The organism is Salinispora sp. H7-4, from assembly GCF_013416675.1.
Classification (GTDB): Bacteria; Actinomycetota; Actinomycetes; order Mycobacteriales; family Micromonosporaceae; genus Micromonospora; species Micromonospora vitiensis.
On record NZ_JABZED010000033.1, the window covers coordinates 58750 to 116420 of the forward strand.

The 57671-nt window shown below is 71.5% G+C and carries 51 protein-coding genes and 1 pseudogene (1 of these 52 running past the window's edge); 6 read left to right on the forward strand and 46 right to left on the reverse strand.

The annotated features are described in order from the left end of the window. From H0524_RS14770 to pyrR, 3 genes are all read right to left on the reverse strand, one after another. The coding region (locus H0524_RS14770; protein WP_180199156.1) for a dihydroorotase at positions 1 to 807 on the reverse strand (807 nt) is incomplete at its 3' end. Further along, the gene (locus tag H0524_RS14775; RefSeq protein ID WP_018725670.1) at positions 804 to 1730 is read right to left on the reverse strand and encodes an aspartate carbamoyltransferase catalytic subunit; all 927 of its coding nucleotides are present in this window, start codon (positions 1728 to 1730) and stop codon (positions 804 to 806) included. The genes H0524_RS14775 and H0524_RS14770, both read right to left, overlap by 4 nt. 58 nt (positions 1731 to 1788) lie before the next feature. Further along, complete coding sequence (gene pyrR, locus H0524_RS14780; protein ID WP_180199157.1) at positions 1789 to 2370, reverse strand: bifunctional pyr operon transcriptional regulator/uracil phosphoribosyltransferase PyrR; 582 nt, start codon at positions 2368 to 2370, stop codon at positions 1789 to 1791. Positions 2371 to 2654: 284 nt separating this feature from the next. On the opposite strand from pyrR, the gene H0524_RS14785 reads away from it, so the two are divergent. Then, positions 2655 to 3143: a transcriptional regulator gene (locus H0524_RS14785; RefSeq protein ID WP_011905744.1), complete on the forward strand. Its 489-nt coding sequence runs from the start codon at positions 2655 to 2657 to the stop codon at positions 3141 to 3143. 112 nt (positions 3144 to 3255) lie between these two features. On the opposite strand, the gene nusB is transcribed toward H0524_RS14785, so the two are convergent. From nusB to aroC, 6 genes are all read right to left on the reverse strand, one after another. Further along, on the reverse strand, positions 3256 to 3666 hold the full coding sequence (gene nusB, locus H0524_RS14790; RefSeq protein WP_180199258.1) for a transcription antitermination factor NusB: 411 nt from the start codon (positions 3664 to 3666) through the stop codon (positions 3256 to 3258). Positions 3667 to 3689: 23 nt separating this feature from the next. Then, complete coding sequence (efp, locus tag H0524_RS14795; RefSeq protein WP_011905742.1) at positions 3690 to 4247, reverse strand: elongation factor P; 558 nt, start codon at positions 4245 to 4247, stop codon at positions 3690 to 3692. 96 nt (positions 4248 to 4343) lie between these two features. Next, positions 4344 to 4775, reverse strand: a complete 432-nt coding sequence (gene aroQ / locus H0524_RS14800) for a type II 3-dehydroquinate dehydratase (RefSeq protein ID WP_180199158.1) — start codon at positions 4773 to 4775, stop codon at positions 4344 to 4346. Next, positions 4772 to 5848: a 3-dehydroquinate synthase gene (gene aroB, locus H0524_RS14805; RefSeq protein ID WP_180199159.1), complete on the reverse strand. Its 1077-nt coding sequence runs from the start codon at positions 5846 to 5848 to the stop codon at positions 4772 to 4774. Before aroB ends, aroQ begins: the two co-directional genes overlap by 4 nt. 150 nt (positions 5849 to 5998) lie before the next feature. Continuing rightward, positions 5999 to 6502, reverse strand: a complete 504-nt coding sequence (locus tag H0524_RS14810) for a shikimate kinase (RefSeq protein ID WP_180199160.1) — start codon at positions 6500 to 6502, stop codon at positions 5999 to 6001. Next, entirely contained in the window at positions 6502 to 7680 is a 1179-nt protein-coding gene (gene aroC, locus H0524_RS14815; protein ID WP_180199161.1) for a chorismate synthase, read from the reverse strand. The genes H0524_RS14810 and aroC overlap by 1 nt, the downstream gene beginning before the upstream one ends. A 154-nt stretch (positions 7681 to 7834) precedes the next feature. On the opposite strand from aroC, the gene H0524_RS14820 reads away from it, so the two are divergent. Next, on the forward strand, positions 7835 to 9100 hold the full coding sequence (locus H0524_RS14820) for a sodium:proton antiporter (protein WP_180199162.1): 1266 nt from the start codon (positions 7835 to 7837) through the stop codon (positions 9098 to 9100). A 45-nt stretch (positions 9101 to 9145) separates the two neighbouring features. Here the strand turns inward: H0524_RS14820 and H0524_RS14825 are convergent, their stop codons facing one another. The 26 genes and pseudogenes from H0524_RS14825 to H0524_RS14950 form a co-directional block, all read right to left on the reverse strand. After that, positions 9146 to 9664, reverse strand: a complete 519-nt coding sequence (locus tag H0524_RS14825) for a DUF1990 domain-containing protein (protein WP_309225111.1) — start codon at positions 9662 to 9664, stop codon at positions 9146 to 9148. 93 nt (positions 9665 to 9757) lie between these two features. After that, positions 9758 to 10421, reverse strand: a pseudogene (locus H0524_RS14830) (class I SAM-dependent methyltransferase). Between the two features lie 79 nt (positions 10422 to 10500). Continuing rightward, on the reverse strand, positions 10501 to 11439 hold the full coding sequence (locus H0524_RS14835; RefSeq protein WP_255435966.1) for a glycosyltransferase family 2 protein: 939 nt from the start codon (positions 11437 to 11439) through the stop codon (positions 10501 to 10503). After that, the gene (locus H0524_RS14840; protein ID WP_180199260.1) at positions 11436 to 12002 is read right to left on the reverse strand and encodes a glycosyltransferase; all 567 of its coding nucleotides are present in this window, start codon (positions 12000 to 12002) and stop codon (positions 11436 to 11438) included. Before H0524_RS14840 ends, H0524_RS14835 begins: the two co-directional genes overlap by 4 nt. A 161-nt stretch (positions 12003 to 12163) precedes the next feature. After that, the gene (locus H0524_RS14845) at positions 12164 to 12646 is read right to left on the reverse strand and encodes a UDP-N-acetylglucosamine--LPS N-acetylglucosamine transferase (RefSeq protein WP_180199165.1); all 483 of its coding nucleotides are present in this window, start codon (positions 12644 to 12646) and stop codon (positions 12164 to 12166) included. 93 nt (positions 12647 to 12739) lie between these two features. After that, on the reverse strand, positions 12740 to 14002 hold the full coding sequence (locus H0524_RS14850) for a hypothetical protein (protein WP_180199166.1): 1263 nt from the start codon (positions 14000 to 14002) through the stop codon (positions 12740 to 12742). Further along, a complete protein-coding gene (locus tag H0524_RS14855) occupies positions 14002 to 14901 on the reverse strand; it encodes a sulfotransferase domain-containing protein (RefSeq protein WP_180199261.1) in 900 nt (299 codons plus the stop codon). Before H0524_RS14855 ends, H0524_RS14850 begins: the two co-directional genes overlap by 1 nt. A gap of 8 nt (positions 14902 to 14909) precedes the next feature. Continuing rightward, positions 14910 to 16490: a lipopolysaccharide biosynthesis protein gene (locus H0524_RS14860; RefSeq protein WP_180199167.1), complete on the reverse strand. Its 1581-nt coding sequence runs from the start codon at positions 16488 to 16490 to the stop codon at positions 14910 to 14912. Then, complete coding sequence (locus H0524_RS14865) at positions 16487 to 17905, reverse strand: O-antigen ligase (protein WP_180199168.1); 1419 nt, start codon at positions 17903 to 17905, stop codon at positions 16487 to 16489. The genes H0524_RS14860 and H0524_RS14865 overlap by 4 nt, the downstream gene beginning before the upstream one ends. 8 nt (positions 17906 to 17913) lie before the next feature. After that, positions 17914 to 19641: a lipopolysaccharide biosynthesis protein gene (locus H0524_RS14870; RefSeq protein ID WP_180199169.1), complete on the reverse strand. Its 1728-nt coding sequence runs from the start codon at positions 19639 to 19641 to the stop codon at positions 17914 to 17916. Further along, positions 19634 to 20176 (reverse strand): acyltransferase, encoded by a 543-nt coding sequence (locus H0524_RS14875; protein ID WP_026322380.1) that lies wholly within the window; start codon positions 20174 to 20176, stop codon positions 19634 to 19636. The genes H0524_RS14870 and H0524_RS14875 overlap by 8 nt, the downstream gene beginning before the upstream one ends. Before the next feature lie 87 nt (positions 20177 to 20263). After that, the gene (locus tag H0524_RS14880; protein ID WP_180199262.1) at positions 20264 to 22195 is read right to left on the reverse strand and encodes a hypothetical protein; all 1932 of its coding nucleotides are present in this window, start codon (positions 22193 to 22195) and stop codon (positions 20264 to 20266) included. A 233-nt stretch (positions 22196 to 22428) separates the two neighbouring features. Continuing rightward, positions 22429 to 23256, reverse strand: a complete 828-nt coding sequence (locus H0524_RS14885) for a shikimate dehydrogenase (RefSeq protein ID WP_180199170.1) — start codon at positions 23254 to 23256, stop codon at positions 22429 to 22431. Beyond that, positions 23246 to 24457 carry an endolytic transglycosylase MltG gene (gene mltG / locus H0524_RS14890; RefSeq protein WP_180199171.1) on the reverse strand — a complete coding sequence of 404 codons (1212 nt, stop codon included), beginning with the start codon at positions 24455 to 24457 and terminating at the stop codon, positions 23246 to 23248. Before mltG ends, H0524_RS14885 begins: the two co-directional genes overlap by 11 nt. Then, positions 24454 to 24915 carry a Holliday junction resolvase RuvX gene (gene ruvX, locus H0524_RS14895; RefSeq protein ID WP_018725651.1) on the reverse strand — a complete coding sequence of 154 codons (462 nt, stop codon included), beginning with the start codon at positions 24913 to 24915 and terminating at the stop codon, positions 24454 to 24456. The genes mltG and ruvX overlap by 4 nt, the downstream gene beginning before the upstream one ends. A gap of 64 nt (positions 24916 to 24979) precedes the next feature. Further along, positions 24980 to 27658 (reverse strand): alanine--tRNA ligase, encoded by a 2679-nt coding sequence (alaS, locus tag H0524_RS14900; protein WP_180199172.1) that lies wholly within the window; start codon positions 27656 to 27658, stop codon positions 24980 to 24982. After that, positions 27655 to 27960, reverse strand: coding sequence for a hypothetical protein (locus tag H0524_RS14905; RefSeq protein ID WP_180199173.1), 306 nt, complete (start codon positions 27958 to 27960; stop codon positions 27655 to 27657). The genes alaS and H0524_RS14905 overlap by 4 nt, the downstream gene beginning before the upstream one ends. A 30-nt stretch (positions 27961 to 27990) precedes the next feature. Next, a complete protein-coding gene (locus H0524_RS14910; RefSeq protein ID WP_018725648.1) occupies positions 27991 to 28449 on the reverse strand; it encodes a DUF948 domain-containing protein in 459 nt (152 codons plus the stop codon). A gap of 152 nt (positions 28450 to 28601) precedes the next feature. Beyond that, a complete protein-coding gene (locus tag H0524_RS14915; RefSeq protein ID WP_180199263.1) occupies positions 28602 to 29231 on the reverse strand; it encodes a hypothetical protein in 630 nt (209 codons plus the stop codon). Positions 29232 to 31021: 1790 nt separating this feature from the next. Further along, a complete protein-coding gene (locus H0524_RS14920) occupies positions 31022 to 32527 on the reverse strand; it encodes a replication-associated recombination protein A (RefSeq protein ID WP_180199174.1) in 1506 nt (501 codons plus the stop codon). A gap of 120 nt (positions 32528 to 32647) precedes the next feature. Next, positions 32648 to 34063: an MFS transporter gene (locus tag H0524_RS14925; protein ID WP_180199175.1), complete on the reverse strand. Its 1416-nt coding sequence runs from the start codon at positions 34061 to 34063 to the stop codon at positions 32648 to 32650. Further along, the gene (locus H0524_RS14930) at positions 34063 to 34689 is read right to left on the reverse strand and encodes a helix-turn-helix transcriptional regulator (protein ID WP_180199176.1); all 627 of its coding nucleotides are present in this window, start codon (positions 34687 to 34689) and stop codon (positions 34063 to 34065) included. The genes H0524_RS14925 and H0524_RS14930 overlap by 1 nt, the downstream gene beginning before the upstream one ends. Positions 34690 to 34885: 196 nt before the next feature. Continuing rightward, a complete protein-coding gene (gene aspS, locus H0524_RS14935; protein WP_180199177.1) occupies positions 34886 to 36709 on the reverse strand; it encodes an aspartate--tRNA ligase in 1824 nt (607 codons plus the stop codon). Between the two features lie 251 nt (positions 36710 to 36960). Continuing rightward, on the reverse strand, positions 36961 to 37896 hold the full coding sequence (locus tag H0524_RS14940; RefSeq protein ID WP_180199178.1) for an acyl-ACP desaturase: 936 nt from the start codon (positions 37894 to 37896) through the stop codon (positions 36961 to 36963). A gap of 147 nt (positions 37897 to 38043) precedes the next feature. After that, entirely contained in the window at positions 38044 to 39372 is a 1329-nt protein-coding gene (hisS, locus tag H0524_RS14945) for a histidine--tRNA ligase (protein WP_180199179.1), read from the reverse strand. A 55-nt stretch (positions 39373 to 39427) separates the two neighbouring features. Further along, positions 39428 to 40144 carry an MBL fold metallo-hydrolase gene (locus tag H0524_RS14950; protein ID WP_180199180.1) on the reverse strand — a complete coding sequence of 239 codons (717 nt, stop codon included), beginning with the start codon at positions 40142 to 40144 and terminating at the stop codon, positions 39428 to 39430. Positions 40145 to 40384: 240 nt separating this feature from the next. Between H0524_RS14950 and H0524_RS14955 the strand changes: the two genes are divergently transcribed. Both H0524_RS14955 and H0524_RS14960 read left to right on the forward strand, forming a co-directional pair. Next, positions 40385 to 41269 (forward strand): peptidylprolyl isomerase, encoded by an 885-nt coding sequence (locus tag H0524_RS14955; RefSeq protein WP_180199181.1) that lies wholly within the window; start codon positions 40385 to 40387, stop codon positions 41267 to 41269. A gap of 24 nt (positions 41270 to 41293) precedes the next feature. Beyond that, the gene (locus H0524_RS14960) at positions 41294 to 42142 is read left to right on the forward strand and encodes a peptidylprolyl isomerase (RefSeq protein ID WP_309225113.1); all 849 of its coding nucleotides are present in this window, start codon (positions 41294 to 41296) and stop codon (positions 42140 to 42142) included. An 86-nt stretch (positions 42143 to 42228) separates the two neighbouring features. Here the strand turns inward: H0524_RS14960 and H0524_RS14965 are convergent, their stop codons facing one another. The 8 genes from H0524_RS14965 to ruvC form a co-directional block, all read right to left on the reverse strand. Next, positions 42229 to 44715: a bifunctional (p)ppGpp synthetase/guanosine-3',5'-bis(diphosphate) 3'-pyrophosphohydrolase gene (locus tag H0524_RS14965; RefSeq protein ID WP_180199264.1), complete on the reverse strand. Its 2487-nt coding sequence runs from the start codon at positions 44713 to 44715 to the stop codon at positions 42229 to 42231. Positions 44716 to 44909: 194 nt separating this feature from the next. Then, a complete protein-coding gene (locus H0524_RS14970; protein WP_180199183.1) occupies positions 44910 to 45476 on the reverse strand; it encodes an adenine phosphoribosyltransferase in 567 nt (188 codons plus the stop codon). Positions 45477 to 45563: 87 nt separating this feature from the next. Then, positions 45564 to 46748 carry a protein translocase subunit SecF gene (gene secF / locus H0524_RS14975; protein ID WP_180199184.1) on the reverse strand — a complete coding sequence of 395 codons (1185 nt, stop codon included), beginning with the start codon at positions 46746 to 46748 and terminating at the stop codon, positions 45564 to 45566. A gap of 1 nt (position 46749) precedes the next feature. Beyond that, the gene (secD, locus tag H0524_RS14980) at positions 46750 to 48684 is read right to left on the reverse strand and encodes a protein translocase subunit SecD (protein ID WP_180199265.1); all 1935 of its coding nucleotides are present in this window, start codon (positions 48682 to 48684) and stop codon (positions 46750 to 46752) included. A 242-nt stretch (positions 48685 to 48926) separates the two neighbouring features. After that, positions 48927 to 49262, reverse strand: coding sequence for a preprotein translocase subunit YajC (yajC, locus tag H0524_RS14985; RefSeq protein WP_309225114.1), 336 nt, complete (start codon positions 49260 to 49262; stop codon positions 48927 to 48929). A 138-nt stretch (positions 49263 to 49400) separates the two neighbouring features. Continuing rightward, entirely contained in the window at positions 49401 to 50465 is a 1065-nt protein-coding gene (gene ruvB, locus H0524_RS14990) for a Holliday junction branch migration DNA helicase RuvB (RefSeq protein WP_018725631.1), read from the reverse strand. Positions 50466 to 50520: 55 nt separating this feature from the next. Next, entirely contained in the window at positions 50521 to 51123 is a 603-nt protein-coding gene (gene ruvA, locus H0524_RS14995; protein ID WP_180199185.1) for a Holliday junction branch migration protein RuvA, read from the reverse strand. After that, positions 51120 to 51650 (reverse strand): crossover junction endodeoxyribonuclease RuvC, encoded by a 531-nt coding sequence (gene ruvC / locus H0524_RS15000; RefSeq protein WP_018725629.1) that lies wholly within the window; start codon positions 51648 to 51650, stop codon positions 51120 to 51122. The genes ruvA and ruvC overlap by 4 nt, the downstream gene beginning before the upstream one ends. Positions 51651 to 51908: 258 nt before the next feature. On the opposite strand from ruvC, the gene H0524_RS15005 reads away from it, so the two are divergent. Then, complete coding sequence (locus tag H0524_RS15005) at positions 51909 to 52691, forward strand: 3-hydroxybutyrate dehydrogenase (protein WP_018725628.1); 783 nt, start codon at positions 51909 to 51911, stop codon at positions 52689 to 52691. A gap of 14 nt (positions 52692 to 52705) precedes the next feature. Then, positions 52706 to 54625: a helix-turn-helix domain-containing protein gene (locus H0524_RS15010; protein WP_180199186.1), complete on the forward strand. Its 1920-nt coding sequence runs from the start codon at positions 52706 to 52708 to the stop codon at positions 54623 to 54625. A gap of 99 nt (positions 54626 to 54724) precedes the next feature. Here the strand turns inward: H0524_RS15010 and H0524_RS15015 are convergent, their stop codons facing one another. The 3 genes in view from H0524_RS15015 to H0524_RS15025 are tightly spaced (each overlapping or abutting the next) and all read right to left on the reverse strand, a layout consistent with a single transcriptional unit that may run on beyond the window. Beyond that, a complete protein-coding gene (locus H0524_RS15015) occupies positions 54725 to 55738 on the reverse strand; it encodes a branched-chain amino acid ABC transporter permease (RefSeq protein ID WP_180199187.1) in 1014 nt (337 codons plus the stop codon). Continuing rightward, positions 55735 to 56616: a branched-chain amino acid ABC transporter permease gene (locus tag H0524_RS15020; RefSeq protein ID WP_180199188.1), complete on the reverse strand. Its 882-nt coding sequence runs from the start codon at positions 56614 to 56616 to the stop codon at positions 55735 to 55737. The genes H0524_RS15015 and H0524_RS15020 overlap by 4 nt, the downstream gene beginning before the upstream one ends. After that, on the reverse strand, positions 56613 to 57671 hold the 3' portion of the coding sequence (locus H0524_RS15025) for an ABC transporter substrate-binding protein (protein ID WP_180199189.1). Its footprint extends 201 nt past the window's final position; 1059 of the gene's 1260 nt are visible here — the last part of the coding sequence; the start codon falls outside the window, past its right edge — the gene reads right to left on this strand; the stop codon is at positions 56613 to 56615. Before H0524_RS15025 ends, H0524_RS15020 begins: the two co-directional genes overlap by 4 nt.

Consider the following 57671-nt stretch of genomic DNA (forward strand, 5'->3'; position numbering starts at 1 on the left):
GTAGGTGACCGCCTTCTCGTCGGTCAACAACAGGTGGTGCGGGGTGACCTCGGCGGTGACCTGAACGCCACGGGCCTTGGCCTGCCGCAGCACGCCGACGCTGCCGGCGGTGGAGACGTGGCAGATGTGCAGGCGGCTCCCCACGTGCTCGGCGAGCAGCACGTCCCGGGCGATGATCGCCTCCTCGGCGACCGCCGGCCAACCGGTCAGGCCGAGGCGGGTGGAGATCTCCCCCTCGTGCATCTGGGCACCCTCGGTCAGCCGTGGCTCCTCGGCGTGCTGGGCGACGATGCCGTCGAACGCCTTCACGTACTCCAGGGCCCGGCGCATCAGCCGCGGGTCGGCGACGCAGTGTCCGTCGTCGGAGAAGATCCGGACCCGGGCGGCGGAGTCGGCCATCGTGCCCAACTCGGCCAGGCGCTCGCCGGCCAGCCCGACCGTGACGGCACCGATCGGCTGCACGTCCACGAGCCCGGCCTCCCGGCCCAGCCGCCAGACCTGCTCCACCACCCCGGCGGTGTCGGCGACCGGCGAGGTGTTCGCCATCGCGCAGACCGCCGTGTAGCCACCGAGCGCCGCGGCCCGAGAGCCGGTCTCGACGGTCTCGGCGTCTTCCCGGCCGGGCTCGCGCAGGTGGGTGTGCAGGTCCACCAGGCCGGGCAGGGCGACCAGGCCGGTGCCGTCCACCGCGACCGCGCCGGGGGCCGTCAGCCCCGCGCCGGTCTCGGCCACGACGCCGTCGCGGATCAGCAGGTCGGTCGGCGCGGCGCCGAGGACGCTCACGTTGGTGATCAGGTACGTGGTCACCGGTTGTTCCCTCCGAGCAGCAGGTAGAGGACGGCCATCCGGACGGAGACGCCGTTGGCGACCTGTTCGACAATGGTGGAGCGGGGCGAGTCGGCCACCTCGGAGGTGATCTCCATGCCCCGGTTCATCGGGCCGGGGTGCATCACGATCGCGTGCTCCGGCAGCCGCCGCATCCGCGAGCCGTCCAGGCCGTAACGGCGGGCGTACTCACGGGCGGAGGGAAAGTAGGAGTCGTTCATGCGTTCCCGCTGCACCCGCAGCATCATGACCACGTCCGACTGCGGCAGCACCGAGTCCAGGTCGTAGCAGACGGCGGCGCCGGGCGCGAGGGCCGCGGCGATGTCCACCGGGATCAGCGGGGGCGGGCCGACGAGGGTGACCTTGGCGCCGAGGGTGGAGAGCAGCAGGACGTTGGAGCGCGCCACCCGGCTGTGCAGCACGTCACCGACGACCGCCACCGACAGACCGGCGAGCCGGCCCAGCCGGGATCTCATCGTGTACGCGTCGAGTAGCGCCTGGGTGGGGTGCTCGTGCGTACCGTCGCCGGCGTTGACGACCGAGCCGTCAACCCAGTCGGCCAGCTGGTACGGCGCGCCGGAGGCGGGGTGCCGGACGACGACGGCGTCGGCACCCATCGCCTGGAGGGTGAGAGCGGTGTCCTTGAGGCTCTCGCCCTTGGCGACGCTGGACCCCTTGACCGAAAAGTTGATCACGTCGGCGCTGAGCCGCTTGGCGGCGGCCTCGAAGGAGATCCGGGTCCGGGTGGAGTCCTCGTAGAAGAGGTTCACCACGGTCCGACCGCGCAGCGCCGGCAGCTTCTTGACCTCCCGCCCGGCCACGGTCGCCATCTCGGCGGCGGTGTCCAGGATCTCAAGGGCGGTGCCAGCGTCCAGGTCGGCGCTGGAGAGCAGGTGACGGATCATGCGCTGAGCTTCCTTCCGGTCGCGACCAGCAGGCGGCGCGGCGTCGCGCCCCGCGGGCTCACCGGTCACCGCCGTAGAGTCGGACCTCGTCCACGCCGTCGGGATCGGCCAGGGTGACCCGGACACTCTCCGCGAGGGCGGTCGGGATGTTCTTCCCCACGTAGTCGGCCCGGATGGGCAGCTCCCGGTGGCCGCGATCGACCAGGACGGCGAGCTGGACCGAGGCTGGCCGGCCGACGTCGTTCAGCGCGTCGAGTGCCGCCCGCACGGTTCGGCCGGAGAAGAGGACATCGTCGACGAGGATGACCCGCCGGCCGTCGATGCCGCCGGCGGGAACGTCGGTGGGGCCGACGGCGCGGGTACCGTGCTGGCGCAGATCGTCCCGGTAGAGGGTGATGTCGAGCACACCGACCGGGACGTCCACCCCCTCGAAGGCGCTGATCCGGGCGGCGAGCCGCCGGGCGAGTGGTGCGCCCCGGGTGGGGATACCGAGCAGGACGGTCTGTTGGGCGCCCTGGGTCTTCTCGAGGATCTGGTGGGCGATGCGGTCCACCACGCGCTGCACGTCGGCGCTGGTGAGTATCACCTTCACCGAGGGTTGTCGGGTGGTCGGCGAGTGGGCAGCCGGTGGGTACGCCACGGCGGACCTCCTTCCCCGCCTCACGGGACGGGTCGTTAAAGGATGTCGGAGTGACCGGCGCGGACCGCGAACGGACCGGACCGGGGCTTCGGGCAACGTTACCAGTGGTCACCGTCTCGACTGTCGGCGGCCGAGGGCCCGGCCACAGAACGGCGAAACTGGGACAACTCCCCCACGATGTAACGGGAAAGTTCACGACCACTTGACCGGCTGTCGCAATCCCCGTACCGTCACGCTCCGTAGCGATCGACGGGAGAACCCCGAGCAGCACTGGGAGTGTCCGAATGCCCTCTGAGTACGCCAAGTCGCTGGGCGCCCGCCTGCGCTCCATTCGCCAGCAGCAGGGCCTGTCCCTGCAGGGCGTAGAGGAAAAGTCCAACGGACGGTGGAAGGCCGTCGTGGTTGGCTCGTACGAGCGCGGTGACCGAGCCGTCACCGTGTCCCGCCTCGCCGAGCTGGCCGACTTCTACCGTGTTCCCGTCTCCGAGCTACTGCCCGACGGCAGTGGCGTCCGCCACGAGCCCACCAGCAAGATCGTGCTGGACCTCGAGCGGCTCTACGACGAGGCCTCGGAGGACCTCGCCTACGTCGCCCGGTACGCCCGCGCGATCCAGCAGCAGCGCGGCGACTACAACGGCCGGGTGCTGTCGATCCGCGCCGACGACCTGCGCGCCCTGGCGATCGTCTACGACGCCTCGCCATCGGGCCTGATCGAGCGGCTGAACGAGCACGGCGTCCTCGTCGCCGACCCGCGGGCGTTCTTCGCCTCCTGAGTGGTGCCACCCGAAAAGGGCCCGTGCCGATCGGCACGGGCCCTTTTCGCCTATCCGGTCACACTGCCGGCCGGCCAGCTCACTTTCGAGCCAGTGCCCCCCGCGGGGGCGGCTACCGGGTGGCGTACTCCGCGATCCGGCCGAGGATGCCGTTGAGGAACCGCGGTGAATCGTCGGTCGACATCTGCCGGGCCAGCTCCACCGCCTCGCTGATCGCCACCGCGTCGTCGATCTCGTCCACGTAGAGCAGCTCGTAGACCGCGATCCGGGCGAGGTTCCGATCAACGGTCGGCATCCGGTCCAGCGTCCACCCCTCGGCGTAGCTGGCGATCAGCTCGTCAACCCGGTCCAGGTGGGCAGCGACCCCCTCGACCAGGCCGACCGCGTATCCCAGATGCTCCGGTCGGGGCTTCTCGATCCGCTCCACGTAGCCGGCGAGCACCTCCACCGGTGGACGGCCCCGCAGGTCCGCCTCGAAGAGCACGTCCAGCGCCCGTTTGCGCGCCTTGCGACGCGCCGGCATCTGCTGCTTGGGCCCCTCGGCCATCAGGCTCGGCCGAGGTAACGGCCGTCGCGGGTGTCGACCTTGATCTTCTCGCCGGTGGTGATGAAGAGCGGCACCTGCACGGTCGCGCCGGTCTCGACCGTGGCCGGCTTGCTGCCGCCGGTCGAACGGTCTCCCTGGAGACCCGGCTCGGTGTATGTGATCTCCAGCACCACGCTGGTGGGCAGCTCCACGTAGAGCGGCACCCCCTCGTGGGTGGCGACCGTCGCCTCGGCCTCGGGCAGCAGGTAGTTCGCTGCCTCGCCGACCGTGTCGCCGAGCACATTGATCTGGTCGAACGTCTCCAGGTCCATGAAGACGAAGTCCTCGCCGTCGGCGTACAGGTACTGCATCGTACGCTTGTCGACGGTCGCGGTCTCGACCTTGGTGCCCGCATTGAAGGTCTTGTCGACCACCTTGCCGGAGAGCACGTTCTTCAGCGTGGTGCGCACGAACGCACCACCCTTTCCGGGCTTGACGTGCTGGAACTCGACGACGGCCCAGAGCTCACCGTCGAGGTTGAGTACCATGCCGTTTTTCAGGTCGTTGGTGGTGGCCATTTCCTGCCTTGATCATAAGGTGGCGGACAGACCCGGCAAGTCTACTAGGCCGCATTTGGCGGGGCTCGCCCGAGCAAGCCGCGGCCCCGCCGATGATCAGCGGGCCCGGGCCGCCAGATGGTGCAGAGCCAGGCGGTAGCCGTCCACGCCCAGCCCACAGATCACCCCGGTCGCCACCGCCGAGACCACCGAGTGGTGCCGGAACGCCTCCCGGGCATGAATGTTGGAGAGGTGCACCTCGACCAACGGGGCCCGCAGCAAGGCACAGGCGTCCCGTACCGCGACCGAGTAGTGCGACCAGGCGGCGGGGTTGAGCACCACACAGGCGCCCAGGTCCGCAGCCTCGTGCAGCCAGCCGAGCAGCTCGTGCTCGGCGTCGGTCTGCCGGACGAGCACCTCCAGCCCCAACTCCCGCCCGGTCTGTTGACACAGCTCGACCAGGTCGGCGTAGGTGGTGGTGCCGTAGACCTCCGGTTGCCGAGTGCCCAGACGGCCCAGATTGGGCCCGTTCAGCACGTACACCCTCATTCGGCGATCTCCTGGTAGGCGGCGTGCAGCAACTCGTCGGAGGGCGCCGCGAGAATCGTCGGGCGGGCGAGGCCGGCCAACACCACGAAGCGCAGGATGCTGCCCCGCGCCTTCTTGTCCACCCGCATCGTGGCGAGCAGGTCCGGCCAGGCCTCCGCCCGATATCCGGTGGGCAGGCCGAGCGCGCCCAGCACCGCCCGGTGCCGCTGCACGGTCTGCGCGTCCAGCCGGCCTTCCAGCTGGGCCAGGGTCGCCGCGTAGACCAGCCCCACCGCGACCGCGTGACCGTGCCGCCAGCGGTAGTCCTCCACCTTCTCGATGGCGTGCGCCAGGGTGTGCCCGTAGTTCAGTATCTCCCGGGCCCCCGACTCACGAAGGTCACCCGCAACGACCTGCGCCTTGACCCGAATCGCCCGCTCGATCAACTCCCGGAGCACCGGCCCCGCCGGGTCAACGGCGACCGCGGGCTCCCGCTCGACCAGGTCAAGGATCACCGGGTCGGCGATGAAGCCGCACTTGACCACCTCGGCCATCCCCGCGGCCAGGTCGACCGGGGAGAGGCTGTCCAGCGCCGTCAGGTCGCAGATCACCCCGACCGGCGGGTGGAAGGCGCCGACCAGGTTCTTGCCGGCGGAGGTGTTGATACCGGTCTTGCCGCCCACCGCCGCGTCCACCATGCCCAACAGCGACGTCGCCACCGGCACCCAGCGCACCCCGCGCAGCCAGCAGGCCGCGACGAAACCAGCCAGGTCGGTAACCGCGCCCCCGCCCACCCCAACGACGGCGTCGGCGCGGGTGAAGCCCGCCGTACCGAGCCGTTCCCAACAGCTGGCGGCGACGTCGATGTGCTTGCCCGCCTCCGCGTCCGGCACCTCAACCAGCAGCGGCGTCGCGCCGGCCGCCCGGGTCCGCTCCGCCAGCTGCTCGGCCCGGCCCTGCATCGGCGGCGCGTACAGCACGGCCAGCCGCTCCGCGCCCGGCAGCAACCGCGGCAGGTCCGGCAGGTCGCGCCGCCCCACCAACACGTCGTACGGCTGGTCACCGCCAACTGCGATCCGGGTAATCTCGTCCATCGGGCGCAGCCTAACCGAGCTGGCCGTGCCGTTGGCGGCGACGGTCGACGCGTCCCGGGACCCGGAACGGGACCGGACCGGACCGGACCGGACCGGACCGGACCGGAAGTGGACCCGGAACCGTTGGCCGCCCGGCAGGCCGGGCGCCCGTCAGGCGGGGAGCAGCGCGGCGATCTCGGACGCGAGCTGCTCCGGTGTCCGGCCGTCGGTCACCACCGTCGCCGTCGCCACCGCCGCGTAGTGCGGCCGACGCTGCTCCAGCAGGTGTTTGAGGGTGGCCCGCGGGTTGACCGCGAGCAGGGGTCGCCCCGCGCCCAGCCCGACCCGGCGTACCGCGTCGGGCAACTCCACCGACAGGTACACGACGGTGTGCCCCACCAGCGCGGCCCGCGTCTGCTCGGCGAGCACCGCGCCACCGCCGAGGGCGAGCACCCCGGTGGCAGCCACGAGCGCCGTCGCCACCGCCGCCCGTTCGAGGGTACGGAAGTGCGCCTCCCCCTCGTCGATGAAGATCTCCGAGATCGGCTTGCCCGCCGTCGCCTCGATGTCCAGGTCGGTGTCCCGGAACTCCACCCCCAGCAGCTCGGCGAGGGCTCGCCCGACGGTGGTCTTGCCCGAGCCGGGCGGGCCCACCAACACACAGACCGGCGCCATCAGCGGACCACCAGCGCGTCGAGGTAGCCGGCGAGGTTGCGGCGCTGCTCGGCCACCGAGTCGCCGCCGAACTTCTCCACCGCCGCCTCGGCCAGCACCAGCGCCACCATCGCCTCGGCGACGACTCCCGCGGCCGGCACCGCGCACACGTCCGAGCGTTGGTTGATCGCGGTGGCGGGCTCACCGGAGGTGACATCCACCGTCGACAGCGCGCGGTTCAGGGAGGAGATCGGCTTCATCGCGGCCCGCACCCGCAGCGGCTCACCGGTGGTGATGCCCCCCTCCAGGCCACCGGCCCGGTCGGTGACCCGCCGGACCCCGGCCGCGGTGGGAATGATCTCGTCGTGCGCGACGGAGCCCCGGGAACGCGCCTGCTGCCAGCCGTCGCCGATCTCCACCCCCTTGATGGCCTGAATGGACATCAGCGCGGTGGCCAGCCGGGCGTCCAGCTTCCGGTCCCACTGCACGTGGCTGCCGAGCCCCGGGGGCACCCCGTACGCCAGCACCTCGACCACGCCGCCGAGCGTGTCGGCGTCCTTCTTCGCGGCGTCGACCTCGGCGACCATCCGGCGACTCGCCTCCGGGTCCAGACACCGCAGCGGGTCGGCGTCGATCCGCTCGGCGTCAGCCGGGCTGGGTCGCAGCCCCGGCTTCGTCGCGACCGACCCAAGCTCCACGACGTGCGAGACGACCTCGATGCCCAGCGACTGCCGGAGCAGGGCCTTGGCGACGGTGCCGACGGCGACCCGGGCCGCTGTCTCCCGGGCGCTGGCCCGTTCGAGGATCGGGCGGGCGTCGGTGTGCCCGTACTTCTGCATGCCGGCCAAGTCGGCGTGCCCCGGTCGGGGACGGGCCAGCGGCGCGTTACGGGCCTGCCCGGCCAGCTCCGCCGGGTCGACCGGGTCCGCGGCCATCACCGTGCGCCACTTGGGCCACTCGGAGTTGCCGACCCGGATCGCCACCGGACTGCCCAGGGTCACCCCGTGCCGCAGCCCACCGATGATCTCGATCTCGTCCTGTTCGAACGCCATCCGGGCACCACGGCCGTAGCCGAGGCGACGCCGGGCGAGCTCTCCGGCGATCTCCCCGGTGGTCACCTCGACCCCGGCCGGGACCCCCTCGAGCAACGCGACCAGGGCGGGACCGTGTGATTCCCCTGCAGTCAACCAGCGCAACACAACGATCAGTCTGGCACGCCCGGTGGCCGCCAGGTGCCACACCCGGCCCGTCCCGCCCTGCGGACACGAGTGTCCGTTGGACGGTCACGATCACCCCGTTGGGAGCGAATCCGTACGATCATGGCGGGCTCCCGGAAGTCTGGTCGGCGACGACGTGGTTTCGACCCACCCGGAGGCCCCGGTGCTGCTCCTCGCGTTCGCAGCCGTGCTGCTGCTGGCCGTCCTGCTGTCCAGCCTCGCGCACCGCAGCATCCTCTCCACCGCCGTGGTCTTCCTCCTCGCCGGCGTCCTGCTCGGCCCGGACACCACCGGTGTCCTGGAGATCACCGCCGACAGCGAGATCGTCGCCGGGCTCGCGGAGCTGGCGCTCTTCACCGTGCTCTTCACCGACGGCATGCGGGTCGGCTTCGCCGACCTACGCGCGGCGTGGCGGCTACCCGGGCGGGCGCTCGGCTGGGGGCTGCCGCTGACGCTGGGGATCACCGCGGTGCTGGCGCACTACGTGGCCGGACTCGACTGGCCGGAGGCACTGCTGATCGGGGCGGTGCTCGCCCCCACCGACCCGGTCTTCGCCGCCGCCCTGGTCGGCAACGTGGGCGTTCCGCGCCGGCTGCGGCACCTGCTCAACGTCGAATCCGGCATCAACGACGGCCTCGCGTTGCCGTTCGTCATCCTCTTCCTGACGGTCGTCGAGGGCTCCGACGACCTGCACCTCGACGAGCTGGGGACCGAGCTGCTCCTGGGCCTGGTGATCGGGGTGGCGGTGCCGTGGCTGGCCCTGCAGTTGGAGAAGGGGCGGTTCTTCTCCGCCTCCACCAAGTACGAGCCCCTCAACGGTGTGGCGATCGGCCTGCTGGTCCTCGCGCTGGGGCTGATCACCCACGCCAACCTGTTCCTCGCCGCGTTCGCCGCCGGCATCACCGTGGCCACCTTCGGCGAGCGACAGCGTGAGAGCTTCGAACACTTCGGCGAGCTGATCGCCGAACTGTTCAAACTCGCCGCCCTGCTGGTGTTCGGTGCCCTGATCTCGGTGAAGTTCCTCAGTGAAATCAACTGGACCGGCTGGCTCTTCGCGGTGTTGGCCATCGTGGTGGCCCGCCCACTCGCGCTCGCGGTGTCGTTCCTCGGTTCAAAGCTGAGCCGCACCGAGCAGTTCGCCGCCATGTGGTTCGGCCCGAAGGGTTTCGCCTCGGTGGTCTACGGTCTGCTGGTGCTCCAGGCCGGGATCACCGCGGGAGACGAGGTGTTCCACCTGGTGGCGCTGACCGTCGTCCTGTCGATCCTGGCGCACTCGTCCACCGATGTCCTGGTCGCCCGGATCTTCGACCCGGCGATGACCCCCCAGTGGTCAGAACGACTGCGGGCGGCCTCGGCCGATCACCGAGAACACCCCGGCGACGGCGCTCAGCCGCCGCCGTAGGCCGCTCCCGACCCGTCGGGAGGGGTCGCCGGAGGTGGGAGCCGGTCAGGCAGCCCGGGACAGGGACCGCATCGCGCCAAGGTATCTCGACGTTATGACATCCTGCGCGAACCGCCCCAGCGGCCCAGCTATTCGAGCAGTCAAGGAATCCGGCCGCGAGAAGGCTCGCACCTCGAAAAATGACCGCCCAGCCCCGTCCCGACGTACCAGAAACGCCTCCTCGCCACACTCCGGATGCCCCGAGAGCGTACCGTAGGCAAATCCAGCACGATCTTTTTCGTCAATCGTAAAGACAATACGGCAGGGAGCCTGCACCAGCAGCCCTCGCCACCCGACCCTCAGCCGAAAGTCCACCCCCGGCTCCGGTCTCAGCTCTGGGCGATCAATGCTGATCCCAGCCCGCCGGTGCATACGCCACCGAAGCAAGGCCTGAACAGCCCGGTCAAAGACCCGAACATCCGCACCCAGAAATGCGATGCGATGGACGTGTCGATAGCCGGAGGGAAGAACGCCCGCTGACGCACCAACCTCCGGATAGGTTAGCTCACCCCACCCCACAGCCACCCCAAAATAAGGTCGCGCTTTCTTTGGTCACTCCCGCGCTGCACGGATAACACCACGACCCAAACTTCCCGGCCCTGACGAAACAGGCGCCGGTCACGCCGACGACAACCCTCGAATCGCAATCAACGATTTGGTGAGGCCCAGTAGCTGCTCGTTACGGCTACCCGCGTCCGGAAAGAGATAACGCAGCTCCGCTCGACCGATCAATTCGGTCGTCAGGACCTGCCGCATGGCCGCCTCGTACGACTTGCCCGGCGTGTAGGCCAGGGGCCATTTCCGCGCCACCACCACCCGCGCCGACACCGGCAGGAACTGCATGGCGGGAGCCACCCAGTGCGGCTCTACCGGAAAGTACCGGTACGGGGTCTGCACCCAGTACGCCGGGGCCAGCTCACGGACCGCCTCCGCCATCCGACGACGACGTTCGTACCCGCCGACATGCTCCAGGACGCTGTTGCTGAACACCAGGTCGTACCGGCGGCCAAAAAACCGCTTCGGCAGTTCGCAGGCGTCGGCCTGATCGGCCTCAGCCCAAGCTGGCAGCTCCGTCGGCAACGGCTCCAGATTCACCACGTGCACGTGCGCGGGTCGGACCGGCACCGTCGCCCAGCTCTCCACCCGTCCACCAAGATCAAGCACATTCATCTCGGCGAGGTCGGGAAACGTGTCGGAGAGCCAGGCCGCCCGGCGCCCTCCGTTTGGCACCCACCGAGGAAGGTGAGTCCACCAAACGAAATCTCAACGAGTGAAATGTCATCGAACGGGCTCCTTACCTGCTGCGCCGCCGGGATTGCTACTCTCGCGGCTCGTACGGATGAATGGGGTGGTCTGCGGCCCTAGATGCCTCGGCCGCGCTTGTGCAGCGTGCGCAGCACCGCGTCCGCCCGGACCACCCGCCCCGCCACCGCGAGCGCCAGGTACGCCCGTGGCTCCCGCGGATTGCCGCGGAGGGTACGGCGGGCCCAGCGCAGCGCGCCCCGGCGGTCACCGGACGCGGCACGGGCGAAGGCGATCTGCCCCGCCACCCGTGCCGCACCGGCCGGCTGGGTGCCGAACTCCGGGTAGCGTTCGAGCAGCCACTGCAACGCCTCCGAGATGGTGTCCCAGCGCTGCGCGAAATACGACCGTTTGTGCCAACGCACCAGCACCAGCGGGGTGCGCAGATTGACCAACGGTGCGCTGCGGGCCGCCCGTAGCAGGAACTCGTAGTCCTCTGCGTAGCTGCCCGGAATCTCCTCGTCGACCAGTCCGAAGCCGTCGTGGAACGCGGTGGCGCGGATGAGGAACGTCGACGGGTGCAGCTCGGTCATCCGGTCCCGCAGCAGGTCCGCGAGAGTGATCCGATCCCGGGACAGCGACCGGTCGACGGTGTGTCCGTCGTAGCTCACCCGGATGCCACACGAGACGAACTCGGCGCCCGGAGTGGTGGTGAGCGCCTCGACCTGCGCCGCCAGCTTGCCGGGCAGCCACTCGTCGTCATCGTCGCAGAAGGCGATCACATCGCCGGTGGCAGCCAGGGTGCCGGTGTTGCGGGCACCCGCGAGGCCGGGCGTCCGGCCGTTCTCGGTGACCCGGACCGGCCGGCCCGGTCGGGACAGCTCGGTCAGGATCGGATCCGGCTCCGAACGGTCGTACACGACGACCACCTCGAGCTCACCCGGATAGTCCTGGTCCAGGATGGCGCGGACCGCGGCCCGCAGCAACTCCGGGCGGTCCCGGGTGGGCACCACCGCACTCACCCTCGGCAGTGCGGTAAGCCCTGGCAATTCGGTCATCCTCGCGCTCCACTCCGCGGGGACCGTGACCACGGCCGCCACCATCCCCGCCGCCCGTTCGCCGCGACCACCAGATCCTCCACAATCTCCCCGACCCGGGCCACAGCGGCCTCCCGCTCCCGGGCCGAATCGGGGTCCGCCCGGACGACGAACCGGGACGGCTCGACCAGGCCAGCGGTGAGTTCCGCCACGAACGCCGCTCGGGTCTCGCACACCACCACCAGGCCGGCCGCTCCGAGCCGACGCGCGAACCGCAGTTGGTGATCGTCCACGTGCTCGCCGTGGGACGGATCCCGGGGGACCACGATCGGCACCCGGCCAAGCCGACGGGCCTCCAGAATCGTGGCCGGGCCGCCGTGACAGATCACGAGGTCGGCCGTGGAGATCGCCGTCTGGAGCTTGTCGTGCCCCAGAAAGGCCACCGCGCCGGGAACCTCGGCCGCTCCGGTGTGACCGTGCTGGACGGTCAGGACCACGCGGTCGGTGACGGTGGGTTGCCAGCTCCGAAGCCAGTCGACCAGCCGGTCAAACGGGTGCTTGTCGGTACCGACGACGACCAACACCTGCACCCGACCGACACCAGACCGGTTCCGTTGCCGGGGGACGTGGCTGGGCTCGGACCCCACCGGCGCCGCGACTCGCTCCGTACTCACCGCATCCCCCCCTCTACCCGGGCTGACGAAACCTGGCATCACGCGTCGGCGCTCCACCACACCCTCCACGTTCACAGCAGCGGCCCCACCACAGTGGCCTCCGGGTAGTGCCGGCGTTGCTCCTCCCACTGCACGAGCATCGCGGAGAGAAACGGGCGGCACAGGCGCGCGGTCAGGGTCGGGGTGTCGATCCGGTCGTACACCTCGACGTAGACCGTGGGAATGCGCCGCAGCCAGGCGAGGACCACGAACGGCACCGCAACCCCGGCTCCGGTCGTCACCACCGCGGCGACCCGGTGCCGCCGCAGTACCCGTACCGCCAGCACCGCGTTGCGCACCAGGTTGGGCACGCTGCGGGTGGTCGGGTGGTACGCCGCGACGACCTGTTCCCCGGCGAGCTGGGAGAGTGCGTCCGGGGTGTCGAAGGTTACCCAGCAGCGACGCCAGCGCTCGTACCAGGAACGCAGCGCCAGCAGCTGGGCCAGATGCCCACCGCTTGATCCGACAAGCAGCAGGACCGGGGAGTCACCGCGACCCCTGGGGTACGTCTCCATGCGAGCCTCACCGTCCGCTTCCTTCGGCCTCGATCGATGGCCTGCGAAAGCAGACCACGGATCGCGCCGTGGGGGCATCGGGAAACCGGACGGTCACCGGTGGTCCCGCTGCACGAGGAGCTCCAGCAGAGCGGGGTGTAGCGCGGGGTTCCAGCCCGCACCGGCGTTGGCCAGCCGCCAGGTCCGCAACCACAGCTCCAGCAGGTACGCGTCAGCGACCAGGCGCTGCCCAGCCCGGTTCAGGCCGAGCGCGTCGCCGTACCGTCGGAGTTGGAGATCAACAGCGTCGGCCGCGACGGCGACGGAGGAACCCCGCAGCACCAGGGCCCGCTGGAACGCGTCGTGCGCCAGGTCGAAGCCGACCGGGACATCCGGGGCGCTGTGCTCCCAGTCCCAGGCGACCAGCCGGCCGGCGTGTCGGCCCAGGTTCCACGGAACCCAGTCGCCATGCCAGTGCCCGAACTCGACCCGGGTCTCCCCGTGCCGCGAGGCGAGCCCCGCCGCCGCCACGACCGCCCCGGGATCGGCCGGCATCGTGGCGACCGCCCGGTGCGCGGTCCGGGTGAGCCGGGCCAGGAAGCTCGATCCGGCCAGTGGCCGGGGCCGGGCGGGCGGGCCACCCCGGCGAGCCACCGCGAGCACCGCGGCGACCTCGGGATCGGCGGTGGTGGACAGCCCACGGACCGTCGGCGGCAGCGGCTGTACCAACGCGACCGACCGCCCCGCCCACCGAAGCTCGGCCAGGAGCCGCGGCGCCACCGGGTGGTCCGGCACCCGGGCCAGCCCGGGGAGTTCCCGCAGGGCCGCCGCCTCGGCGGTCACCAGGGCCCGGGTGGCGTCGTTCCAGCCAATCTTCGCGAAGCCGAGCGGGCGGCCACTGGGGGCGAACAGTTGCAGGGTCGGCTTGTGGTTCGGATCCGGCGGTCGCACCCCACACGCCGCGTACGCGGCTCCCCCGCCCAGCAGGGCGGCGAGTCGGTGGCTGAGCAGCGCCTCCTCCGCGGCGACCGCGTCGGGCAGCGACACGGTCAGGACCGGGAACCGGGCCAGTTCCAGCCCACCGAGCCGGGCGAGCCCACCGAGAACCGCCCGCACCGCCCGGACCCGGGGCGGTCGCAGCGCGTTGTACGCCAGCAGCGACGCCGCCGTTGCCCGCGGGGAGCCCAACGGCAGCAGAAACCGGGCCCGCCGCACCGAGGGCACAATCGCGTACCGCGCCACCGCCCGGTGCCCGGGCGGCAGCCGGCCGGCCACGGTGAGCCCGACCTGCTCGGCACCGAAGACCGCCCGGGTGACCCAACCCAACCCGTCGGTACGGGTCCGCGGGTCGGCGGAGGCGGTGGCCGGACCGGTCATCAGGCCTCACCCGGCCAGTCGAGGTCCATTCCGAGCCGCTGCCGCAGCGCCTCGTTGTAGGGGTGGTAGTAGGCGGTCAGCTCCGCCTGAACCGCCGGGTCCAGCGGCGCGGAGCGGCGGTCGTTGTAAACCCGGAAGCTCGCGAGGTCGTACGCCGGCAGCCCGAGGAAGGACAGGGTACGGCGGTACGTCGACCGGGCGTCTCGATAGAGGTCCTCGCTGCGCAGGAAGAGGAACTGCGTGCGGTCGAACCGGTCCAGCCACGGCTGGAGGTGCTCGAGGTAGCGGCCCCGGGCCCGGTAGCTGTACCAGTCGTACGCCTCGCTGACGTACTCCGGCTCGGCCACCAGCCGCTCCCGCTCCCCCCGGGTGCGCTCCGGCTCGGCACCGAGGGCGGCGGCGAAGTCCAGCGGCTCGATGCCGTGGGTACGCCGCTCCTTCCAGTGCGAGTAGGCCCGCTGCACCGGATCGCGCAGCAGCACCACCAGCTTGACCGCGGGCATCAGCGCGGCGACCCGCTCGGCGGCGAGCGGGTGGAACATGTACAGCGGGGCGGCCTCACCGGCCCGGACCGGGCCGCCGTGCCGCCGCTGTAGCGCCGCCCGCTGGCGCCGGGTCGGGAAGTGCGACCGGTACCACGCCTCGCCCCGCCGCCAGTGCTCCTCGAAGTAGTGGGTGGACTTCGTGTTCCAGGCCGGGAAGAGCCGCGGCACCAGCGGATGCTGGATCAGATAGTTCCACAGTGACGTGGTGCCGCCCCGCTTGGTGCCGATGACCAGGAAGTCCGGCAGTGGCCGCCGGTCACTGGTCTGCACGCCGTAGCTGACGAGAGACTCCCGCACCCGCTCGGTCACCTGGTTCGGCACGATTCGCTTCACCTGGTCCCGCATCGCCGACACGACGGACCTCACCTGTCCTTCTGCTCTGGTAGGCCGGGGGCGGCCGGGACGGCCGCCCCTCCCCCACGGAGTTGCCGCAGGAACGCCCCGACAACGGGCCGGATTCGGGACAACGTGCCGACCCCGCCGACGGCCAGTACCGCCACCGCCACCAGCAGGCCGGGAATGCCCCGCCCGCCGACCAGCACCCCCACTCCGGCGGCGGCGGCCACCACGGCGGCGGTGATCGCCGCCGCGCGTAGCATCGCCGGGTCCACCAGCGGGTGCCGCAGCACGAGCCAGGCGCACGTCCCGGCGGTGAGGTTCTCGGTGAGGATGCCCGCGGCCCAGGCCATCGCCGCGCCGGTGGCACCATGCCCGGGGATCCAGACCAGGCCGAGCGAGACCGTCACCAGCAGCCCGCCCAGGGTGGCGGCCAGGTGTAGGCCACTGCGGCCCCCCATCAGCAGCAGGCTCTGCACATTGCCCGCGCCCGTGCGCACCAGCATGGCCAGGGCGAGGACGGTCAGCCCGGTGGCTCCGGCGGTGAATCCCGGCCCGAAGAGTTCCAGGAAGGCCACCCCGAAGACAGCCAGCAGCAGGTACACCGGCCAGGAGAGCACCAACCCCCAGGTGGTCAGTTGCCGGTGCACGGCCGCCGCGAGGGCCGGCTGGCCCGCACCGAGCAGCCGGGACAGCCGGGGGGCAACCGTCACCCGCAGCCCTTGGATGGCGAGCTGGCCGGCGAGGACGTACCGGCCGACGGCACCGAACACACCGGCCTCCTCCGCCCCGGCGAGCGCCGAGGTCAACAGCACCCCGATCCACAGGTTGCCGGCGTCGATGGCGGCCGAGACGGCCCGGGGCAACGCGAACCGCCAGAAGGTTGACCAGTCCCGCGGTTCGGGGCGGAGCCGGGCGCCCCGCCCGATCCGCAGCGGCCCCGCGACCAGGACCAGGCAGACCAGCAGGGCCAGTGCGGCCGGCACCAGCCAGGCGGACACGCCGGCCACCAGGCCGCCACCGACCAGGACCGCGACGCCGACCAGGACCGGCCGGGCCACCGGCAGGAGAAAGAACTGCACCGACACGTACGCCCGAATCGGCCGGACACACCGCAGGGCGGCGAGCAGCAGCGTCAGGAGGACGACCACCGGAACGGCGGCGAAGCTCACCGCCAGTAGCGTCGACCCGGCGGCCGGGCCGAACACCCGGGGCGCCAGGGAGTCGGCGGCGAAGAACCCGGCCAGCGCGACCACCACGGCGACCACGAACGGTGGGAGTAGCGCCACCGGCAGCATCCGGGCGGTGTCCCCCCGCCCCCCGGCCACGCGGCGGCGCGGCAGCGCCCACAGCAGACCGGTCTCGGCACCCAGCGTGCACACGGCGGTGGCAACTGTGATCACCCCGATCGCGGCGAAGAAGACGCCGGAACCGGTGGGGCCGTAGCCTCGGGTGATCACCACCGCAAGAAGAAAGCCGAAGAGGCCGCTGGTGGCCGCGCCGAGCAACCCAAGGACCCCGCTACGGGCGCTGTCCCGGCGCTCCGCCTCGTCCGGCTGCCCGACGGCGCGGCCGGACGACGCCGCCGGAGTGGTGCCGGCGGTCATGCGGCCGCCCGGCGAAGAGTCGTCGGCAGCCGTGGGGGCCGCCCTCGTGCCGGTCCAGCTGGGACGGGGTCCAGCGGGGGTAGGGGCCGTGGTGCCCGTTCGCCCTCGGTGCCTGCCATGGCGAAGGCGATCACGTAGAAGGCGACGGCGAGGTTCTGGTTGGCCATGCCGTAGAAGGGGATCTGCACCAGGCACACCACCGGGACGATCGCCAGCCACTGCCCTGCCGGGGAGACCGCCCGGGCGCAGCGGAGGGCGGCCACGACGAACCAGGCCAGAAAGCACAGCAGGGCGGGGATCCCGTGGCTGAACAGCACCATCCACAACTGTCCCTGGGTGCCGATCGGCGCCGCGGCCGAGACGGTGTCGACCTTCACCGGAGCACCGTGGCCGAGCCACGGCGACTCACCGAGCCGCCCGAGCACCGCGCGGTAGAGGGCGAGCCGGTCGGTGTTGGTGCCGCTGTTCCCGACCCGGTCCTCGATCAGCTGGGTGACCGGGATGAACACGGTGGCGAGGAGACCCACCAGCAACACGCCGACGATCGAGGCGGCGACCCGGGTGTTGCCGCGCCAACCGGCCCGGACACCGAGCACCAGCAGGCCGACGCCGAGGCTGAGGAACATCACTCGGTTCAGGGTGAGGAAAGCCGGTGCCAGGGACAGCGGCAACGACCCGAGCAGCAGCCAGCGCAGCACTCCCCGCCGCCGCAGCATGATCACCGCGATCACACCGGGCAACGCGATCGCGTACGCGCTGCCGTAGTTGTTGGTGTACGCGTACGGCGCCGCGGGCCGGTAGACCGGGTTCAGCGACCGGGTGCTGTACTCGGCGGTGGAGAGGTGGACCATGTCATGGACGAATGGTTCGGCGGCGATCGCGCCGGGCAGCAGGACCTCCACCGGGGTGGTCAGGCCGAGCCGGGGGGCGAGCACGCTGAGCCAGCCCAACGCCACCAGCCCGAGCCAGAACGCGCAGAGGGGCAGGAGCACCTCGCTGCCTCCGGCTCGCTCCCGGGCCACCACGTAGACGTAGACGCCGACCACCAGCGCGGTGGCGTAGAACCCCAGCCGTAGTCCAAAGGTCAACACCGAGCTGGGCGATCCCAGCTGGGTGGCGCTGGCCAGGACGACGGCGAGGAAGAGCAGCCAGATCCCGGTGCCGGGCGGCAGCGGAACTCGGCCCCGGACCAGCAGCAGGGCCAGCAGCACGGCACCCAGCAACGGCCAGCCCAGATAGAACGCACCGGCCAGCCACCAGATCGGCACCAGGCCGAACATCAGCGCCAGCGGCCAGATCGGTAGCCGCGGTGGTGGCGGCGCGGGTGGCGGTGGTGGTGGTGGTGGCGCGGGCGGAGGTGGGACTTCGGCGGCCCCGCCCCCGGCCGGCTCGCTCGTCGCCGGGTTCCCACCCACGGGCACGGTCAGCCCCGACCACGGTGGGTGAGGACGAAGCCGAGCGGGACCACACCGGCCGCTCGCAGCCGCTCCGCCAGCCGACGTAGGTCGCCCTGCCGGGTCTGATCCTGCTCGACCACCACCACCGCGACCCCCTGTCGGGCCGCCGCGACACCCCGCTCATCGGCCTCGGCCGGTGGGGCGTTGAACAGCACCAGCCCACTGGTAGCCCGCTGCCCCCAGGTCCCGAACCGGATGGTGCCGCCGCCCACCGCAACGGTGTCGGCAGGCGCCCCGACGGCGCTCTTTCCATTGCTCGACGTGGTGGATGCGATCCGGGGCAGCAAGATCGTGCCATCCGGGTCGTCGGAGGCCGGGCGGTTGGCAGCAGTACCGTTGCCGGCCCCGGTCGTCTTGTGGACGGCGGCCTGGCTGGGAATGGTCGGGCGGGGAGCAGCGGTCGGGCGGGATGCAGCGGTCGGGCGGGGAGCAGGGGTCGGGCGCGGGGATGGTCGCCGGACGGCGATCTGCTCGGTTACCTCATCAACGGGGGCCGTCCGCCGCTCCTGGCGCTGCTGCGGCGCCGGCGGCCGGGCGGAGTTCGCCGTTGCCGGCAGGCGCGCCACACCAGCCAGCACCTCACTACGCAACCGCTCCAGACGACCGGTGTCATCGGCGAGGTACACCTCCCGGCCGGTCCCGGCGAGCGCCACCGCCAGCCCGGCGCTCATCGCGGTCTGATCCCCCCGGGTGGTCAACAACACGATCCGGGTCGGTTCCCGGGTCCGCCCAGCGATGGCCATCGCCACGTACCGGATATCGGCGTCCACGGCCTGCCGTGAGCCGCGTGGCTTCGGGCCGCGGGCGGTACCGAGCAGGGGCAGGCCGGTCGCGTCCCGGCCGTCGTCAACCGACCGGATGCGCCGGTCCACCGACTCCCAGCCGTAGGCCAGCACGACGCCGAGCAGCACCCCGCCCAGGAGTCCCGCGAGCAGGTGGAGCAGTTGGTTGCCGCCCGTGGGAAGCAGGTCCGGCTCCGCCTCGCGGGTGACCCAGCCGGGGTTGACATCAACCGCCGCGATCTCGGTCCGGGCCGAGCCGAGCTGGACCAGTTGGCTGTTCACACCGGACAGCTCGGCCACCGCCGCATCCGCCTCGCCCTCCCGCGCACTGGCAATCCGACGTTGCAACGCCGCCTGCTGCTCCTGCACCTCGCTGATGCTCTCGTCGTACGAGCGCAGGATGTCCGCCCGCTGCTGCTCGTACATGGTGCGGCGCACGTCGAGGTAGGCTGCGGCGGCGAGGTTGACGCCCGCCACCGCGTCCTGGGATGAGTTCGCGGTGAATCGGAAACGCAGGATCTGGCCGCCGGTCGGCACCTCGAGTTCGAGCGCGTCCTGCACGTCGCGCTGGTCCCGGCCGGTGGCGTCCACCAGCCGCCGCACCACCTCGGTCCCGGTGGCGATGCCGCGCTCCACATTCATGTTCACCGCACGGTCGGCGGAAGCGCCGCTCGGCGTGAAGGCGTCGGTGACCACCGGTCGGACCGCCACCACGGCGTCGGCGGTCACCGCGCTCGGCACCAGCAGTACGTAGCCGAGTCCGGCGAGCAGCCCGAGTGCGGCCGTGCCGGCCAGCACCCGGATCCGGTGCAGCGGCACGCGGAGCAGGTCGGTCAGGGTGACCGTTCGACCCGGTGTCCCCCCGCCGGCTGCGGCGTTGGCGGTCCAGCCGCCACCACCGGCGTCAGTCATCGAAACTCTTCACCGTCTGCTGGGGATTGCCAATAACCACCACCCGGGGCGGGACATCCTTCCGCACCACCGTGGCGGTGCCCACCACACTGTCCCGACCGATCCGCACACCCTTCAGCACGAGTGCGTGTGCGCCGATCCAGACGTTGTCCTCAAGGACGATCGGAGCTCGGGTGCGTGGGGTGGGCGGGTCGTGTCGCACCTCGGGCCGCAGATTGTGGAAGTCGTTGTCCCGCACCTCACAGTTCGACAACAGGCAGCGGTCCCCGATCGTGACCGAGGTCCAGACACCGACCCAGGTCGCACTCAGCAGACAGTCGGCGCCGATTCGCACCTCGCCCGGACCGGCGAACCGCACCAGCTTGTTGATCCGGGTCCGGTCACCGATGCGCACCCGTACACCTCGGCGGAGCCGGACCCGCCCACGAATCTCCACATCCCGGCCGAGGCTCAGCCCCGGATAGCGCAACCGGTACCAGCCGCGCTTCAGCGCGAACCCGGCTCTTACCCCAACACCACGGCGGATGCCCCGCAACGATCCTCCCCCGGTCCGGGGACGACGGCATAGATCACCGTCAGCCAACGTGAAACACCCACCATAATCGACGGCAGTCAGTCGCCTTTACTGCACCGCGAAGAACAGTCGCGGAGTGGACCAGGTCAGCTCCGGTCCCGCGGCCACGAGCAGGACACGTTCCGCGCCGTCCACCACCGGATCGGTCCCCGGCCGGAAGGGGACGCCGCGCAGGTTCCCGTCGGTGTTCCCGTACACGATCTTGCCGTCCACCCAGGCCATGCCCCGCACCGTCGACCAGTCGACCCCCGTGGTGGGCAGCGTGAACTCGGTGGCACCGAGGTAGTTCCCGTCCGTCTCGAAGTACCGGTAGTGCAGGTCGTCGGAGTCGGCCCGGGTGTAGTGGAGGCGCCCGTCGAGGAAGAAGGCGCCGGTCAGCTCCGCCGCATCGAACCAGTCGTTATAGCCGGACGACTTCCACGGGGCACCGACCACGCCCCCAGGGAACATCGAGATGTCGATCCGGCTGCCCGTCGGGGAACCGGCGACGGTGTGTGCCCAGTAGATCCGGTCACTCATTCCCCAGGTCGCCCCGGCGCCGGTGTAGTTCGGCTGGCTGACCGTGGTCGGTGCGCCGATGCCGGTGCCGTCAAACGGAATCCGGGCCAGCTCGCCCTCCCCGGTGCCCAGGTAGAGGTTGCCGCTGGTCGCGGTCGACGGGGTCTTCGGGATGATCGTCCGACCACCGGAGCGGGGGAACATCCCGAGCCGGCCGTGGTACTCGCCCCCCATGCCGTCGGAGTTGTGCCCGAAGTAGAGCCCGTCGTCGCCCCGCCAGAGCACCGGCACGGTGGAGCCCCACGGAGTGGCGCCGGGGGGCAGCGACGAGCCACCGCTGCGCCGGGGATTCCAGTTCACCGGCATTCCGGTGGCTGGGGTGACCGCAGCTATCCCGAGCCGATCAATGGCACCGTCGCCGGCCCTGTCGCGGTCATTCGGGTTGTTCAGCCAGCGAAAGTGCCCACCCAGATAGATGACGTTGTTGTCCACCTCGACCGAGGTGATGGTGTCGCTGCCGGTGTAGTTCGCCCAGGTCGCGAGCTGACCGTCGCCGCGGGCCGCGGTCTCGAAGCGCACCAGCGCGTCGCAGTACGCGGCGGGCCAACCTGATCCACCGTTGGTGCCGACGACGAACCAACTGCCGTCCCCACCGAACCTCACATCCTGCACGTAATGCGTGAAAACATCGGGGTGATTACACGGTGGCACGAACTTCTCGGTGCTCCAGTCGAGGACACTCGGCGAGCCCGAGAGGTCGACCAGCACCATCTGGTTCCGCGACAGGCCGGCAACATCCGTAAAATTGCCCCCGGCCACCAGGGTCTCCCCGTCCGGTGACACGTCGATGGTCCAGACATACGAACTGGTACCGTGTCGCCCCCCGGTGGCGTCGACGGCGAAGGTCGGATCGATCTCCCCCGTACCGGCGTGCAGTCGGGCGAGCCCGGCGTGCGGAGCACCGTTCACCCAGTTGAAGGCACCCGCCAGATAGAGCCGGTCGCCGTGTAGCGCCATGTCCCGCACGGTGCCACCGTCGGAGCGGCCCACCCAGCTGCCGACGGTGGCGCCGGTACTCGGGTCGAGCGCCACCAGATTCTTCCGGGACACCCCGTTGGCGTTCCGGAACGCCCCACCAACGATCAACGTGTCGTTCGGACCGACGATCAAGGTGTTCACGGCGCCGTCAAGCACCGGCAGGAAGGTCGTCGAGATCGCCCCGGTGGCCCTGTCGTAGCCGAACAGGTAGCGCCGGGTGGTCCACGCCGCCGACGGGTTCGGTCGGATCTGTGTGAAGGTGCCCCCGACGTACACCGTCGAGCCGATCTGCGCGAAGGCACGGACCTCGCCGTCACGGGCGTGCGGTGTCTCGTCAGCCGGATCGCTCGACACCAGGATCTGCGTCTCGGGCACCGGCGGGACGGTGGCGGAGGCCGCGGTCGGTACGAGCAACGCGGCCGCGACGGCTACCGCGCAGAGCACCGCCGTCCAAACAGGGCGACCCGAAATCTGCCGACGACACAAGAAGCCAGCCACGCTATACCTCCACGGGGTGCGAACTCGGGTAGCGTGCCTTGCCCCACCCGGTTAGCGATATCCACCGATTGGTTAGCACTTGCCCCACCGCCCCGGCGGTCCGACCGCGCCCGGCCTCCCCGCCCGGCGCACGACACCGCCGGACCGCCCCCTGACGCCGGACGAGGCCGCTGCGGGAGTCAGCCAGCCCGAGCCGCCGTGAGGGCGGCGGCCATCGCCGCCCGCGGCGCCGGCACCCCGGTGAACTGCTCAAACTGACCGACCGCCTGGGCCAGCAGCAAATCCAGACCAGAGCAGACCCGGCAGCCGGCGGACTGGGCCGCGGCCGCGAGCGCGGTCGGCCAGGGGTCGTAGAGGGCGTCGAAGAGTACGGTGGCGGGCCGCCACGCCACCGCCGTGGCGAGCGGATCGGCGGCCCCGGCCGGCACGGTCGAGATCACCACCTCGGCGGAGCAGGCCGCAACAGCCTCGGCCCAGGGGACCCCGGTCAGCGACACACCCACCGCCGCGGCCACCGGACGCAACTCGGCAATCGCCGTCTGCCGCCGGGCCACCACGGTCACCGTCCGGGCCCGCAGCGCCGCCGCCGCGGCCACCGCCGCCCGGGCGGTACCACCGGCACCGAGCACCGTCAGCGTCGACCCCGGACGAACCCCGGCCGCGGTCAACACCTCCACCATGCCGGCGACATCGGTGTTGTCCGCGTGCCAGGAGCCGTCCGCCCGACGTACCAGGGTGTTGGCCGCGCCGACAGCGGCCGCGACCGGCGACGCCGTTGCGGCCACCGCGAGCGCCGTCTCCTTGCCCGGCATGGTGACCGAGAGCCCCGCCCACTCCGGGCCCAGGCCGGCGACCAGAGCCGGCAGCTGCGCCTGGGCGCACTCGAAGCGGGTGTACGACCAGTCGTCCAGGCCGACCGCGGCGTAGCCGGCGTTGTGGATCACCGGAGAGAGGGAGTGCGCGATCGGGTCGCCGACCACCGCCGCCCGCCTGCGCTCAGATGACACCCGCCTCCCTCGCCTTGGCCTCGTTGCGCAGCTGCTCCTCGTAGGTTTCCGCGAAGGCGGACTCCCCCTCCTTGTTGATCGCGACGAAGAAGAGCCACTTTCCGGGTGGCGGATCCATGGCGCCTTCCAACGCCAGGCGCCCCGGGTTGTTGATCGGCGTGGGGATCAGGCCCTTGAGCTTGCGGCTGTACGGGCTCTTGGTGTCAAGCAGCTCATCCTGGGTCATCTCGGCCGAGGTCTTGGTCTCCTGCCCGGTCAACTCCAGGTAGTAGTTGACCGTGACATCCATCTCCAGGCAGTTGCACTGGAACTCGCCGTAGACCCGGTTGTAGGCGACCCGGGCGACCTTGCCGAGGTCCTCCGGCGTACCCGCCTCGGCTTGGGCGAGCGACGCGACGATCAACGCCTCGTACGGCGCGATCTGGCGTTCGTTCTCCACCCGGTCCACAAACTCCAGCTCCTCGGCGACGGTGAGGAACCGCTCCACCATCAGCGCGAGAATCGACTCAGCCGTGGGGTCCGGGGGAAGCTCGTAGGTGTCGGGGAAGAGGAAACCCTCGATCGACGGCTCGACCGTCCGGTCATCCGTCCGCGTGAACCACCACTCCGGGACCCCGAGCGCGAGCGGATCCTTCGCCGCCGCCTCAAACTCCTCCGCCGGAATCTCGGTCTCCTCGGCGAGCAGCTTGTAGATGCTCTTCGCGGTCCGCCCCTCGGGCACAGTGATCCCGTTCACGACCCGGTTCTTCGGGTCCAGCATCGCGGCCACGGCGTACTCGCCACTCATCTGCTTACGCAACTCGTACTGGCCGGGCTGGATGTTCTTGCTCTGGCTGTTGTCCTCCGCTGCATTGACGAAAGCCTTGGTGCTCTTGACGACCCCGGCCTCGTAAAGGGTGACCGCGATGGCGGCGATCGGGGCACCCTCCGGGATCTCGACCGTCACCGCCTCGGTCCCGGAACCGTCGTAGTCGGGCGTGCCGAGAAAGTTCTGAATCCGGTCGAAGCCGTAGTAGGCGCCACCACCGAGGCCGCCGAGTAGAGTCAGGGTCAGCAGCAGGGCCAACACGGTCTTGCCGCGCCCGCCACCCGAGCCACGCTGGCGTTCGCGTTCGCGTTGACGCTTACGCACATAGCCGCGCCGATGCCGGCCCTTCTCTCCCCGATCGGTATCAAAACCGGGGTCCAGCTCCTCGATCATTGCATCCGCCTCCGCTGCGCGTCGAGCCAGCTCTGCAGGATTTCCACCGCGGCCGCCTGGTCCACCACCGCCCGCTGCCGCCGCCCCCGAACGCCACGCTCCGCAAGCCTACGGCTAGCCACCACCGTCGACATGCGCTCGTCGGCGAGCGTCACCGGCACAGGCGAAATCACCTCGACCAGACGGCCGACATACGTCTGCACGTGTACGGCGGCGGGGCCCTGCCGACCGGCGAGATTCACCGGCAGGCCGACCACCACCTCGACCGCCTCGTGTTCGGTCACCAACGCGGCCAGCTCGGCCATGTCGCTGGGGACCGCCTCCGGCGCGGCGGTGCGATCCCGGGCGAGGGTGACCAGCGGGGTAGCCAGGACGCCGTGCGGGTCAGACCGAGCCACGCCGACCCGGACCTGTCCGACATCCACCCCGAGGCGTACGCCCCGGGACCACTGCGCCACGAATGGTCACCTCCCTGAGAGAACGAGCGGGCTGCGCCTCCGGCACCGGGTATCCCCCGGCACCTTACGCCCCGGCGATGGCATTCTCGACAGTGCGGAGCAGCCCCGGCGCCTCCGCCGCCGGCAGACCGCCCCCCTGGGCCAACTCGGGGCTGCCCCCGCCCCGACCGGCGAAGGCTACCTTGACCAGATCCGCCGCCGACAGGCCCTGGCTCCGGGCCGCGGGGTTGACCGCCACCACCAGTGAAGCCTTCCCGTTCGCCCGGGCCGCCACCGCGACCACCGCCGGACGCGCCGGATCGATCCGGCCACGGATCTCCTGCGCGAGGGTCCGCACATCATTGCCGGACGCGCCCTCGGGCGCCTCGGTCCCGACGTACGCCACCCCACGCACCTCGGTCGCCTGGGCGGCGAGGGCCGCCGCGCCACCGAGCACCAGCTGCGCGCGCAGCTTCTCCAGCTCCTTCTCGGCGTCACGCAGCTGGGTGACGGTCTGCTCTACCCGCTCCGCGACCTGGTCGGACGGGACCCGGTACAGCTCGGCGAGGCGGGCCACCAGCAGGTGCTCACGGGCCAGGAAGTTGAACGCGTCGATCCCGACCAACGCCTCGACCCGCCGCACCCCGGACCCGATCGACGACTCAGAGAGGATCTTCACCAGGCCGAGCTGGCCGGAGCGGCCCACGTGGGTACCGCCGCACAGCTCTCGCGCGTAGTCACCGACCTCGACGACCCGCACCTGCTCGCCGTACTTCTCGCCGAAGAGCGCCATCGCACCGATCCGCCGCGCCTCGGCCAGCGAGGTGACGAACGCACGCACCTCCAGGTCGGCCAGGAGCGCCTCGTTGACCTGCTGTTCCACATCCCGCAGGACGCTCGGCGCCACCCCGGTCGGAGTGTTGAAGTCAAACCGGAGCCGCCCCGGCGCGTTCAGCGAACCGGCCTGGGTGGCGGACTCACCGAGGAAGTTACGCATGGTCTGGTGCACGAGGTGGGTCGCGGTGTGCGACCGGGAGATCGCCCGACGACGGTCGGTGTCGATCTCGGCGAAGCCGGTCTCGCCCGCCCGCACCTCGCCCCGCAGCACCCGGGCCCGGTGGACGATCAACCCCGGCACCGGCTGCTGCACGTCGAGGACCTCCACCTGGCCCCCGCCGACGGTGATCACGCCGAGATCCGGCTGCTGACCACCGCCCTCGGCGTAGAACGGGGTGGTGTCGAGTACCAGCTCGACCGTCTCGCCCTCGACCGCCGCGGCGTGCGGGCTGGCTGCACCGAGCACCGCCCGCACCGTCGACTCGCGGGAAACCTCCTGGTAGCCGGTGAAGGTGACCGGGCCGCCCTCGTCCAGCACCGTCCGGTACGCGGAGAGGTCCACGTGCCCCGTCTTACGGGCCTGCGCGTCGGCCTTCGCCCGAGCCCGCTGGTCGGCCATCAACCGACGGAAGCCCTCGGCGTCGACCTGCAGGCCCTGCTCACTGGCGATCTCGAGAGTCAGGTCAATCGGGAAGCCGTACGTGTCGTGCAGCTGAAACGCCTTCGCGCCGGAGATCGCCCGCCGGCCCGCGGTGCGGGTCTCGGCGATGGCGGTGTCCAGGATCGTGGTGCCGGCGCGCAGCGTGGACAGGAACGCATCCTCCTCCGCGTACGCGTAGTCGGCGATCCGGCCGAAGTCCGTCGCCAGCTCCGGGTACGACGGGGCCATGCAGTCGCGGGCCACCGGCAGTAGCTCGGGCATCGCCCGTTCCTGCCAGCCCAGCAGCCGGATCGAACGGATCGCCCGACGCATGATGCGGCGCAGCACGTAGCCCCGCCCCTCATTACTCGGAGTTACCCCGTCCCCGATCAGCATCAGTGCGGTGCGGACGTGGTCGGCAACGACCCGCAACCGGACATCGTCCGGGTGCGACTCGCTGGCGACCTGACTGGAGTGCGCGCCGTACCGCTTGCCGGTCAGCTCGGCCGCCTTGGCCAGGATCGGCCGCACCTCGTCGATCTCGTAGAGGTTGTCCACGCCCTGGAGGATGGAGGCCATCCGCTCCAGGCCCATCCCGGTGTCGATGTTCTTCGCCGGCAGGTCGCCGAGGATCGGGTAGTCCTCCTTGCCGGTACCCGGGCCCCGCTCGAACTGCATGAAGACGAGGTTCCAGAACTCCACGTAGCGGTCCTCGTCAACCGCCGGACCGCCCTCCTGCCCGTACTCGGGGCCACGGTCGTAGAACAGCTCGGAGCACGGCCCGCACGGGCCGGGGATGCCCATCGACCAGAAGTTGTCGGCCTTGCCCCGGCGCACGATCCGATCCGCCGGCACCCCGACCGACCGCCAGATCTGGAACGCCTCGTCGTCGTCGTGGTAGACCGTCGGCCAGATCCGCTCCGGGTCGAGCCCGAGCCCCCCGGCGGCAACCGGCTTGGTGGACAGATCCCAGGCCAGCCGGATCGCCTCGTCCTTGAAGTAGTCCCCGAACGAGAAGTTGCCGTTCATCTGGAAGAACGTGCCGTGCCGGCTGGTCTTGCCCACCTCGTCGATATCCGGCGTACGGAGGCACTTCTGCACGCTGGCCGCCCGCCGGTAGGGCGCGGTCTGCTGCCCCAGGAAATAGGGGACGAACTGCATCATGCCGGCGGCGACGAACAGCAGGTTCGGGTCGCTGATGGCGGGCAGCGGAGCGGACGGCACCACGGCGTGACCGTTCGCCTCAAAATGCGCGAGGTACCGCCGCCTGATCTCCGCCGTCTTCATCGCTGGTACTCCTCCGGGAAAGTCTCTCGGTCGCCGGTGCGCGGATCTTCCCGCAGGTCGGCGACGGTGTCATCGAACGCCTCGCCGCGCGCGAAGGCCTCGTGAATCTCCTGCTCGCGCTCGGCCATTCCGATCCGGACGTCCGACACGAAGCTACGTACCGAATCGGCCAGGCCGCCAGCGGATTCGGACAGCCCGCCGGCGATCCCGGCCGGCGTGTATGCCTGGGCCGTCTGGGTGGCCTTGCGAACCACCAGCACGCCCACGGCCAGCCCGATGCCCAGCCAGAACAACCGCCTCATGCTCTCCCCCTCCTGCTCGCCCGGCGCTGCTCAGCGGCGGCCGCGACGGCCCCGCTGTTGCTGCTTGATGGTGTCCCGCACCTCACGTTCGGTCTCCGCATGCCGGCGGGCGGCCGTCGCCCGGCGCACTCCGTAGCCGAAGGCCGCCACCTTGACCAGCGGACTCGCGGCGGCGGCGGAGACGATCGTGGCGAGATTCGCGACGTTGGCGGTGATGCTCTGCGCGTGGTTGGTCATGGTATCGACCTTGACGAGCTGGAGGTTCACCCCATCCAACGAGGTCTGCACCTGATCCAGGGCGGTGTTGACGTTCTTCACCGTGGTGTTGACCTCGCCGAGCAGCGGCGCGGTACGCTCATTGACGTCGTTGATCATCCGGGTGGCCGCGTCAACCGTGTGCCGCAGCCGCAGGATGGGCAGCACCAGGATCAACACCAGCATCGCGAATGCGATCGCCGCGATCAGCGCCGCGACTTCTCCAAGGTCCACGCCTGTCCTCCTCAAGCCAAATCCGCGGGCACCGGACGCTTCGCAGCAAGCCGCCGTCGTCCCCACGCCCGTGCCGCGCGCCCCGGCCACCGGTCGGCCGGAGGCAGGCGGGCCTGCCAGCCCAGACCCTACCGTCCGTGATGGAGACCGCCTCAGGATGGTGAGGGGGTCGGTTCGCCGAGCGGATCCACGGACGAGGTGGGGAAGGGGTCCTCACCGGTGAGCGACGGATCGGTGCTCGGCTGCGGTCTCGTCCGGTCGTCGTCGATGGCGTTGCGCACCTTCACCGATACCAACGAGCCGCCGCACTCCTCCGCCTGGGTTGACGGATCCGGGGACGGCACGAGCGCCGGCTCGCCGTCGACTGGCGGCGGCACACAGGCCGGCTCGCGTACCCACAGATCGAGGGTCAGCTCATCCCGCTGCCAGCAGGTGTAACTGCCCTTCGCCGGTTGCTCGGGGCAGCGGTCGACCTGCCACGGCCGCCAACCCTCCCCGCGCAGCGACGCCTCGTAGACCTGGACCGTCTCCTCCGGAGACCGATCCGAGACCACGGTGCGCTCGCGCAGTCGACAGTCCAGTAGACACCAACGACTGCCACTGACATCGTCAACCGTCTCGGTCGCTGCCCAACGGGGAACCGCCAACTGGTCGAGGGTGGCAAAGACCGGGTCCCGGCTCAGCGTCTGTAGCCCGAAGACGGCCGGGACAACACCGAGCAGCACGACACAGGCCAGCGCCAGGGCTCCCGTCCGGAGCCGTTGCTGCGGTTGCCGGCGCAGGTACGAGCGGGCTCCGCCGGGTCCGTCCGGCGTGGTGGCGTCGACTGCGGGGGGTTCTGCCCCGCCGCGCGACGACCCGTCCGGCGCGGCCTCGAGCGGCACCGGCGGGACTCCTTGGGGCGTGGCCCGGGCCGGCTCTCGAGGTGGCGGCAGCGCGCGACCCGACGGTCGCTCGTCCCCGCTGGGACGGGGGCCGGCCGGCCGGGCCGGCGCAGCCGCGGGTCGCGGACCAGCTGGCGCGTCGCCGGGGCGGGCTACGCCGGGTGGTGCCGACAGCCCGGGTCGACCGTCCGGGTCGCCGGGGCGGGCTACGCCGGGTGGTGGAGCTCCGCCCGGCGCCGGAGTCGGTGGGCCGACGGACCGCGGGGCAACCGCGCCCGGGGGCGGCCCAGCGGCGGCCCGTGGCGGTGGCTGGTCCGGACGGACCGGACGGACAACGCCCGGGCCGGACGGGGGCGGCTCACCGATCGCGCCGCTCGCGGCAGCGGACGGGCGGGGCCGCTCGGCAGCCGGTCCAGCCGGCGGGTGTGGCCGCGCGGGGCCAGCCGCTGCCGGGTGCGGACCGGCGGGACCGGGCCGCGCCCGGCCGGCGGCGGGACCACCCCGGGACGGTTCGGGTCCGGAACGCGGACCGTCAGCGGGTACCCGACCCTCGGCGGGCGGCACGCTTCGCGGAGCGACCGGCGAGCCCGGCGGGACCGCCGGTTGATTCAGGGAACGCAGCGTGGGGTCGGTCTGGTGGGGGGTACGGCCGGCCTGCCGTAGCCAATCGGCGGGCCGCTTCGGTCGAGCGCGCCGGCCCTCGCCGGTGGCCGGGTCAACGCTGTCGGTACGCGGGCTCGGGATGTCGGTGTTCATCGCAGCGGTGGCCCGCCCCGGGTCGCCCTCGGGGGCGGATGGACGGCCCCGCGGTACCAGGGTGTCCTCCTCCGGCGTCTCCCGTCGGCCATGCCGAGCGACACCGCCGGACGGTGGGGCAGCACGATGGCCGGCTGACCTGCCGCCCTCGGCTGGCGCGCGGTGCCCACCTGCGGCGGAAGAGATACCACCGGTGGGATCGCCGGCCCGGCCAGGGGCCGCCGGCGGGGTGCCCGCAGCGCCCATCGACTCACCGGTGCCCCGTCCCCCACCCCGGCCGGCGGGTGGGGCGAGGCCCGGCTGGGACGCAGCGGCGGCCGGAGGACGGGCCGGCGCTGCCGGGCGGACCCGGCCGCCCGGCTCGGCGGTCGGTCGGCCGGGCGGGCCACCGCGCCCGTGGGCCTGGGGGGCCGAGGGGCCGGGAGGAGCGGGCGGCCCGGGAGGTGTGGAAGAACCGGGAGGAGCGGAAGGGCCGGGCGGGCCACCACGTCCGTGGGCCCGCGCGGCCAAGGGCCCAGGCGGGGCGGGAGTGCCAGGGGGAGGAGCCGCGGGCCCCGGCGGAGGAGCCGCGGGCCCCGGCGGAGGAACCGCGGGCCCAGACGGAGCGGGGGGCCCAGGCGGAGCGGGGAGCCGGTCGGCATCGGAACGCGGACGCGGCGCTTCGGGCACGTCCCGCCGCACGGGCGGGGTCGCCCCGGTGCCGCTCGGGCCCGGATCGGCAGCGAGGCGCTGCGGCGGCGTGGCCGGACCGGGCCCGCCCTCCGGGCCCAACTCCCCCCGCTGCGCCTTGGCCGTACGCAGATCATCGATCCAGCCGAGCTCCTCGCCGCTGACCGGTTCGGCGGCAGCGGCCTCAGCCTTTCCCCGCCCCCAGCGGCGCCCCTTGCGCCGCTGGTCGGCGTTCTCCTCGGGCTGGTCCGCTCCACGCGACTTCACTGCTGCCCCTCCTCAGTGGCGTCCGCGCCACCCTCGTACGCCCCGTCGTCACCCGGTCTTTCGGGTTGGCGGCCGTTGCCCGCCCCGGTGCCGCAGGGCGCCGCCGGCCGGCGGTCAGCCGTCGGCGCCGACCGGCGAATGATCCGGCGCAGCAGCGGCAGCCGATCGGCGACGGCTCGCTCGGCCCCGTGCTGGCTGGGCCGGTAGTAGTCGGTGCCGACGAGGTCGTCCGGCACGTACTGCTGGTTGACCACACCCCGCTGGTCGTCGTGGGGATAGCGGTAGCCGGTGCCGTGGCCGAGCCCCTTGGCGCCGGGGTAGTGCGCGTCCCGTAGCCCGCGCGGCACCGCCCCACCCCGACCAGCCCGGACATCGGCGAGGGCCGCCCCGATGGCGGTGGTCGCCGAGTTCGACTTCGGGGCCGTGGCCAGGTGGATCACCGCCTGGGCGAGGTTGAGCTGGGCCTCCGGCAGGCCGACGTACTCCACCGCGTGGGCGGCGGCGGTCGCCACGCCGAGCGCACCCGGGTCCGCCAGGCCGACATCCTCGCTGGCGAAGATGACCATCCGTCGGGCGATGAACCGCGGGTCCTCGCCGGCCACCAGCATCCGGGCCAGCCAGTGCAGCGCCGCGTCCACGTCGGAGCCGCGCATGCTCTTGATGAAGGCGCTGGTCACGTCGTAGTGGCTGTCGCCGTCGCGGTCGTAGCGGACGGCGGCGCTGTCCACCGCCTGCTCGGCGGTGGCCAAATCGATGCGGTCGGCGCCGACCGCGGTGGCGGAGGCGGCCGCGGCCTCCAGAGCGGTGAGCGCCTTGCGGACGTCACCGGCGGCGAGCCGGACCAGATGTTCCTCGGCGTCCGGGGCGAGGGCGGGCGTGCCGCCCAGGCCGCGCTCGTCGGCGACGGCACGGCGGAGCAGGCTGCGCACCGCGTCGTCATCCAACGGCTGCAGGGTGAGGAGCACGCACCGGGACAACAGCGGCGAGATGACCGAGAAGTACGGGTTCTCGGTCGTCGCCGCCAGCAGCGTGACGGTCCGGTCCTCGACCGCGGCGAGGAGCGAATCCTGTTGGGTCTTGCTGAACCGGTGCACCTCGTCAATAAAGAGCACGGTCTGTGGGCCACCGGCGCGGCGCTGCCGGCGGGCAACGTCGATGACGGCACGGACGTCCTTCACCCCGGCGTTCAGCGCCGACATCGCCACGAAGCGACGGTCGGTGGCTCCGGCCACCAGGTGCGCGATGGTGGTCTTCCCACTGCCGGGCGGCCCCCAGAGGATCACCGACATCGGCGCGGCCCCGGAGACGAGTTGGTGTAACGGCGCGCCGGGGGCACGCAGGTGGTCCTGGCCGATCAGCTCGTCGAGCCCGGTCGGGCGCATCCGGACGGCCAGCGGTGCATCCTGGCCGACCGGCGTGAACCCGGTCATGCCGGCGGTACCCGCGGGCGCGACCGTCGCGGCGGCGGGCTCTCCGAAGGAGAAGAGGGCGTCAGGATCCATCACGGGAACAGTACCGGGCGCGGCCGGGGTCAACAGAATCAGCGCCGCCGGGCGGAGCTGACCTGCCCCTCCGGTCCGGCCGGTGCCACCGGCAGCGCGAGGCGACCGGTGGCACCATCCTCACCGCCGAGCCGTGCCCGCGCCGGTGGTGGGGTCACCAGCGCGGGCCGGGGGCACGCCGGGCAGCCCGCCGACCGGCGCCGGAGACTCGGGCTGGGTTGCCGACGGCTCGGGCTGGGTTGCCGGTGCCGACGGCTCGGGTGACGCGGCGGCCGTCGGCGTACCGACCGGGTTGGGGGAACCATCGCGGCTCGCCCGCCAGGCGGGCAGGTACAGCGGCGCGGCGATCGCGAGCACGATCGCGCCGGCCAGCATCGCCACGCTGACACCGGCCCGGTCGGCGACCAGGCCGAGCACGATCCCCCCGGCGGCACCGGCGGGCATGGCCACCATCGAGTTCAGGGAGACCACACTGGTTCGGTACGGCCCGTCGACCTGCCGGTGCACCAGCCCCATGTGCAACGGGTTCGAGGCGCCGTGCACGGTGTAGCACACGACGAAGGCGACCAGCACGCCGACCGGGCCGGCGAGCAGCGCCATCCCGACCACGGTGACGCCCTGCGTGATCCGCAGCAGCGCCGCGGCGGGGGCGGCACCCAGCCACCGGGTGAGCAGCGGGGTCACCGCCGCGCCACCGGCGCTCGCGAGCCAGGCCACCATGGTTGCCGGCCCGAGCAGCGCCCCGGCTCGATCGGAGTCGCCGAGCACCTCGGCGAGCCGGACCGGCAGGAGAGCTTCAAAAGTGACCATGCCGAAGCCCCAGAAGAGCTCGACCGAGAGCAGGGCGAGCAGCACCCGGGAGCGGCGCAGCAGCCCCATCGCCTGGCCGATCATCCGGGGGGCCTCCGCGATCGACTCGCGCAGCGCCGACGACCCGGCGGCGGCACGACCCTCACGTAGCAGGGCGAGCAGGGCCAGCAGCCCGACGACCTGCAACCCCGTGGCGGCCACGATCGGCATGGTCAACGCAGTGAATGGACCGACCGGGCCGAGCGCGACCAGCGCGCCACTGAGCAGGGCACCGACCGCCATGGCGACGCCGAGCGCCGTCCCGCCCTGGCTCAGGCCGCGCTCATACTCGGCATCGGGGTCGGCCGCGAGGGTGCTGTCCACGAACCAGGATTCGAGCGGGCCGCTGTCCAGCGCCCGATAGACCCCCTGCAACGCCCACACCGCCACCAGCAGGGCGAACGAGTCGGCCACGACGAAGAGCGCCATGGAGACGAGGTTCACCACCGCGGCGAGCACCAGCACCGGCCGGCGTCCCACGGCGTCGGCGAGCCCGGCGGTCGGCAACTCGAGCACGAGGACGAGGAGACCCTGGGCGGCGAACGCCACACCGATCTCGGTGAGGGTGAGGCCCCGCTCCTGCATCAGCAGGACGAAGACCGGGACCAGCAGGCCGACCGGCAGCCAGCGCAGGCTGAGCAGGATGAGGTAGCGGTGCCGGACCTGATGGACCGAGAGGGCGGCCATCACGCCTCCCGGGGAGCGGCGGTGGGCAGGTCGGACGAGTTCAGTAGTGGGTAGGCGGCGAGGTAGACCTGGACCTGCTCGGCGCCGGGCTCCGCCGGATCGGCCGCTTCGCGGTATCGCTCCAGGACCTGCCAGAGTTCGTCATTGAGCGCCTTCAGCCGGTCTGCCGGGAGGGTCAGGAAGGCGTCGCCCATCCCGAAGGCGTCCCGCCACTCCGACGACCACTGACTCTGCGTCGCGTGCCACCGCTGCGCCTGCTCGGTCAGCAGGCGCACCTGGTGACCCTGGATCCACTCCAGGGCGGCGCGGGCGTCCGGATCGTCGTCGAAGTCGGTGGGCTCGAAGTCGCTGACCTCGTGCGCGGCCCGCCACCAGCGCTGCCGGCCGGTGCCCCGGTCGGGGTCCTCGGCGACCAGCCCCACGTCGGCGAGCTGACGCAGGTGGTAGCTGGTGGCACCGGTGTTGGTGTCGAGCTGTTCGGCCAGCATGGTGGCGGTCGCCGAGCCCTGCACCCGCAGCGCCCCGAGGAGCCGGATCCGCAGCGGGTGCGCCAGCACCCGAATCTGCCGGTGGTCGATGTGCACCACCCGCGGGGCCGGCCCGGCCCGTTCCCGATCATCAGTCATGCTTGCACACTATCTCTGCACAACTTCTGTGCACAAGAGTTTTGCACAGAAGTTGTGCAACGTCCTCGACCTCGACGGCCCCGCACCCGCTCAGGCCGACCGGGCGCCCGAGCAGCGCCCGTCCCGACCGGCCCCCGCACACAACAGTGGCGGCCCGGCAGGAGCCGGGCCGCCACTGGAATGACCAACGAGGCGATCAGGTGGGATCGGCCACCGGAGCAGCCGGGCCGGCGGTGCTGGCCTGCGCCCGAGCCTCCGGCTTGGGCCGGGCGTCCACGCCCGCCTCCAGGCGCTGCGCCGCGGTGATCGGGGTCGGCGCAGCGGTCAACGGGTCGAACCCGCCGCGGGTCTTCGGGAAGGCGATGACCTCACGGATCGAGTCGGCGCCGGCAAGCAGCATGCAGACCCGGTCCCAACCGAAGGCGATCCCGCCGTGCGGCGGCGCGCCGTACTTGAACGCCTCCAGCAGGAAGCCGAACTTGTCCTGCGCCTGCTCAGGGGTGATGCCGAGCAGGTCGAAGACCCGCTGCTGCACGTCGCCGCGGTGGATACGGATCGAGCCGCCGCCGATCTCGTTTCCGTTGCAGACGATGTCGTACGCGTACGCGAGCGCCCGGTCCGGCGCCTCCTCGAAGCGGTCCACCCACTCGGCGTTCGGCGCGGTGAACGGATGGTGCACCGCGGTCCAGCCGCTCGCTCCGCCCTCCGCACCGTCGGTGACCCGCTCGAACATCGGCGCGTCGACCACCCAGCAGAACGCCCAGGCGCTCTCGTCAATCAGCTTCGCCCGGCAGGCGATCTCCACCCGGGCCGCGCCGAGCAGCTCCTGCGCCGCCCGGCTCTCCGCGCCGGCGGCGAAGAAGATCGCGTCGCCGGGCTTCGCGCCGACCGCGTCGGCCAGACCCGCCAGGTGCTCGGTGGAGAGGTTCTTGGCGACCGGGCCCCGCGCCTCACCCGTCTCGGCGTCGAGCACCACGTACGCCAGGCCCTTCGCACCCCGCGCCTTGGCCCAGTCCTGCCAGCCGTCCAACTCCTTACGGGACTGCGCCGCACCGCCGGGCATCACGACCGCACCGACGTAGCCGCCCGCCTCGATCGCGCCGGCGAAGACCCGGAACCGGGTGCCGCGCAGGTAGTCGGTCAGCTCGGTCAACTCCACGCCGTAGCGCAGGTCCGGCTTGTCCGAACCGTACCGGGCCATGGCCTCGTGCCAGGTGATCCGTGGGAGCGGCCGAGTGATCTGGTGGCCGGCCAGTTCCCGCCACAGCCGGGACACGATCGCCTCGCCGAGGTCGATCACGTCGTCCTCGGTGACGAAGGACATCTCGATGTCCAGCTGGGTGAACTCCGGCTGCCGGTCGGCGCGGAAGTCCTCGTCCCGGTAGCAGCGGGCGATCTGGTAGTACCGCTCCATCCCGCCCACCATGAGCAGCTGCTTGAACAGCTGCGGCGACTGGGGCAGCGCATACCAGGTGCCGGGCTGCAGCCGGACCGGCACCAGGAAGTCGCGGGCCCCCTCCGGCGTCGAGCGGGTCAACGTCGGGGTCTCGATCTCCAGGAAGTCCCGCTCGTGCAGCACCGTACGGGCGATCTGGTTGGCCGCGGAACGCAGCCGCAGGGCGTTGGCCGGGCCGCTGCGGCGCAGATCCAGATAGCGGTAGCGCAGCCGGACGTCGTCACCGGCCTCGACCTGGTCGTCCACCGGCAGCGGCAGGGGCGCCGCCTCGGAGAGCACCTCCAGCTCCTCCGCCGTCACCTCGACCTCGCCGGTGGCCAGTTCCGGGTTCTCGTTGCCTTCGGGACGACGGGTCACCTCACCCGTGACCCGGACGCAGTACTCGTTGCGCAGCACGTGGGCGTCCTCCTCGCGGAGGACGACCTGGGCCACCCCGGAACCGTCCCGCAGGTCGACAAAGATGACACCGCCGTGGTCGCGCCGGCGGGCCACCCAGCCGGCGAGCGTCACCGTGGTGCCGGCGTCCGTCGCGCGCAGGCTTCCGGCGTCATGGGTACGGATCACGGCGTGCGTCTCCCTCGTCTGCGGAAATGGATCTGCCCGGCATCCTCGCCGGGCCGCCCCGGGGCCGCATCCTGATTTCCAGTCTGTTCCGGGGCAGAATGTCTCTGCCCCGGCATTCTGTCAGGGCTACCGCACCGCCGTTTGCCGGGTGCGCGGAAGGAGGGCCCCCCACGCGCCGAACCCGGGTGGGCGCCGTGCGCCAGGACCGGTGGTGCCCTGCGCCAGGACCGGTGGTGCCGCGACCTGGGCCGTCAGCGCCGGGCGGCCTGTCGGGCGCGACGGGCGTCGCGCTTCTCCTCGAACCGGGACGCGGCGAGCTCCAGGCCGTCAAGGTGGGCCGCGATCCGGTCCCGGGCCGCCTCGCCGTCCGCGTCCAGGCCCGACACCTCGAAGATGTCCCACTGCCGCAGCACCGGCAGCACCACCTCGTCCCGGTGCTGGCGCAGGTCGTAGATGCCGGCCAGGGCGATCGCGACGGACTTCCGGGTGAACCCCTCGATGCCGTTGCCCGGCATCTGGAACTCGGCCAGCACGTCGGCCACCGCCCGCATCGTCTGGCTGGGAGCCAGCTCCAGGGCGGCGGCGAGCAGGTTCCGGTAGAACAGCATGTGCAGGTTCTCGTCGGTGGCGATTCGCGCCAACAGCGCCTCGCAGTGCGGATCACCGGTGGCCCGGCCGGTGTTCCGGTGCGAGATCCGGGTGGCCAACTCCTGGAACGACACGTACGCGAGCGAGTGCAGCATCTCCTCGTCGTGCGCGTTGCGGTAGCCGGCCGACATGTGCGTCATCCGGGCCCGCTCCAGGGCCACCGGGTCGACCGCCCGGGTCACCGTCAGGTAGTCCCGGATCGCGATGCCGTGCCGCGCCTCCTCAGCCGTCCACCGGTGCACCCAGGTCCCCCACGCCCCGTCCCGACCAAAGAGCGTGGCGATCTGGTGGTGGTACGAGGGCAGGTTGTCCTCGGTGAGCAGGTTGACGATCAACGCGGTACGGGCGACCTCGGGCAGCGGTGAGTCGGCCGGCGTCCACGCCTGCCCCCCGAGCGGACCGTCGAAGGTCCGCCCCGCACTCCAGGGCACGTACTCGTGCGGGAACCACTCCTTCGCGATCGACAGATGCCGGTCGAGGTTCTTCTCCACCACGACCTCCAGCTCGTGCAGGAGGGCGGTCTCACTGAGGACGGTCATGCGGGTCTCCCTACGGCGGCGTAACTTACGCCACCGTAGGTCCGATCGTCCGTACGCGCCAGTAGCGTCCCACGCGAGCCTCGGCGCAGCGCCTTCCTGCCGAAACATCCACACCCAGGCCGAACGAGGGCCGGTGGTCGCGGGAACTCAGCCCACCACCGGCCGCAGGTCCGCCGCGGGTGGCTGCCACACCTCGGCCCGCGCCGACACCTGCGCACCGGTACGGATGTCCTTGACCTCGTCCGCGCCCTCGTCCGTGCCGGGGAACCACACGTACGGGATGCCCCGCCGCTCGGCGTAGCGGATCTGCTTGCCGAACTTCGCGGCACTCGGCGCGACCTCGGTGCAGATGCCCCGGGCCCGCAGCGCCTCGGCGACCCGGTTACTCACCGCCCGCTGCGCCTCGCTGGTCACCGCCACCACCACACAGGTGGGGACCGGACGGGAGATGCTCAACGCCCCGGCACCGAAGAGCAGGCCGAGCAGCCGGGTCACGCCGATCGAGATGCCCACTCCCGGGAACGCGACGGCACCGGCGCTGGCCAGGTTGTCGTACCGGCCGCCGGAGCAGATCGAGCCGAACCGCTCGTACCCGACCAGCTGCGTCTCGTAGACGGTCCCGGTGTAGTAGTCCAGGCCGCGGGCGATGCGCAGGTCGGCGACGCAGAGGCCGGGCGCGTGCTCGGCGGCGGTCTGCATCACCTGGACCAGCTCCGCGAGGCCCTCGTCGAGCAGCGGGTGACTGACCCCGAGCGCGTGCACCGCGTCGGCGAACGACGCATCCGGCGCCGAGATCTCCGCCAGCGCCAGCACCGCCTTCGCCTGCGCCTCGGTCGCCCCGGCCGTGGCGGTCAGGAGGTCGGCCACCCGGGCCGGTCCGATCTTGTCCAGCTTGTCGACGGCACGCAGCGCCGCCTCCGGGTCGGTGATCCCCACCCCCCGGTAGAAGCCTTCGCAGATCTTGCGGTTGTTGACCTGGATCCGCACCGGCGGAATCGGCAGCGACCGCAGCGCGTCCCCGATCACCAGCGGCATCTCGGCCTCGTGGTGCGGCGCCAACGTGTCCCGGTCAACGATGTCGATGTCCGCCTGCAGGAACTCCCGGTAGCGGCCCTCCTGCGGTCGCTCGCCCCGCCACACCTTCTGGATCTGGTAGCGGCGGAACGGGAACTGGAGCTTGCCGGCGTTCTCCAGCACGTACCGGGCGAACGGCACGGTCAGGTCGAAGTGCAGGCCAAGAGCGTCGTCGCCGGCCGGTCCGTCGGGGTCGGCCTGCAGCCGCCGGAGCAGGTAGACCTCCTTGGAGGTCTCCCCCTTGCGCAACAACTGGTCGAGCGGCTCGACCGCGCGGGTCTCCAGTGGGGCGAACCCGTACCGCTCGAAGGTGTCCCGGATCCGCTCCAGGACGGACTGCTCGATCATCCGCTGGGCGGGCGTCCACTCCGGAAAGCCGGAGATCGGCGTGGGCTTACTCATGGTGCTCCGTTCGCGAACCCCGCGCGGTCCGCGCGGGGGAAAGAGGGTGCGGCGGCTACCAGCCGCGGGCAGGGGCCGCCGGTCGCGCCGGCTCGCCCGCCACCTCGAGAAGGTACGGGTTGGCGGCGCGTTCCCGGCCGATCGTCGTGGTGGGACCGTGGCCGGGCAGCACGACCGTGTCGTCCGCCAGCGGGAGGATCTTGCTCCGCAGGCTGGCGAGCATCGTCGGATGGCTGCCACCCGGCAGGTCGGTACGGCCGATCGAGCCGGCGAAGAGCACGTCACCGGAGAGGCAGAGCTCGTCTGCCTCCCAGCGGGAGCCCGCGCCGGGCAACCGGAAGAGCACCGACCCGCCGGTATGGCCCGGCGCATGGTCAACGGTGATCTCCAGCCCGGCGAGGTCGAGGGTGGCGCCGTCGGTCAGTTCGGCGACGTCCTCCGGCTCGGTGTACGGCAGCCGGCCGCCGAAGAGCCCGGTCAGGTCGACGGAGAGCCCCTTCGCCGGGTCGGCGAGGAGCTCCCGGTCAGCCGGGTGGACGTACGCGGTGACCCCCCGCGCGCCGCAGACCGGCGCGACGGAGAAGGTGTGGTCGAGGTGGCCGTGGGTCAACAGCACGGCGGCCGGATGCAGCCGGTGCTCGGCCAGCAGGGCGTCGAGTCGGTCGAGCACCCCGATGCCGGGATCGACCACCACACACTGCTCCCCCGGCGCCGTCGCGACCACATAGCAGTTGGTGCCGAAGGCGTCCGCGGGAAAACCGGCCACGAGCACAACGGCTCCCCTTCCCTCGAAGTGTCAGGTCGTCTGCTGAGCCTAGTCGCCGAGGCAACCACGCTCGTGCGGGTGCGGCCCGGTGGTGGGTGCAGCACGGTCCGCGGGTCACCACCGCGCCACCTCGTACACGACAATCCCCGCCACTGGTCGTACACTCTGGCGGGCGTGTGGCATGGCACACCTGACCAACGGTCGGGCCGTCCGTCACGGAACCAGGGTAGAGGAAGGGGAGCGCGGGTGGCCTCCAGCAGGGATCGGCAGCGCAAACTGGCGCGGGCAAAACTCGACCGACAGCTGGCCCGGCGGGCCGCTCGGACCCGCCGCCGACGGCAGGTCCAGGCCGGGGTGGGCGTCGCGGTCGTCCTCATCCTGATCGTGGCCGGCTCCGCCTGGGCGCTGGGCGCCTTCGATCGGGACCCGGTCGAGAACACCGCGGCCGAGGAGCTCTGCTTCTGGACCCCGGAGGACGCCACCGCCAACACCAACCTGACCGACGTCGGCACCCCGGCCACCACCGGGCTGCCGACCGAGGGGGTCCGGACGATGACGGTCGTCACGAACCAGGGGGCCCCGGTCACCGCCGAGCTGGACACCGCCGCCACCCCGTGCGCCGTCGCGAGCATCTCCCACCTGGCGGCGAACTCCTTCTACGACAACACCAAGTGTCACGAAATAACCACCGAGGGTGCCGTACGGTGTGGCGACCCGAGCGGCACCGGACTGGGCGGACCCGCCTACTCCTTCTACGACGAGAACGTTCCCACCCCGGCGGACGCCCCGGCGAGCCCGGCAGATGCGTCGGCGAGCCCGGCAGCCGACCAGCCCGCGACCTACCCGAAGGGCACGGTCGCGATGGTCGGCAACCGGCCCGGCGCCAACGGAAGTCAGTTCCTGATCTTCTTCAGGGACTTCACCACCGCCGAGCCGGCGTACACGGTCATTGGCCGTGTCACCGGCGGCCTGGATACGGTCGAGAAGATCGGTTCGCTACCGACCGTGGAGAATGCGGGCGGAGCAAAGGTCAAGCCGCAGGACGACGACGTGGTCATCCAGAGCCTGACGGTCACCGAGCCGGCAGCGACGCCGACCGCCACCCCGGCGGCCGACCCGAGCGCCGGCTGACCGATCCCAGCCAAACCCCACATCGTGCAGGAGGATCCAGGCGTGACGTCCACCAATGAGCGGCAACGCGCGGCGGCCCGCGCTCGGCTCGAGAAGGAGATGGCCGAGCGGACCGCCCGGGCTCGTCGGCGTCGCCGGACCCAGGCGATCGTCGGGGCGAGCGCGGCTCTCCTCCTGGTGGTCGCCGGCACCGTCTGGCTGGTATCGAGCCTCGGCGACGACTCGGCCACCGACACGACCACCACCGCCGGCGCCGAGTGCGTCTTCACCGAGATCCCCGCCGACCAGCGGACCCCACAGATCAAGGATGTCGGCCTGCCGGGAACCCAGCAACCGAACACCGGCACCCAGACCCTCACCATCGACACGAACCTCGGGCCGATCACGGCCAAGGTCGACCGGTCCCAGACGCCGTGCACCAGCGCCACCTTCACCCACCTGGCCGAGCAGAACTTCTTCGACAACACCAAGTGCCACCGCCTCGTCACCGAAGGAATCAAGGTGCTCCAGTGCGGTGACCCGAGCGCGACCGGCGAGGGCTGGCGGGAGACCGACGGCACCGGCGGACCGAGCTTCCGGTTGGCCGAGGAGAACCTGCCCACGGACAAGCGGCCCCCGTACCCGGAGGGCGTGATCGCGATGGCCAACTCCGGCGCCCCCGGAAGCACCGGCAGCCAGTTCTTCATCGTCTACGGCGACTCGCCGCTCGACCCGAACTACACCGTCCTCGGCACGATCACCGGCGGGATGGACATCGTCAAGGAGGTCGCGGCGGCCGGCGACGACGAGGCCTACGCACAGCAGGCCGGCGGCGGACACCCGAAGAAGGAGGTCACCATCACCGACCTCACGATGAGCGCGCCCCAGGGCTGACCGCCCCAGCGACAGACCGCTACGTGCCCCCGGCTCCGGCCGGGGGCGCTCGTCGTTGCCCCGGGGGTGCCGCCCGCCCGGTCGGGTCAGGAACCGGAGGTAACCCGGTAGGCGTCGAAGACGCCGTCGACCTTGCGCACCGCGGCCAGCAGGTGCCCCAGATGCTTGGGGTCGGCCATCTCGAAGCTGAACCGGCTCACCGCCACCCGGTCCCGCGTGGTCGTCACCGTCGCCGAGAGGATGTTGACCCGCTCGTCGGAGAGCACCAGGGCCACGTCGGTGAGCAGCTTGTGCCGGTCGAGCGCCTCGACCTGGATGGCGACGAGGAAGGTGGACGCGCTGGTGAGCTTCCAGCCCACCTCCACGACCCGCTCCCCCTGCGCCTTGAGGTCCTCGGCGTTGGCGCAGTCGTCCCGGTGCACGCTCACTCCGCCGGAGCGGGTGACAAACCCGAACACCGAATCCGGTGGGACCGGGGTGCAGCAGCGAGCCAGCTTGATCCACACATCGCTGACGCCCCGGACCACGACACCCGGGTCGTTGCTGCTGGCCCGGCTCCGCGGCGGGCGGGTGGCCACCGCGGTCTCGGCGATGTCCTCGACCGCGCCCTCCTCACCGCCGTAGGAGGCCATCAGCTTCTGCACCACCGACTGGGCGGAGACATGGCTGTCACCGACCGCGGCATAGAGCGAGGCCACATCGGCCAGGTGGAGATCCCGGGCGATCGCCATCAGGTTGTCCGAGCTGAGCATCCGCTGCAGCGGCATGCCCTGCTTGCGCATCGCCTTGACGAGTGCGTCCTTGCCGGCCTCGATCGCCTCCTCGCGCCGCTCCTTGTTGAAGTACTGCCGGATCTTCGTGCGCGCCCGCGGGCTCTTGACGAAGCCCAGCCAGTCCTGGGTCGGGCCGGCCGTCTCCGACTTCGAGGTGAAGATCTCGATCACATCGCCGTTGGAGAGCGTCGACTCCAACGGCACCAGCTTGCCGTTGACCCGCGCCCCGATGCACTTGTGCCCCACCTCGGTGTGCACCGTGTACGCGAAGTCCACCGGCGTTGACCCCGTCGGCAGCGGAAAGACGTCGCCCTTCGGGGTGAAGACGTACACCTCCTGGCTGGACAGGTCGAAGCGCAGCGCGTCCAGGAACTCGCTCGGGTCGGCCGCCTCCCGCTGCCAGTCCAGCAGCTGCCGCAGCCAGGTCATCTCGTCGATGTGCGCCGGCGGGCCCACGACCTGGGTGCCCTTGTGCTCCTTGTACTTCCAGTGCGCGGCGATACCGAACTCGGCGGTACGGTGCATCGCGTACGTGCGGATCTGCATCTCCACCGGTTTGCCGGTGGGCCCGATCACCGTCGTGTGCAACGACTGGTACATGTTGAACTTCGGCATCGCGATGTAGTCCTTGAACCGGCCCGGCACCGGCTGCCAGTTCGCGTGGATCACACCCAACGCCGCGTAGCAGTCCCGCACCGTGTCGACCAGGATCCGGACACCCACCAGGTCGTAGATGTCGTTGAAGTCCCGCCCCCGCACGATCATCTTCTGGTAGATCGAGTACAGGTGCTTCGGCCGGCCGTTCACCTCCGCCCTGATCTTGGCGGACTTCAGGTCGGTGCCGACCTTCCTGGTCACCTGCCGCAGCAGCGCCTCCCGCTGCGGCTGGTGCTCCCCGATCAGCCGGTTGATCTCCTCGTACCGCTTCGGGAAGAGGGTGCCGAAGGCCAGATCCTCCAGCTCCCACTTGATCGTGTTCATACCCAGGCGATGCGCCAGCGGGGCCAGGATCTCCAGCGTCTCCTTGGACTTCTGCTCCTGCTTCGGCCGCGGCAGGAAGATCAGGGTACGCATGTTGTGTAGCCGGTCGGCCAGCTTGATGACCAGGACCCGTGGGTCCTTCGCCATGGCGACGACCATCTTGCGGATCGTCTCCGCCTTCGCCGCGTCGCCCAGCTTGACCTTGTCGAGCTTGGTCACCCCGTCCACCAGCAGCGCCACCTCGCCGCCGAAGTCGGCCCGCATCTGGTCCAGCGTGTACTCGGTGTCCTCGATCGTGTCGTGCAGCAGCGCCGCGACCAGCGTGGTGGTGTCCATGCCCAGATTGGCGAGGATGGTGGCCACCGCGAGCGGATGGGTGATGTAGGGATCGCCGGACTTACGGTACTGGCCGGAGTGCCAGCGGGCCGCCGTGTCGAAAGCACGTTGCAACAGCCGCGCATCGGCCTTCGGGTGATTCTCCCGATGACTGGAGATCAGCGGCTCCAGCACCTCGCTGACCTGCGAAGACTGCCAGGGCGCGTTGAACCGGGCCAGCCGGGCCCGCACCCGGCGCCCGGTCGGCGCGCTGGAGAGGGCAAATCCGCCGCCGGGAGCGGTCTCGGACACCAGATCGCCCCGCCTCGGAACGACCGCCTCCTCGTTCCCCGCGTCCAAGCCGGTGCGGGGGGCGTCGGTCGCTCCGGCACCGCTACCGGGGCCCGCCGCGGAACGGGAGCTACCGGGGCCCGCCGCGGAACCGGAGCTACCACTGCGGTCGGTCACCGAGCCGTCGCCTGTCGGGTGCACCGTGTCCTCCACCGGAGGGGCGACATCGTGAGACACCGGCCTCCTCACCGCTCGCCGGACGCGCCGGCCAGGCGGCCGACGTCTGATTCAACCGACCGCATCGGCCGGCGTTGGGTTCAGCAAATGGCAATGCTACCCGCACCCAGCGGGGTCCCGCGTTCTCACCGACCCGGGCCCCGCTGGGGTAATCCGCCCGCTCAGACCGGTCAAACGGTCAGCAGGGCATGGACCGGACGCGGCGCCAGCCGTTCGCGACCACCCAGGAAGCCCAACTCCAGCAGGACGCTGAAACCCGCCACCGTACCGCCGGCCCGCTCGACCAGGTCGAGGGTCGCCTCAGCGGTGCCACCCGTGGCGAGGACGTCATCCACCACCAGCACCCGGTGCCCGGCCGTGAACGCGTCCTGGTGTACCTCCAGGGTGGCCGCACCGTATTCCAGCGCGTACGACGCCGAGTAGGCCACCCGGGGCAGCTTGCCCGCCTTACGTACCGGCACCACACCGACGCCGGCGGCGTAGGCGATCGCTGCCGCGACCACGAACCCGCGGGCCTCGATCCCGACCACGGTGTCGAACGAGTCGCGCCCGTGGTAGCGCACGATGCCATCAATGATCTCGCGGAAGGTGTCCCCATCGGCGAAGAGCGGCATCAGGTCCTTGAACATCACCCCGGGCTTCGGAAAGTCCGGTACGTCCAGCACCCGGCTGGCCACCAGTTCGGCCATCTCCCGGCCGCTGTCCCCCCGTACCCCGGTGGTGTGGGTCTCTGTCACGCCGCTGTGCTCCCTTGTTCCGACGACGGCGTCCTTCCCGCCGCTCGCGCAGCCTGAAGGACGCCGTCACTCCGCTTCACCGGCGCGTCAGCGCCGCTTGCCACCCGGACGGTTGCCGCCACCGGCGGATCGCCCACCGCGTGCCCCGGCCGGCCGCTTGCCCGCTGGCCGCGCCCCCACCTTCGGTGCCGCACCGGCGAGGGCCGCCGCCTCCGGGTCGATCTCCTCGTCGGCGCTCTCCGTCGGCTCCGGCGTGTTCTTCGCCGAGCCCTCGCCGCGCTCCAGCGCGGCCCGGCGGGTCAGCACCCGCTTGTTGTGCGCCTGGATCCGCGGCTCCCGGTTCTTCAGCAGCACCAGCAGCGGGGTGGCCAGGGTGATCGAGGAGAAGAACGCCACCGCCATCCCGACGAACAGCACCAGGCCGAGGTCCTTCAGGGTGCCCGCGCCGAAGAAGCCGGCACCGATGAAGAGCAGGCCGCCGACCGGGAGCAGCGCCACGATCGAGGTGTTCAGCGACCGCATCAGGCTCTGGTTGATCGCCAGGTTGGCCGCCTCGCCGTACGTCTGGTTGTTGTTCGCGGTGATGCCGCGGGTGTTCTCCTGGATCTTGTCGAAGACCACCACCACGTCGTAGAGGGCGAAGCCCAGGATGGTGAGGAAGCCGATCACGGTCGACGGGGTCACCTCGAAGCCGACCAGCGAGTAGATGCCGGCGGTGAGGACCAGGTTCATCAGCAGGGAGCTGACCGCACCGACCGCCATCCGCCACTCGAAGCGCAGCACCAGGTAGACCATCACCAGCACGAGGAAGATCACCAGACCGAGCACCGCCCGCTCGGTGACCTGGCTACCCCAGGCCTGGCTGACCTGACTGCCGCCGACGTCGCTGACCGGGAGGCCGAACTCCTGGGCTACCGCCGCCTTGACCGCGTTGGCCTGCTCCGCGCTGAGCTGCGAGGTGCGCATCTCGTAGAAGTCGTCACCGGTACCGCCGACCTTCTGCGCGGTCACCACCTCCGCTCCGCCGCCCTCGGTGGCCAGTGCGGCGTCAACCGCCTCCTCGGCCTGCTGCAGGGTGCCGACGCTGGCGGGCACCTGGATCGAGTTACCGCCAGCGAACTCGATACCGAGGTCGAACCGGAGGAGCGCGAAGCTCAGCACCGAGATCAGGGCCAGCGCCCCGGCGACGCTGAACCAGACCCTGCGACGGCCGACAATGTCGAGACCGGCCTCACCACGGTAGAGGCGACTCGCGAGACCAGCACCGGCCATCTCAGGCCTCCTTCGAGCGCGGGTTGCGGGGCTGGGCCGGCTTGTTCCGGGCCGGCAACGCCCGGCCGAGGCCGCTGACCCGCGGGGACAGGAACGCCCGGGTGCGGGCGAACATCGTCATGATCGGGTGTCGGAAGAGGAAGACCACCACCAGGTCGAGGATCGTGGCGAGGCCCAACGCGAAGGCGAAGCCCTTGACCACGCCGACCGAGACGATGTAAAGCACCACCGCGGACATCAGGGTGATCGCGTTGGCGGAGATGATCGTCCGCCGGGCACGGACCCACGCCCGGGACACCGCGCTGCGCGGGCTGCGCCCCTCCCGGATCTCGTCCTTGAGCCGCTCGAAGTAGATGACGAAGGAGTCCGCCGCCACACCGAGCGAGACGATCATGCCGGCGATCCCGGCGAGGGTGAGGGTGAACCCGATCTGCCGGCCGAGCACCACCAACGCACCGAAGACGAGCAGCGCGGAGAGGATGAGGCTCAGGAAGATCACGGAGCCGAGCAGCCGGTAGTAGAAGAACGAGTAGATGATCACCAGCAGCATGCCGATGCCGGCCGCGAGCAGGCCGGCCCGCAGGTGGCTGGCGCCCAGGGTCGCGGTGACGTTCTGCTGCGCCTGCGGCTCGAAGGTCACCGGCAGCGCGCCGTAGCGCAGCGTGCTCGCCAGGTCGCTGGCGTCCTGCTGGGTGAAGTTGCCGGTGATCTGCGAGTTGTTGGTCAGCACCCCCAGGATCTCCGGCGAGGAGACGATCTGGTTGTCCAGCACGACGGCGACCCGGCAGTTGCCGCTGTCCCCGAGCGCGCTCGGGTCGCAGGCAGCGCCCTCGTTGTTGAACGCCTCCTGGGTCAGCGCGGTCCACTTATCCTGGCCGGAGCCGGTGAAGTCCAGGCTGACCACCCACTGGCTGGTCTGGTCGAGTATGGCGTTGGCGTCGTTGATGTCGGTGCCGACGACCTTGGCCTGGTCGAGCAGATACTTGAGGGTGCCGAACTCACAGGCGACGACCTGCTGGTCGACGGCGGAGATCGACGCCGGCGGGCGGGCGTCGAGCTGGGCACAGGTGATCTGCGGGACGTTGAACTGCACCAGGGCCGGCAGCACCGCGACCTCGCGGTCGGTCAGCGACGCGAACGGCTTGAGCTTCTCGACCAGCGACGGGTCGGTGGTCAGGTCGTTGGGCGACTGGAGCGCGTTCGCGGCCTCCCAGGCGGGGGCACCGACCTTCTGCTCGACCGCCCTACGCTGCTCCTCGACGCTGGCCGGGACCGGGGTGGCGCTGTCGCTCGCCGCCGGTGTCGCGCTGGGCGAGGAGGACGCGCTCGGCGTGGGCGTGACGCTGGGCGAGGCCGTGGGGGTCTCGGTCGGCGCCGCGGCACCACCGCCCGCACCGCCGGTCGGCGAGGCCGTGACCTCGACGCTGCTCGACGGGGCGGGGGAAACGCTGCCGGTCGCGGACGGCGAGGCGGAGTCGGATGGCGCAGCGGAACCGGACGGCGTGGCGGAGGGGGTGTCGGTCGGGCTCGGCGCCGGGTTCGCCGCCGCACCACTACCGTCGGCTACCTGGAGCACCTTCCGGAAACGCAGCTCCGCGGCGCTGCCGACCTCGGTCAGGTCCCGGTTCTCGCCGGGAAGGGAGATCACGATATTCCGGTCGCCCTCGGTGACGACCTCGGCCTCGGCAACCCCGAAGGCGTTGACCCGACTCTCGATGATCTCCCGGGCCTCCTCCAGGTTCTCCGCGGTCGGCGCCTGACCGTCGACGGTGTTGGTCGCCTCCAGCGTCAGCCGGGTGCCGCCGACCAGGTCGAGACCGAGCTTGGGCTCAAGCCGGTCCTGCCAGCTACCGCTCGCGCCGCCGCCGAAGAAGACCAGAAGATAGAGGACCACGAAGATGGCCCCAAGCACGGCGAGCTGCCGCCCGGGGCGCATCTGTTTCTGAGGTGGTGCCACGGCTGTCCTGTCTCCCTGTGGGGTCACGCCGCCACGCGAGCGGCGGCTGTCGGCCGGGCGAACCGGCCGAAGCTATGTGGGGGTCGCCGCAGCGGCGCACGGGGCGCTGGCGCGGAACGCCACCACACCCTGCACCTACCGTGCGTGGCGTATCGACCCGATTGTCAAATTTTCGTCCAACTCATGCGCTGCCCGGGCCCGCCGGCACGGCGGGCGGGGTGTCACTCCTTGACGGCGTCCGCGTCGTCGACCGCCGCCTCGGCGGGCTGCTCCGCCTTGGTGACGACCCGTGCGATCGCGGGACGGGCGTACCGGGTCTCCACGCCGGGGGCGACCTCCAGCAGCACCGTCTCGTCGTCCATGCCGGTGACGGTGCCGTAGAGCCCGCCGATGGTGACAACCTCGTCACCGTGCCCCAGCGAGGACTGCATGTTCGACGCTTCCCGACGCCGCTTCTGCTGCGGGCGGATCATCATGAAGTACATGACGCCGAAGAGCAGGACGATCATGAGGATGGGTGTGAAGTTGGCGGTGCCGCCATCTTGTGCCAAAAGCACGGTGGTAAAACCTTCCCATTGGCCCTCATTCCGGCACGAGGGCACCGGGGCGAAGGCGATTTCTTACATCTGTACAGACCGCGGCGAGTCTAGTCGCTCCACCTGGGAACACCGAATGCGGCACAGATCACGTTCGCATCACGGCTGATCAGGCTCCACCGAGAACAGGTCACGCGCCGGAGGGGCATCCGGGCCAAATGTACCATTCGGTGGCGTACGCCCCAGATGGCGCCAGGCCGCCTCGGTGGCGACCCGACCCCGCGGGGTACGGGCGAGGAGACCGGCCCGCACCAGGAACGGCTCACAGACCTCCTCCACCGTGTCCGGTTGCTCCCCCACCGCCACCGCCAGCGTGGACAGGCCAACCGGACCACCCCGGAACAGGTCCACGAGCGCGGTGAGCACCGCCCGGTCCAGCCGGTCCAGCCCCAACGCGTCCACGTCGTACACGGTGAGGGCCGCCTGCGCGGTCTCCCGGGTAACCACGCCGTCGGCCCGGACCTCGGCGAAGTCACGCACCCGGCGCAGCAGCCGATTCGCGATCCGGGGAGTGCCCCGCGCGCGGCCGGAGATCTCGGCCGCACCGTCGGCGGTGATCGGCACACCGAGAATGCGGGCCGAACGATTCAGCAGCGTCTCCAGATCGGCCGGGGAGTAGAAGTCCAGGTGCGCGACGAAGCCGAACCGGTCCCGCATCGGGCCGGTGAGTAGCCCGGCACGGGTGGTCGCCCCGACCAGGGTGAACGGCTCCACGTCCAGCGGGATCGCGGTCGCCCCGGGCCCCTTGCCCACCACCACGTCAACCCGGAAGTCCTCCATCGCGCTGTAGAGGAGCTCCTCCGCCGGCCGGGCGATCCGGTGCACCTCGTCGATGAAGAGCACATCCCCCTCGCCGAGACTCGTCAGGATGGCCGCCAGGTCACCGGAACGCTCGATCGCCGGGCCGCTGGTCACCCGGATGCTGGTGCCCAGCTCGGCGGCGACAATATTGGCCAGGCTGGTCTTACCCAGCCCGGGTGGGCCCGACAGGAGGATGTGATCGGGGGGACTGCCGCGGCGTAGCGCCCCCTGGAGCAGCAGGTCGAGCTGATCCCGGACCCGCTCCTGCGCGATGAACTCGGCCAGCCGGCGGGGCCGGACGCTGGCCTCCGCGTCCCGCTCGGCGTCGCTCACATACGCCGAGACCAGATTGTCGTCCGTCATCCCGACTCCTCACCCATGGCCCGGACGCGGTCGACCGACGCACTCCGCCCACCCGTCATCGGGCCCGGCCCAGCAGTCGAATCGCCTGCCGGAGCAGGACCGGCACCGGGGGCACCTCCCCGTCCACCGTCTCCGCCACCGCGGCGACCGCCTGATCCGCCTGCGCCGCCGTCCAGCCGAGCCCGACCAGGGCCTGCCGCACCTGCTCCGGCCAGTTGCCGGTCGTGACGCCGGCCGCGGCATCGGCACCGACCGGGGCGGGACCGATCCGGTCCCGCAGCTCCAGCACGAGCCGCTCCGCGCCCTTCTTGCCGATCCCCGGCACCCGGGTCAACGCGGCGATGTCGGCGTTGGCGATGGCCGCCCGGACCGCCTCCGGCGCGTGCACCGCGAGGACTGCCTGGGCCAGTCGGGGGCCGACCCCGCTGGCCGTCTGCAAGAGCTCGAACAGGGCCTTGGCGGCGTCGTCGGCGAACCCGTAGAGGGTCAGCGAGTCCTCCCGGACGACCAGGCTGGTGGCGAGGCGGGCGGGCTGGCCCACCCGCAGGTCGGCGATCGTGCCCGGCGCACAAAACACCGCCAGGCCCACCCCGCCGACCTCCACGACGGCGTGGTCGGGACCGGTCGCCGTCACCACCCCCCGGACACTGGCGATCATCGGCCTCCTCCTCGTCGTCGGGCCCGGTCGGCGGCGGTCGCCAACTTCGAGCGGGTGCCACCGCGCCACACGTGGCAGATGGCCAGGGCCAGGGCGTCGGCGGCGTCCGCCGGGCGGGGCGGGGCGGAGAGCCGCAGCAGCCGCGTCACCATCGCGGTCATCTGGGCCTTGTCGGCCTGACCGGAGCCGGTCACCGCCGCCTTCACCTCGCTCGGAGTGTAGGTCTGCACCGGCAGGCCGGCCCGCGCCCCGGCCAGCACCGCGACCCCGCTGGCCTGCGCCGTGCCCATCACCGTGCGGACATTGTGCTGGCTGAACACCCGCTCGACAGCCACGCTGTCCGGCCGGTGCTCGGCCACCAGGGCGGCGAGCGAGCGGTCCAGGGTCAGCAGGCGCAGCGGCAACTCGTCGTCGGGATCAGTGTGGACGACGTGGTAGGCCACCAACGTGCAGGGCCGCCCGGGCACACCCTCGACCACGCCGACCCCGCACCGGGTCAGCCCCGGGTCAACGCCGAGCACGCGCACGCCGCCTCCTCCCCGACCGCCAGCAGTACGTGTGTTCGACACCCTATCGAGATCGTCGGAGCCACAGCCGGCGGGACACGCCGGAGCCCGGCGGGAGGGCGGGCGCCGACCCCGACGGCGGTACGGGCGCCGACCCCGACGGCGGTACGGGGGCCGCCGGAATCCGCCCGATGTCGACGGCGACCACACAGCACCGACGACGAGTATGTGCCGCTACCCCATGTGCGCCTGACCGTACAGGTCGTAGTTTCATCCGCCATGACGGCAGATCCGCGGACGACCCCCCACGTCGTACAGGTCGATCTCACCGGCCGAACCGCCCTGGTGACCGGGGGCGGCAGCGGCATCGGGCGGACCTGCGCCCGCCGCCTCGGCGCCGCCGGCGCCGCCGTGGTGGTGGTGGACCGGGACCTCACCGCCGCCCGGACGGTCGCCGCCGAGGTGGGTGGCCGGGCCGTCGGTGCCGACCTGGCGGACCCGGAGACGGTCAACCGCCTGGACACCAAGGTCGACATCGTGGTCAACAACGCCGGGCTCCAACACGTCGCCCCGGTCCCGGAGTTCGCCGTGGAACGCTTCGAGTACCTGCACCGGGTGATGGTCGAAGCCCCGTTCCTGGTCATCCGCCGGGCCCTGCCGCACATGTACGCCGAGGGCTGGGGACGCATTGTCAACATCTCCTCGGTGCACGGGCTGCGCGCCTCGCCGTACAAGGCGGCGTACGTCTCGGCGAAGCACGCGTTGGAGGGTCTGTCCAAGGTAGTCGCCCTGGAGGGGGCCGCGCACGGCGTGACCGCCAACTGCGTCAACCCGGCGTACGTGCGCACCGCGCTGGTGCAGCGCCAGATCGCCGACCAGGCCGCCCGCCACGGCATCCCGGAGTCCGAGGTCGTCGAGAAGATCATGCTGGGCCGGGCGGCCATCAAGCGGCTGCTCGAACCGGAGGAGGTGGCCGAGTTGGTGGCGTACCTGTGCTCACCACCGGCGGCGTTCATCACTGGCGCGTCCATCGCTCTCGATGGGGGGTGGACGGCGAACTAGGGCAGCGGCACACAATGGCCGTCATGTCCTCGCCGGTGGAGTTCCTGGAGCTACTCGCCCGCGAAGCCGCGGCGGTGGAGTTCGAGGGCCCGCTGGTGGCCGCGCGCACCACCGGCGCAACGCCGGAGCGGCTGGCCGAGCTGGAACGGGCCAAGCAGGTCGCGTTGCGGGTGCGGGCGCTACTGGAACGACGGCGACGCCGGGAAAGCGAGCTCTCCGGGCTGTACGACACCGTCAGCGACCTGGCCGGGCTCCGCGACCTGGACGACGTGCTGCGGGCGATCGCGCGCCGGGCCCGGCACCTACTCGACACGGACGTCGCGTACATGACACTCAACGACGACCGGCGCGGCGACACCTACATGCGGGTGACCGACGGCTCGGTGTCGGCCCGGTTCCAACGGCTACGGCTACCGATGGGCGCCGGCCTCGGCGGCCTGGTCGCCCAGTCCGGCGCCCCCTACGTCACCGCGAACTATCCGGAGGACGACCGGTTCCACCACACCCGCGAGATCGATGCCGGCGTCGGCGAGGAGGGCCTGGTGGCGATCCTCGGCGTGCCGCTGCGGCTGGGCTCGATCTCGATCGGCGTGCTCTACGCGGCCAACCGCTCGGCGCGCCCGTTCGCCCGGGAGGAGGTGGCCCTGCTGGCGTCGCTGGCCGCGCACGCCGCCGTCGCGATCGACACCGCTCGGCTACTCACCGAGACCCGCTCCGCGTTGGCGGAGCTGTCCGCGGCCAACACCACCATCGGGGCGCACAGCGCGTCGGTGGAGCGCGCGGCGGCGGCCCACGACCGGATGACCGCGCTGGTGCTCCGCGGCGGCGGAGTGGAGGAGGTCGCCGCCGCCGTACCGGAGGTCCTGGGTGGAGCGCTACTGGCCCTGGACGCCGAGGGCCGGCTCCTGGCCCGGGTCGGTGAGATCGACGAACCGAGGCGGGCGGAGATCGTGGCGGCGGTGGCCGCGTCCCGGGCCGCGGGGCGCAGCGTGCGTCGCGGCCCACTCTGGTACGCCGCCGTGGTCGCCGGCGCCGAGAACCTGGGGGCGTTGGTGCTTCGCCCGGACGACGAGCTGGTCGATGCCGACCAGCAGATCCTGGAGCGGGCCGCCCTGGTCACCGCGCTGCTGCTGTTGTTTCGGCGGACGGTCGCCGAGGCGGAGGGGCGGGTCCGCGGCGAGCTCCTCGACGACCTGATCGCCGACCCGCCGCGCGACACCGACGCGCTCCGCGACCGGGCCCGCCGACTCGACGTGGACGTGGACACCGCGCAGGTACTGGTCTGTGTGCATGACGGCGCGGTCGCCGCGACGGACTCGGCCCGGCAGCGGACCCTCTCCTGGGCCAGCACCTACGCCGGCACCCGCGGCGGGCTGGCCGCGGCCCGGGACGGGAAGGTGGTGCTGATGCTGCCCGGCTCGGACGCGGGCGCCGCCGCCCGCGCGGTGGCGCGGGACCTGTCCCGGCTGACCGGTCGTCGGGTGACCGCCGGCGGCGCTGGTCCCGCCACCGGTCCGGCCGCGCTGGCAGCGGCGTTCCGTGAGGCGGAGCGCTGCCTGACCGCGCTCGGTGCGCTCGGGCGGGCCGGGCAGGGCGCCAGCGCGGACGAGCTGGGCTTCGTCGGTCTGCTGCTGGGCGCGGTCGATGTCGGCGGCGACCGCGATGTCTCCCGGTTCCTGGCAGCCACCGTAGGGCCTGTGCTGGACTACGACGCTCGCCGGGGCACCGCCCTGGTGCGGACCCTGGAGGCGTATTTCGGGGCGGGGAGCAGCCTGACCCGCGCCGCGGAGCAGCTCCACGTGCACGTCAACACGGTCACCCAACGGCTGGAGCGGGTCGGTCATCTCCTCGGCGGCGACTGGCAGCAGCCGGAGCGCGTGCTCGAGGTGCAGCTCGCACTCCGGCTCCACCGCCTCCGCCAACCGCCCGGCTGAGCCCGAAGGGTTGAGTCCGAAGGGTTGAGTCCCACCCCGGTTGAGTCCCGCCCGGTTGGGTCCGCCCGGTTGGATCCGCGCACGCCGGGCGGCCGGTAGTCAGTCCCGACGCCCCCACCAGCGCCGAGCCAACGCGGCCGCGGTGCCCCAGATGCCCCGCCGGAACAGCAGCACCACCACGACGAAGATGCCGCCGGTGACCAGCCCGACCGCCTCGAAGCCGGCGAATGACAGCCAGTCCTCCAGGCGGACCACGATGCCGGCGCCGAGCACGCCACCCCAGAGGGTGCCGATGCCACCGAGGACCACCACGATCACCGCCTTGCCGGAGGTGGTCCAGTGCAGAACCTCCAGCGAGACGAAGCGATGACTGACGGCGAAGAGCCCACCACCGAGGCCGGCGAGGAAGCCGGAGAGCACGAACACGGTGAGCTTGTACCGGTGCACCGGGTAGCCGAGCGCACGGGCGCGCGCCGGGTTGTCCCGGATCCCGACCAGCACCCGACCGAACGGCGAGTGGACGATCCGCCAGGCGCCGGCCAGACCGAGCAGCACGATCGGCAGGATCGCGTAGTAGAAGTAGTAGTCGTCGGTCAGGTCCAGCCCGAGCAGCTCCCGCGGCACCCCCTGCAGGCCGTTCTCGCCCTGGGTCACCGACCGCCACTCGTTGGCGACGTAGTAGACCAGCTGCGCGAAGGCCAGGGTGACCATGGCGAAGTAGATTCCGGTTCGCCGTACCGCCAGGTAGCCGATCGGCACCGCGAGCACCGCCGCGGCGAGCGCCCCGGCCAGCACCGCGGCCGGAAACGGCAGGCCCAGGTGGATCGCCACCAGACCGGTCGCGTACGCCGACACGCCCCAGAAGGCCGCATGCCCGAAGGACAGCAAGCCGGTGAAGCCGAGCAGCAGGTCCACCGCGACGGCGAGGAGCGCCCAGCAGAGGATGTCCACCGCCACCGCCGGGTACAGACCGTTCGGTAGCCAGAGCGCCACCGCCAGGCCGGCGACGAGCAGCGCGTACCGGACCCACCCGGGGGCCCGGGCCGCCGCGGCCAGGCCACTGGGCACCCCCCGCCCGGCCGGCTCGGACCTGCTCTCCACGGTGCTCGTCATGCTGGCGCCTCCGCCCGGCCGAAGAGTCCGGCCGGGCGCCAGAGCAGCACGGCGGCCATCACAATGAAGACGATCGTCTGGGCCACGATCGGGAAGGCGGAGAGGTACGCCTCGGCCCACGCCTGCACCATCCCGATCCCGAAGCCGGCGGCGACCGAGCCGAAGATCGACCCCAGCCCGCCGATCACCACCACCGCGAACACCACGATGATCAGGTCCGCTCCCATCAGCGGGTTGACGGCGCGCATCGGCGCGGCGAGCACCCCGGCCAGCCCGGCCAGCGCGATACCGAAGCCGAAGACCGGGGTGATCCAACGCCCGACGTTGATGCCGAGCGCCCGGGTCAGCTCCGGCCGCTCCGTCGCGGCCCGAACGACCATGCCGACCCGGGTACGGGCCAGCGCCCACCACACCCCCACGCAGACCGCCACCGCGAAACCGAGGATGAAGACCCGGTACGTCGGGAAGTCGAAGAGCCCGAAGTCAACCGAGCCACGGAGCCCGGCCGGCGCCTCGTACGGGCTGGACTGCACCCCGTACCGGAGCTTCACCAGGTCCTGCAGGATCAGCGTGAGGCCGAAGGTGAGCAGGAAGTTGTAGAGCGGGTCGAGCCGGGTGAGCCGGTGGATGAACGCCCGCTCCAGCGCCATGCCGAACAGCGCCAGGGCCAGCGGCACGACCACCAGGGCGACCCAGAACGGCACCCCCGCCTCGGCCAGCAGCACGTACGCGCCGAAGGCGCCGAGCATGTAGAAGGCGCCGTGGGCGAAGTTCACTACCCGCAGCATCCCGAAGATGACCGCGAGGCCGAGCGCGAGCAGGGCGTAGAACGCCCCGCTGACCAGCCCGTTGAAGGTGCTCTGGAGAAGAGCGGTCACAGCGTGCAGTCCGGGGACGGGGCTCGGAACGCCTCCTCGGCCGGGATGGTGTCGAGGATCCGTACGTAGTCCCACTCCTCGGTGACCTCGGACTGCGGCTTCACCTGGGCCAGGTAGGCGTCGTGGACCACCCGGTGGTCCGCCGCCCGGATCCTGCCGTTGCGCAGGAAGACGTCGTTGACCTCCTTGCCCTCCAACTCGGCGACGATCGTGTCGGCGTCGTCGGTGCCGGCCGCCTGCACCGCCTCCAGATACTGGGTGGCGGCGGAGTAGTTCGCCGCGTGCGCGAACGACGGCCGGGTGCCGGTCTCCTGCTGGAAGCGGTCGGCGAACTCCCGGTTCTGCTGGTCGAAGTTCCAGTACCAGGCGTCGGTGTAGGTGGTGCCGGCCAGCGCCGCCGGGGTGAGCGAGTGAATGTCGGTGATGAACATCAGGCCGACGGCCAGACCCACGCCCTTGTCGCGCAGCGCGAACTCGTTGTACTGCTTCACCACGTTGACGAGTTCCGCCCCGGCCTGCATGGTGCCGAGGACGTCCGGCTTCGGGTCCAGCGTCGCCGCCTTGAGCAGGTAGCTGGAGTAGTCACCGCTGGTGTTCGGGAACGGCGCCCCGTCCTTGCCGACCACCCGCCCGCCGGCGTCGGCGATGGCCGCGGAGAAGCTCTTCTCCATGTCCTGGCCGAAGGCATAGTTCGGGTAGAGGATGTACCAGTTCCGGCCGACCTGCTCGGTGGTGGTCCGGCCCGTGCCGTTGGCCAGCATGTACGTGTCGTACGCGTAGTGGAAGGTGTATTTGTTGCAGCTCTTGCCGGTGAGGTCGGTGGTCGCCGCGCTGATGTTGAAGTAGAGCCTGCGCTTCTCCTTCGCCACGTCGGCGACCCGCAGCGCCGCCGACGAGGTGGGCACGTCCAGGATCAGGTCGACCCCCTGCCGGTCGTACATCTCCTGGGCCTTGCTGTTCGCCAGGTCCGGCTTGTTCTGGTGGTCGGCGCTGCGCACGCTGATGTCCGTGGTGACCGCCCGGTCGCCGTATTTCGCCCGGAAGTCGGCGATCGC

What these genes read in the sequence shown, in the direction of transcription:
- aroQ (WP_180199158.1), bottom strand. Translation starts at nt 4,775, where the DNA reads ATGAGGGTGTACGTGCTGAACGGGCCCAATCTGGGCCGTCTGGGCACT.
- efp (WP_011905742.1), bottom strand. Translation starts at nt 4,247, where the DNA reads ATGGCCACCACCAACGACCTGAAAAACGGCATGGTACTCAACCTCGAC.
- H0524_RS14920 (WP_180199174.1), bottom strand. Translation starts at nt 32,527, where the DNA reads ATGGATCCTGACGCCCTCTTCTCCTTCGGAGAGCCCGCCGCCGCGACG.
- H0524_RS15010 (WP_180199186.1), top strand. Translation starts at nt 52,706, where the DNA reads ATGGCCGTCATGTCCTCGCCGGTGGAGTTCCTGGAGCTACTCGCCCGC.
- H0524_RS14930 (WP_180199176.1), bottom strand. Translation starts at nt 34,689, where the DNA reads ATGACTGATGATCGGGAACGGGCCGGGCCGGCCCCGCGGGTGGTGCAC.
- H0524_RS14835 (WP_255435966.1), bottom strand. Translation starts at nt 11,439, where the DNA reads ATGACCGAATTGCCAGGGCTTACCGCACTGCCGAGGGTGAGTGCGGTG.
- hisS (WP_180199179.1), bottom strand. Translation starts at nt 39,372, where the DNA reads ATGAGTAAGCCCACGCCGATCTCCGGCTTTCCGGAGTGGACGCCCGCC.
- nusB (WP_180199258.1), bottom strand. Translation starts at nt 3,666, where the DNA reads ATGCCGGCGCGTCGCAAGGCGCGCAAACGGGCGCTGGACGTGCTCTTC.
- H0524_RS14925 (WP_180199175.1), bottom strand. Translation starts at nt 34,063, where the DNA reads ATGGCCGCCCTCTCGGTCCATCAGGTCCGGCACCGCTACCTCATCCTG.
- H0524_RS14810 (WP_180199160.1), bottom strand. Translation starts at nt 6,502, where the DNA reads ATGGCGCCGGTCTGTGTGTTGGTGGGCCCGCCCGGCTCGGGCAAGACC.
- aroB (WP_180199159.1), bottom strand. Translation starts at nt 5,848, where the DNA reads ATGGACGAGATTACCCGGATCGCAGTTGGCGGTGACCAGCCGTACGAC.
- secF (WP_180199184.1), bottom strand. Translation starts at nt 46,748, where the DNA reads ATGGCCGGTGCTGGTCTCGCGAGTCGCCTCTACCGTGGTGAGGCCGGT.
- H0524_RS14905 (WP_180199173.1), bottom strand. Translation starts at nt 27,960, where the DNA reads ATGAGGCGGTTGTTCTGGCTGGGCATCGGGCTGGCCGTGGGCGTGCTG.
- H0524_RS14870 (WP_180199169.1), bottom strand. Translation starts at nt 19,641, where the DNA reads ATGACTGACGCCGGTGGTGGCGGCTGGACCGCCAACGCCGCAGCCGGC.
- H0524_RS14775 (WP_018725670.1), bottom strand. Translation starts at nt 1,730, where the DNA reads ATGATCCGTCACCTGCTCTCCAGCGCCGACCTGGACGCTGGCACCGCC.
- ruvA (WP_180199185.1), bottom strand. Translation starts at nt 51,123, where the DNA reads ATGATCGCCAGTGTCCGGGGGGTGGTGACGGCGACCGGTCCCGACCAC.
- H0524_RS14850 (WP_180199166.1), bottom strand. Translation starts at nt 14,002, where the DNA reads ATGACCGGTCCGGCCACCGCCTCCGCCGACCCGCGGACCCGTACCGAC.
- ruvB (WP_018725631.1), bottom strand. Translation starts at nt 50,465, where the DNA reads ATGACGGACGACAATCTGGTCTCGGCGTATGTGAGCGACGCCGAGCGG.
- H0524_RS14940 (WP_180199178.1), bottom strand. Translation starts at nt 37,896, where the DNA reads ATGACCGTCCTCAGTGAGACCGCCCTCCTGCACGAGCTGGAGGTCGTG.
- alaS (WP_180199172.1), bottom strand. Translation starts at nt 27,658, where the DNA reads ATGAAGACGGCGGAGATCAGGCGGCGGTACCTCGCGCATTTTGAGGCG.
- H0524_RS14860 (WP_180199167.1), bottom strand. Translation starts at nt 16,490, where the DNA reads ATGACCGCCGGCACCACTCCGGCGGCGTCGTCCGGCCGCGCCGTCGGG.
- H0524_RS14785 (WP_011905744.1), top strand. Translation starts at nt 2,655, where the DNA reads ATGCCCTCTGAGTACGCCAAGTCGCTGGGCGCCCGCCTGCGCTCCATT.
- H0524_RS15005 (WP_018725628.1), top strand. Translation starts at nt 51,909, where the DNA reads ATGACGGCAGATCCGCGGACGACCCCCCACGTCGTACAGGTCGATCTC.
- H0524_RS15015 (WP_180199187.1), bottom strand. Translation starts at nt 55,738, where the DNA reads ATGACGAGCACCGTGGAGAGCAGGTCCGAGCCGGCCGGGCGGGGGGTG.
- H0524_RS14845 (WP_180199165.1), bottom strand. Translation starts at nt 12,646, where the DNA reads ATGGAGACGTACCCCAGGGGTCGCGGTGACTCCCCGGTCCTGCTGCTT.
- mltG (WP_180199171.1), bottom strand. Translation starts at nt 24,457, where the DNA reads ATGATCGAGGAGCTGGACCCCGGTTTTGATACCGATCGGGGAGAGAAG.
- secD (WP_180199265.1), bottom strand. Translation starts at nt 48,684, where the DNA reads ATGCGCCCCGGGCGGCAGCTCGCCGTGCTTGGGGCCATCTTCGTGGTC.